We start from the raw sequence: 56128 nt of genomic DNA on the forward strand, positions 1-56128 counted from the left end.
GCGATTCCGGCGCTGGTGACCTCCAGCCCGCAGAGCGTTCTTTCGATGACCCAGTCAATGCCGCTCAGCGCCGGCGAGCGTGCGCTGCCCGGCAGGCCGATCACCGGACGCTTGCGCCTGTCGGCCCCAAGATGGCCGAGAAACAACAGGTTGCCGGGATCAACGGGCATGCCGAAGCGGATCATCGTGCCACCGGCGGCGCGCAGCGCCTCGGGCGCGATGTCATGCGGATCGGAGGTGGCCGAGCCGGTGAGGATCAGAACAAGGTCTTCGGTGGTCTCGGCAATGGCCGCCGCGAGGGCCTCGGTTGCATGGGGCACGGTGCGGCGCAGTGACAGGGTCACGCCCATCCGCTCCATCCTCGCGTGCATCATCCGCCAGCCCTTGTCGCCTGCATCGCGCGAGACCAGCGTTTCAATCAGCACGGCCGTTTTCAGGGCCACCGGCGCAATGTGCACCGCGCCGAGCGCCTCGGCGCAGGCAGCTTGTAGATGGCTTTCAGGAACGGCGTATGAAATGATCTTGACCGTCGCCACCATGCCGCCCGCGTCCATGCGTTGCCAGCGCGGGACCGTGGCAAGCGTGATCATCGGCTGCACCGCGTTGACCGCATTCACCCGCGCCGCGTCGATCACTGCCACGCCGGGGTGGTTGGCAAGCAGGTTGACCCGCCCGGTGAAAGGTTCGCTCAGATGCACCCCGGCGCCTGCCGGGTCGGGCACCAGCGCGTGGGCCAAACGGAGGGCCGAGGCATCCTCGCCGATATCGCCGGGTTCAAGCTGCGCGACAGTGATTTCGTACCAGCCCTCGGCCAGCAGCGCCGCCAAATCCTGCTTAGCTAGCAGCTTGCCTTTGCGCAGCCGCCCGCCGGCCAGTTGCACAGAATGCGCAAGGACGTGACCCTGCGCCTTTTCGGTGGGGATCACACCGAATTTCATCCCTTGCGCAGCACCTGTGTCATCTGAGCCAGCACCGCAACCGCGATTTCCGACGGGCCAGCCGCCCCGATATCAAGCCCGATGGGGCCGTGTATGCGGGCGATGTCCTCATCCGTCATCCCCTCGGCCTTCATCCGTTCTACCCGCTTGGCATGTGTGCGGGTCGAACCGAGCGCGCCGATGTAGAACACATCCGAACGCAGCGCGGCGATCAATGCCGGGTCGTCGAGCTTGGGGTCATGGGTCAGCAAAACAAGCGCGGTGCGGGCGTCGAGCCCCAGTTCGGCCACCGCTTCGTCCGGCCAGTCGTGGCGCAGGGTCACACCCGGAAAGCGCGCTTCGGAGGCGAAGGTTTCACGCGGGTCGATCACCGCCGGGTCATAGCCCGCGATCTGCGCCATCGGCACCAGCGCCTGCGCGATATGCACAGCCCCGACCACGATCAGCCTTAGTGGCGGGTTGTGAACGTCGACGAAAGTCTCTCCGTCTTCCTCGAAACCGGACCGGTCCATGCGCAGCCGGTTCGCATAGCCGTCGCGGACGATACGGCGCGCGCCACTATTGATGTTCACCTCGTAGACAAGACTTTCCCGCCCCGACCGCGCCTCGACCAGTTCGGCCAAAATCGCCTCGGGCAACGCCGCGCCGACGGGTTCGACCAGCACGCGGATCGTGCCGCCACAGGCAAGCCCGACGGCAAAGGCATCGTCATCGCTCACCCCGAATTCTAGCAACCGATGCCTGCCGTCCTCGATCGCCTCGAGCGCCTCGACGATCACCGCGCCTTCGACACAGCCGCCCGAGACCGAACCTTCGATCTGCCCGCCGCCGCCGACCACAAGCTGTGCGCCAACGCGGCGCGGGGCGCTGCCCCATGTCTCGACCACCGTCGCCAGCGCCGCGCCGGTGCCGTCGCGAAACCAGTTGAGGGCGGTTTCCGGGATATTGTCGAAACGATCCATCGGTGTCTCCTTCTGGGCCGGTGATATCCGTACACCACCTGTACACCCCCTGTGCAGCACGCGTCGGACAAATCCGATATGGGTGCGCAGGAACTAGAAAGCAAAATGGCCGACCGCTGGCAACAGCGATCGGCCTGATCCCGCGCTAAGGCGCGAATGCTTAGTTCAGCAGCGGGGTGATCCGACGCACCGCAACCCGGCGGTTGGCGCTTTCAGCGGTTGCCGTCGGCACCTTGAGGTCGGATTCACCATAGCCCTGCACCACGAGGTTTTCCGGCGGCACGTCGAAATACTCGGTGAGTGCCAGCGCGACGGTTTCCGCGCGACGGTCGGACAGCGCAAGGTTCAGCCCGGCAGTGCCGACCGCGTCGGTATGGCCTTCGATCAGGAAGACGTCAGCAGGGTTCTTCTGGATCGCATCACGCATGGCCGCGCCCAGCGCGGCAAGGTCCTGCGCCTGATCCGGACGTATCACCGACGAGCCGGTTTCAAAGTTCACGTTATCGACTTCGATCTCGGGCACCAGACGACGCACCGCATCAATGTTCCGGATCTGCGACAGTGAGAAGCGGCGTTCGATCTGGTCGCTTTGTGTGGCCTGCATCGCAAGTTGCAGGTCGTTGCGGCTTACGTTGTTGTTGTAATAGACGGAATCGCCGCGATAGGTCGGCAGTTCACTGACCTGAACCGACTCCACTTGGCGGGTGTCATCGAAGAGCGTGACTTCGCGCCCATCGGGCAGGATACGCGTGCGGCGCAGCACACGCCCGTCGGCGGCGCGGATCGTCACGACCTGGCTGCCATCGGCATTGGTCACGTAGTTACGGGTCGACCCATCATTGAAGGTCTCGGTGCGCAATTCGCTGCCCGGACGCTGCAAGAGAATGTCATCGTCCTTGATGACGCGCAGACCGTTGTCGCCTTGAACAACAGCGCGGTCACCAGAATTGGTTACGACCTTGTCGTTGTTCTTGAGCAGCTGGCTGATTGCCAGCGCGCCGGCGCCGAGGATGGCAATCTTGCCAAGGTCCGAGATGCCGTCATCGTCGTCTTCGACGACCTGATTGGCCGTGGTGTTGAATTCCTGGCTCGAGCTACGCACGTCGCCTTTTTCGATCCGGCGCGTGGTCACGTCGCCTTCGCCTTCGCTGCTGGCGGCTGCGGTTTCGGTCTGGATTTCGGCGGCAGCATCGGCCTGTGCCTGACTATCCATTTCCGGGGCCGCGTCCTGGTCGGCGGCGCGTTCGGCCTGACGCTCGGCTTTTCGCTCCGCTTTGCGTTCGGCCTTGCGCTCTGCCTTGCGTTCCTCGGCGGTCATCTCTGTGGTCGCTTCGGTCGTGTCGGCATTCTGCTGATTTGCATCTGCGGCCTGCTGTTGCTCGGTCTCTACAGCCTGCTCCGTTTCAGCATTTGCTTCCTGTGCGGCAATGGCGTCAGCAGCGGCCTTTTCAGCCTCGGCTTCGCGTTCCGCCTGACGTTCAGCTTTCCGCTCTGCCTTGCGTTCCGCTTTTCGCTCGGCCTTTTCGGCAGCCTTCTGGGCTTCGGCCTGATTTTCAAGACGCTCTTGCTGTTCGGCCTTTTCCAACTGGGGATCGGCGTCGCCCTGCGCGTAGACCGCGTGCGGCATGGCAAGAGATCCGGCGATCAGCAGCGCCGTCGTGGATTTCAAAACCTGTTTCATCATACTCGTCCTTGTACAAACTAAACTTTCGACGTGTCGGTAAACGCGACGGACGGCGTTGGGTTGCATCACAATCAAGTAAATGCCCGCTTTCAGCGTGCGATTAGGAGTCGAGAAGATCCATAAGACGCTGTTTTTCCCCGTGATCTTCGCTGCGAGATATCTGGGCGGCCAGTTCTTCGAGCGATGCGATGGAATGGCCCGCGCGAAAACTGTCCACATGGGGCAGCATCGCCGCAATGCCGCGGGCCTTGGGCGCGAAGCCATCCCAGCGCAACAGCGGATTGAGCCAGATCAGCCGCCGCGCCGACAGGTGCAACCGATCGGTTTCGCGGGCCAGCGCCTCGGGGTCGCCCCGGTCGAGCCCGTCGGTGATCAGCAGCACCACGGCGCCCTGCCCCATCACCCGACGCGACCAGTCGCGGTTGAATTCATGCAGGCAAGCGCCGATGCGGGTGCCGCCCTCCCAGTCCTGCGCATCGGCTCCGGCGGATTTCAGCGCCGCGTCCACATCGCGGGTGTTGAGGTGACGGGTGATGTTGGTGAGCCTTGTGCCAAAGGTGAAGGCGTGCACCCGCGACCAGCCCGCCCCGCGATTATTGGCGACCGCATGCAGGAAATGCAGGATCAGCCGGGAATACTGGCTCATCGAGCCCGAGATATCGCAGAGCGCGACGAGGTTGGGCCAGCGCGGTCGCGGTTCGCGCCGCGCGAGCGTGCGGAATTCGCCGCCCTGCCGCAGGGAAATGCGCAAGGTGCCACGCCAGTCGATCCGGGGGCCGAGCGGCGCGGCCTGCAAACGGCGCGACAGGATCGGTTTGACCGGAAGGGTCAACCGGGCAAGCATCCGCTTGGCCTCGGCGATTTCCTCGGTGCTCATCTGTTCGAAGTCGAGGCTGCGCAGGCGTTCCTCGCCGGACATGGTCTGGCTCGCGTCGATCTCGATCAGGATCTCGTCTTCGGCGGCTTCGTCGCTGTCGGGCGGTTCCGGCCCCTGCCCGTCGAGCAGCGCCTCGGCTGCGCGTTTTTCTGCGGCGTCGGCGGTGCGTTCCTCCTGCACACCCCGGATCGCAGGCAGCATCATCGCCATCATGTGTTCGAGATAGCGCGGATCGCGCCAGTAGAGCCGGAACACCTGCGCAAAGACGAGACGATGTTCCGGGCGCGACACGAAACAGGCGTGCAGCACCCAGTAGAAGTCGGCCTTTTCGGTAAAGCCCGCCGCCTCGACCGCGCGGATCGCGTCGATCACCCGACCTGGCCCCACCGGCAGCCCCGCCTTTCGCAGCGCACGGGCGAAATGGAGGATATTTTGCGCCAGCTTCGGGTGTTCGGGGAGATCGAGGGGGATGTATTCGGTCATGCCGGACGGGACCAGGGGGGCTCTGCCCCCCCGCGCTTTGCGCGGTCCCCCGGGATATTTTTGACCCAAAGAAGCATCAGGCGGGGGCGAGCGAGGCGCGGGCCTGATCGAGGATACGTTTGGCCTCGGAGCCCTGCAATTTGCGGATGTCGTCCTGATATTTGAGGATCGCGCCCAGCGTGTCCGAGATCAGTTCGGGGCTGAGATTGATCACGTCGAGGGCGAGCAGGCATTTCGCCCAGTCGATCGTTTCCGCGACGCCGGGTTTCTTGAAGAGGTCCTCGGTCCGCAATTCCTGCACGAATGCGATGATCTCGCGGCTGAGGTTTTCGGCGGCTTCGGGGGCGCGGGCCTTGAGGATGTCCAGTTCGCGGTCGAAATCCGGGTAGTCGACCCAGTGATAGAGGCAGCGGCGTTTCAGCGCGTCATGGACTTCACGGGTACGGTTGGAGGTGAGGATGACGATGGGCGGTTCGGGGGCTTTGATTGTGCCGATTTCCGGGATGGTGACCTGGAAATCCGAGAGAGCTTCGAGCAGGAAGGCCTCAAACGGTTCATCGGTGCGGTCGAGTTCGTCGATGAGCAGGATCGGGGCGCCGCGCGGATCGGGGCGCATGGCGTCGAGCAGCGGACGTTCGGTGAGGAATTCATCGCTGAAGAGTTCCGCCTGAAGCGCCTTGCGGTCGGCGGTGCCGCTGGCCTCGGCGGTGCGGATCGCCACCATCTGGGCGGGGAAGTTCCATTCATAGACCGCGCTTGCGGCATCGAGACCTTCGTAGCATTGCAGCCGGATCAGGCGACGATCGAGGCCGGCGGCGAGCGCCTTGGCGATCTCGGTCTTGCCCACGCCTGCCTCGCCTTCGAGAAAGAGCGGGCGGCCCAGTTTCAGCGACAGGAACACGACCGTCGCGAGGGCGCGACCGCAGATGTAATCCTGTCCGGCCAGCATGGTCTGAACAGCGTCGATGGAGTCTGGAAATTTCATGTTGCCTCCCCGTGATCGGGTCAGGAGGCCATGAACCAAGGCAGAGGTCAACAGCGGCGATATGTGCCGGGCCGGCAATGGGGCCCGCGTTATTGACGCAAGGGACGGCAAATGTCATGAATCGGCAAGAAAATTGCGCCAAGCGCAGCCATGTGGACACCACGGGCAACAGGGGCAGAATGAACAGCGGCGAGGCCAGAGGCGATCTTACGATCACCGCCATCACCTGTGTCAAGGACGAGGGGCCGTTCCTTCTGGAGTGGATCGCCTATCACCGGCTGATCGGCGTCACCGACTTTCTGATCTATTCAAACGATTGCAGCGACGGCACCGTCGAGTTGCTCGATGCGCTGGCGGCGAAGGGCGGGCTGACCCATCTCCCGAATCCGGCCAAAGGGCGAAATTACCAGATGGAGGCGTTGAAACATGCCAAGGATTCCGGGCGTGTCGCGGGGTCGGACTGGGTGTGGATCGCCGATGTGGACGAGTTCCTGAACATCCATGTGGGCGATCACACGATCCCGGCGCTGATCGCGGCCTGTGGTGAGGCGCAGGCGATTTCGTTGAATTTCCAGTTCTTTGCCAATGACGGGGTCGAGGCATTCGAGGACAAGCCCGTGATCGCACAGTTCAGTCGGTCGCATAACCCGGATATCTGGTGCGGCGAGATGGCGATCGAGGTCAAAACGCTGGTTCGCAAGGATTTTCCGCTCAAGTATTACGGGGCGCACCGGCCTTTCGCGCGCGGCGATGCGCGCCCTACTTGGGTGGATGGTTCGGGGCGTGCGGTGCCGCACCGGTTTCTCGTGGCGGCGAACCCGCGACGGATCCGGCGCTTTCCGGCGCGCGAGGCGCGGGCGTTTGCGACACTGAACCACTACGCGCTGCGCAGTCTCGACAGCTATGTCGTGAAGAACGACCGGGGCGATGTGAATCGCGAGAACCGTGCTTTCGACGACCGCTACTGGCGCGAACGCAACGATCCGGCCTGGCGCGACGACAGCATCCGGCGGATGCTGCCCCGGCTCGAGACGATGCTGGCCGAGGTGAAAAGCGACCCCGAGATCGGGGCGCTGCATGCGCAGACGGTGTCGCGGCATCGGGCGCGATGTGCGGACCTGATGACGCAGCCGGGCTATCAGAAGATGCGGGCGCAATTGCTGGGCGCGCCGATGCTGCCGCCGCAGGAAGAAGAGCTGCTGCGCGATCTGGGGATCGTCGCGTGAGTGGCGCGACCGACCGGGGCGCTGGTTGATGCGTATCCTACTGCTGATCGGGCCGGAGGAACGGGTGCTCGTGCCGCTTGAGGCGGTGCTCGGCCAATCTCGCGACGTTCTGCGTGAAAGTGGGGTCTGGTATCCCGAGCCGGAGGATCAGGGAAAGATCCTTATGGCTCTGGTGAAGGGCACAGCGCCCCGTATTCTTAATAGAGAGAAGGCGCCGGATCTGCTGGTGCTGAGCGCGGCGCGGCTTGGTTCGGCACTGCATACCCCTGACCAATTGCGGCATCTGCGCGAAGGACTGGAGCAGCTCGGGAGCGAGCTGCGGATTGTTTCCCACCTTGACAACCAGTCCCGGGCGTTGGCGGGGCTTTACGAGGCACAGGTGATGGCCGGGCGAGTGGCACCGCTGACACGAGAAATCGGCCTGTGCGCGCAGCCGGACTGGTGGCAAGCCTGCCTTACGGGTTCCGGTGACAGCGCAAGAGAGCGGGCCGAAGCCCTGCCCTTTTGGCTGGATTACCGCGCCTTGTTTGCGTTTTGGGAGACGGGGTTTGGCAAAGGTGCCGTTGAAATACGGCCCCGCCCCAGTGATGCGGCGCAAGAGATCGAGGATTTGATCGGTATCTCGCTGGACCCCGCGGTGGGACAGCCTGCCGCAGCTTCTGCGGCATCTCTGGCACGGGCGCGGCAATTGAACGGGCTTCTCTGGCAGGTCGTGGCGCGACGGGGCAAACCGATACCTGCCGACGTCTGGCGCGGGATGCTGGAAGAGATCGCCGTAGATGGCCCGCTTATTGATCCGGGCAGCCTGTTCCCGGTGGCCGAACGCTTTGCGGTGGATAACGCGTCTCTGGTGGCGGAGCATCCGCAGCTGACTGAGGCGCTTTCGCCCCCGGAAGCGGCCCCCGAATGGCAGGAGGCCGATCCGGGCTACGGGTTTCGCGCCTCGCAATATCTACTGGCATTCATGTGGCGCATCGACCGGGCCATGCGCGCGCCGCGCCGGGCCGAACCGGCCCCCGCGCAACCGGTGGCTCCGAACCCGATCCTGCCGCCGATCGCGCGCGAGAAATTCGCGAGCCTCGCCAAGTCGCCCTTTCGCCCGCATAACCGCATCGGTTCGGTGGACGAGGAAATCACCGCCCTGCCCTACGACATGCCGCCTCCCCGCGATCTTCCCGCCGGGTCCACGGGCCGGGTCATCGTCGGCTGCATGAAGAACGAGGCCCCCTATATCCTTGAATGGATCGCTTATCACCGGGCCATCGGGGTGGATAACTTCCTGATCTATACCAATGGCTGCGAGGACGGGACCGACAAGATCCTTGGCCGGTTGCAGGAGATGGAGGTCGTGCAGCACCGTCGGAACGATGACTGGAAGGGGAAATCGCCGCAGCAATATGCGCTCAACCGGTCGCTGAAAGAGCCGCTGATCGAAAAGGCGGAATGGATCATCCATATCGACGTGGATGAGTTCATCAATCTGCGCTGCGGCAACGGCACGCTGGACGATTTCTTTGCGCTGGTGCCGGGGGCGACGAATGTCGCGATGACATGGCGACTGTTCGGCCATAACGGGGTGACGGTCTTTGACGACCGGTTCGTCATCGAACAGTTCGACCGGGCGTCGCCGAAATACTGCCCCAAGCCGCATACGGTCTGGGGCTTCAAGACGATGTTTCGCAATATCGGGGCTTATGGAAAGATCTCGTGCCATCGCCCGAACAAGTTGGACGAGACGTTTCGTGACCGGGTGCGTTGGGTCAATGGCTCGGGTCAAGACATGACGGATGAGGCGCGCGACCGGGGCTGGCGCAATTCGCGCGCCTCCGTCGGCTATGACCTGATCCAGCTGAACCATTATGCGCTGCGCAGCGCGGACAGTTTCCTGATCAAGCGCCAGCGTGGCCGCGCGCTGCATGTCGACCGTTCGATCGGGCTCAACTACTGGATCCGCATGGACTGGTGCGATCACCGCGACGTCACGATCCAGCGCAACCTGCCGCGCCTGCGTGCCGAATACGACCGCCTGCTGGCCGACGACCGCTTGCGGCAGGCCCACGAGGACGGGGTGGCCTGGCATCGCGCCAAGGCGCTGGCCCTGCGACAGGAACCGGAATTTCGCGAGCTCTTCGAACAGGCGGTAAAGATCCGGTTGACGGAAACGGAACGCGCGGCCTATGCGCTCGCTTTGGACATGGAAAGCTGATGGCGGCGCCGGGGGAGAGCCACGCCTTGAAGATACTTGCTGTTCTGACGATCCGGAACGAGGCCGCCTTTCTTGTGGAATGGCTGGCCCATCACCGGGCGGCGGGCGTGACGGATTTCCTCGTCTTCTCGAACAATTGTCAGGACGGCAGCGATGACATGCTTGCCCTGATGGACGAGGCGGGCTGGCTGACCCATGTGCGCAACGACGGCCCCTATGACAAGCGCGGCGTGCAATTCACCGCGCTCAAGATGGCCGAAAACCTCGATATCGTGGCTGAAGCCGACTGGATCGTGACCCTCGATATCGACGAGTTCGTGAATGTGCATGTAGGCGATCACACCCTGCCCGCCCTGATCGACGCCCTGCCCGAGGCGACGGCGATCACCCTGACATGGCGGCTTTTCGGCAATGGCGGTATCTCTGGCTACACGGATGCGCCGGTGACCGAGACCTTCAGGCATTGCGCGCCCGAGATCATGCATTGGCCGTGGCGCTCGGCCATGTTCAAGACGCTTTACCGCAACAACGGGATCTACGGGAAACTGGGCGTGCACAGGCCACGCAGCCCGGACGAGACCCGGATGCACGAGGCGCGCTGGTTCGACGCGCATGGCCGGGAGTTGCCGCGCCATTTCAAGACGCGCCGCCTTTTCTCGAACTACGGGCAGCCCATGTACAAGCTGGCGCAGCTCAACCACTACCCGCTCGGCTCGATGGAGGGCTTTGTGCTCAAGGCCGACCGGGGCCGCGCGGTTCACGCCGAGGATCCGCTTGGGGCCGATTACTGGGTCGACCGGAATTTCAACACCGACACAGACGACAGCATTCTCGCCCTGAAAGCTCCCGCCGAGGCGCTTCGCACAGAGCTGTTCGAGATCCCGGGCCTGCGCGATCTGCACGAGGCGGCGGTGCAATGGCGGCATGACCGGTTCCGCATCCTGATGGAACGGGAACCGATGCGCGCGCTCTTTGCGCGGCTGCTGATGACACCGCCGTCGCAGCCCCTGACTCCGCATACCGCGCGCATGCTTTCGCGCTTTGCAAAACGCGGCAGAAACCGCGCAAATAGCGCGGATGGAAACAAAGCTGGCGGCGATGACTGATTGTAACGCCACAGACGGGTAATTTTCAGCATTTTCTGGCCATAACCCCAGGGCCCGGCTAACAAAACCGGGCCGCTGGGAACCATTAAATGCAAGATAATACCAACAATTTCGACACGCCGATGACCGGGCTGGATGCCCGCACCTGGAGGGTGCGGCTGGCCGAGCTGGCCGAGGAATTCGGCAGTTACCGCCCGCTGGGAGAGCGCCATTTCGCGACCCTGATCGGCAACCGCAGGACTTTGCTTGTGACCTTTGAAACGGTGCAGGGAATCCGGTCGCTTTCGCCCAACGCCCAGCCTTTTGGTTTCGACATGGTCCGCGCCCGGGGCTGGTCACATCTGGGGCTGATTTCAAGCGGCGACACATGGTTCCGCGACCCCGAGGTCTATGCCTATTTCGACGAGCTGATCGATGACGGGTTTTTCGAGCAATTCGATCGCGTGCTATTTTACGGCGCTGGTCCCTGCGGCTATGCCGCGGCGGCGTTTTCCGTGGCCGCACCGGGATCGCGCGTTGTTGTCGTTCAGCCGCAGGCGACGCTGGATGCGCGGATGACCGAATGGGACCCGCGCTTTGTCGAGATGCGGCGCACCTCTTTCACTGACCGCTATGGCTATGCGCCGGATATGCTCGACGCGGCGCATGAGGCTTTCGTGATCTACGATCCGCGTCAGGAGCTGGACGCAATGCATGCCTCGCTGTTTCAGCGCCCGAATGTCACGCGGCTGCGGATGCCGCATGTGGGCGCGGCGCTTCAGACGCAGATGATCGAGATGGAAATGCTTTACCCCGTGCTGTCGCTTGCCGGAATCGGCAAGCTGACACCGCGCGGATTCGCCCGGCTGTTCAGAACCCGGCGGCAGAACGCGACCTACCTGCGCAACCTGATGGGGCATCTCGATGCCGAGGACCGGCCCTATCTCAACATGCTGCTCTGCCGGAACGTGACTTCGCGGATGAACGCGCCAAAATTCCGCCGCCGTCTGGACCAGCTTGAAAAAGCCGCCGAGGAAGGCGAATTTCGCGCCCCGCCCAACGGCCTCTAGCGCCAAGCCAACTGGCGCAGCCCTTCGGGCTGTGCTAGCAGCCCGTGCATGAGCGATACCCTGACCCTGCGCCGTCCCGACGACTGGCACCTGCACCTGCGCGACGGCGACATGCTGCGCGCGGTTCTTCCCGAAACTGCCCGTCATTTCGCGCGTGCGATCATCATGCCGAACCTTGTGCCGCCGGTTGTCACCGGTGCCCAGGCAGGCGCCTATCGCGACCGCATCCTTGCCGCCCTGCCCGAGGGCATGGCGTTCGAGCCGCTAATGACGCTTTACCTCACCGAGGACACCGACCCCGAGGACGTGGCCGCGGCCCATGCCAGCGGTCTGGTCAAAGCGGTCAAGCTCTACCCCGCAGGGGCCACGACCAATTCCGCCAGCGGCGTGAGCCATTTCGACCGGGTGCGCCCGGTGCTGGAAAAGATGGCTGAGATCGGCCTGCCGCTTTGTGTTCATGGCGAGGTCACGGCATCGGATGTCGATATCTTCGACCGCGAGGCGGTGTTCATCGACCGCGTGCTCGACCCGATCCGCCGCGCGACGCCGGGCCTGCGCGTCGTTATGGAACATATCACCACCTCGGACGCGGTGGAGTATGCCCGCGCACAGGGCGACGATCTGGGCGCGACGATCACCACGCATCACCTTGTGATCAACCGCAACCATATCCTCGCCGGGGGGATCAAGCCGCATTATTATTGCCTGCCCGTCGCCAAGCGCGAAAGCCACCGGCTGGCGCTGCGCGCCGCCGCCACCAGCGGCGAGAAACGGTTCTTTCTTGGCACCGACAGCGCGCCGCACACCGATGCGAACAAGCTGCTGCCCTGCGGCTGCGCCGGTTGTTTCACCGCGACGAACACCATGTCTATCCTTGCCCATGTCTTCGAGGAAGAAAGCGCACTCGACCGGCTTGAAGGGTTCACCTCGCTGAACGGTCCGGGCTTTTACGGCCTGCCCGTGAACGAGGAGAGTTTAACACTTCGGAAAGGCGAATCGGTCACCTATCCTGCACAGATCGACACGAATGATGGGCCTGTCACGGTATTTGATCCGGGTTTTCCGCTTGCGTGGCGCGTCGAACCAGACTGACGTGTGCAGCGGATTATTTCCGGGCTAGAAATTGTCCTCCTGAACCGAAGGAATAGTTGCTGGCTGCGCTGTGCAAACACGTAACAATCCGCGATTTTTGGTCTTGCAAGTATTAATTTGCTGTCGTTCTCGATTATACCTGCCGCAGGGACATTCCGGGAGACAGATTTAGACATGACCACATATTCGCTTAGCAACGGCTTTCAGGTCGATTGGCGCGACACCAACGACCACAGCGACACCGTCAATACCAACTATCGCGCGAGCGGTTCGTTTACAGTCGTCGTAGGTGACGGAGGCGGTTTCACATACGTGAACGAAGCCCAGCAATCCGATGGGGACATCTGGGCCGAGGTTACGGTTACCGACACCTACAGCTTTGTCGTCGGCGACAGCCAGCTCATCCCCTATCCCAGCGGCGACCTTTATGACACGAACGTCGGATTCCTCGATGTGACCTGGGTGCTGGGTGGAAAGACCTACTCTTCGACCCTGATGGATGTCGCGCTTGAATACGGCGACGACTCCCAGGGGCGGATGACGGGAACCGACTACTACTTCCTGCTTGCCGGCGACGCGTTTCCCGCGTTCTCTTCCATCGCCGAGTTCGATAATTTCGCCGACAAAAACCTCACTTCGGTTACAGAAGTGAGCGGCAGCTTTGGTGAAGGCAAATACATCGAATGGACCGATATTGCCGATCTCGAAGTCGTCACCGAGGACGACGAAATGGGTGGCACAAACGGCAATGACGTCTTCAACGGCGGTATTGGCGACGACTATTTCGTGTCGAGCAAAGGCGCCGACACCTACAATGGTGGCGCAGGCTGGGATCAGGTCGCATTCCATATCGACGATCCGGCAGGCGTATACGCCAACCTCAAGACCGGGCTGGCCGTCGATGGCTGGGGCTTTAGCGATACGCTGAACAGCATCGAGATGCTGCGCGGATCGATGTATGACGACGAACTGATCGGCAGCGACGGCAACGACATCATGCGCGGGGTCAAGGGCCGCGACGATATGGATGGCGGCAAGGGCAAGCACGACGAGGTGCGCTATGACCGTGACGAACGGTACGGCGGCACCGATGGCGTCAAGGTCAATCTCAAGAAAGGCTTTGCCATCGACGGGTTCGGCGATCGCGACAAGCTGAAGAATTTCGAAGACGTCCGTGGCACGATCTACAAGGACAAGCTGATCGGGTCGAACGCGAAGAACGAAATCGAAGCCGGTGACGGCAATGACGTGATCAAGGGCCTTGGCGGTCGCGACAAGATCTATGGCGGCATCGGTCGCGACAAGATCGACGGCGGCAAGGGCAAGGACAATCTCTGGGGTGATCGCGGCGCGGACAAGTTCATCTTCAAGGGCAAGTTCGGCAACGACAAGATCAAGGATTTCGAAACCGACAATAAGGGGGAAAAGATCGTCCTCAAGAAAATCGGCGCCATCGAGTCCTTCGACGACCTGATGAACAACCATATCTCGGACGTAAACGGCAGCGCCGTGATCGAGGATGGCAGCGGCAATTCGATCACCATCGACGGCATCACGATGTCCGAGCTGGCGGCGAACGACTTCCTGTTCTGAAGCATCTGAGAAACCTAAACAAATTGCCCCTGCGCCGGAACAGCGCGGGGGCTTTTCCGTTTTGCACGCGGACCGCTCTCAAGCCGCCGTTGTAAAACCACACCACTCTCGAAATCGGGGCGAAATCCGGGCCTTTCGATTGACACCCAGAGGGCCATGGGCAATCCAATCCGTTACCGAATGACACGTTCCAAGGCACTGCTCGCCCTTTGGACGGTCGGCCCCGCGATACCGCGTGTTGGCCCGGACCCCGCCCCGCCTGCCACCGGGGCGGGCTTTTCTTTTTTGCGGGGCTGTTCTATGCGCAGGAAACGCCGCTTGCCGCCAACAACAGGACCCCTGCCATGATTCCGACCGCCTTTCCGCCCCGCGAAGAGATTGCCCGCCTGAGCGCGCGGATGCTGCTGGAAATCGGCGCGGTGCACCTGAACGCAGACGAACCTTTTACGCTCGCCTCGGGCCTGCCCAGTCCGACCTATATCGATTGCCGCAAGCTGATCTCTTATCCGCGCATCCGCGCGACGCTGATGGATTTCCTGACCGTGACGGTCATGCGCGATGCCGGGTTCGAGGCGTTCGACAATATCGCCGGGGGCGAAACGGCAGGCATTCCCTTTGCCGCGCTGGTGGCCGAACGCATGGGCCTGCCGATGACCTATGTGCGCAAAAAGCCCAAGGGCTATGGCCGCAACGCCCGAATCGAGGGCGTGATGAGTGAAGGCGAACGCGTGTTGCTGGTCGAGGACCTGACCACCGATGGCGGCTCAAAGCTCAGCTTTGTGGACGCGATTCGCGAAACCGGCGCGAGCTGTGCGCATACGGCGGTGATCTTCTATTACGGCATCTTTCCCGAGACGATCAAAATCCTGTCGGATCATGGCGTTCAGCTGCACCACCTCTGCACCTGGTGGGACGTGCTGGCCGAGGCGAAAAGCTCGGGCGCCTTCTCGGAAACGACGCTGTCCGAGGTCGAGACGTTCCTCAACAACCCGCGCGCATGGCAGGACGCCAGACAAAGGAACTAAGCCTTTTTCCGCCAGTTCAGCAGGCAAGTGCCCCGGTGTTTCTGTCGGGGCGACCTACCAGATATTGACCGGTTGACCGCTGCTGATGCAATATAAGCCCTCAGGCCGGGTTCGTTAAAATTATCCACATTTTATACAATTTGCGCGGGCTGCAACGCATGGGCTATGCACTTCGAACCATAGAGAGACCACGCGGACGCGGCGATTTTCGAGAGGCGACATGAACACGATCACCAGTTTCGACGCGACCGAATCCAAGGCCGAGCCGCAGGATGCAATGCCGCATTCCGTCGAAGCCGAGCAGCAGTTGCTTGGGGCGATCCTGAACAACAACGACATTTATGACCGGGTCGCCTCGGTCATCACGGCGGATCATTTCTATGACCCGGTCCATGCCCGCATCTACGAGGTCGCCTCGGCGCGGATCGCCAAGAACCAGCTTGCCTCTCCGGTGACGCTCAAGGCCTTTCTGGAAGATGACGAGGGGCTCAAGGAACTGGGCGGCTCGGCCTATCTCGCGCGGCTGGCGGGGACCGCGATCAGTGCCTTTGCCGTGCGCGACTATGCGCAGATGATCTATGATTTCGCGATCCGGCGCGAGCTGATCGGACTGGGCCACAACATCGCCGACAAGGCGGGCCGCGTGGATGTGGCCAGCGAACCGCGCGAGCAGATCGTCGAGGCGGAACAGCATCTCTACAAGCTGTCGGAACAGGGCAAGGCGGAAAGCGGTTTCCAGAGTTTCCTGAAGGCGGTGACCGAGGCGGTGAACGTCGCCAATGCCGCCTATCAGCGCGATGGCGGGCTGGCCGGGATTTCGACCGGTCTGACCGATCTCGACAATAAACTGGGCGGGTTACACAAGTCCGACCTTCTGATCCTTGCCGGGCGTCCCTCGATGGGGAAAACCTCGCTTGCCACGAACATCGCCTTCAACGTCGCCAAGGCCTACAAGAAGGGCCGCCTGCCCGACGGCACCGAGGGCGCGGTGCAGGGCGGCGTCGTCGGGTTCTATTCGCTGGAAATGAGCGCCGAGCAGCTGGCCGGCCGTATCCTCGCCGAAGCCTCGGAGATTTCCTCGCACAAGATTCGTCAGGGTGACATGACCGAGGGCGAGTTCCGCCGTTTCGTCGAAGCGGCAAAGGCGCTGGAAGCCTGCCCGCTCTATATCGACGACACGCCTGCCCTGCCGATTTCTCAGCTGGCCGCACGGGCGCGGCGTCTGAAACGGACGCAAGGGCTCGACGTGCTGATCATCGACTATCTTCAGCTTGTGCGCGGCACCGGCCGGTCGGACAACCGGGTGAACGAGATCAGCGAAATCACGATGGGCATGAAAGCCATCGCGAAAGAGCTGAACATCCCCGTCATCGCGCTGTCGCAGCTGTCGCGTCAGGTCGAATCCCGCGATGACAAACGCCCGCAGCTTTCCGACCTTCGTGAATCGGGCTCGATCGAACAGGACGCCGACGTGGTGATGTTCGTGTACCGGGGCGAATACTATAAAGAACGCGAAAAGCCCGGCGAAGAGAATGTCGAGGCGATGGCGCAGTGGATCGAAGAGATGGAACGCCTGCACGGCAAGGCCGAAGTTGTCATCGGCAAGCAGCGCCACGGGCCCATCGGCACGGTCGAACTGAGCTTTGAAGCGCAGTTCACCCGCTTTGGCAATCTTGTGAAACCCTGGCAACAGGGTGGCGGCGAGGCCGAATTCTGAGCGTAAATCGTGCATACACGCCGAGGTTGAGCGGAATCCCCCAACCCACAGGAATTTGACTGGACAGCACTGACCGGGCTGGGCGCAAATGAAACATGCTGCGCGTGCTCGCCCCTTTCCTGTTCTGTCTCTTGACCGCCACCGGGCTGGCTGCGCAGAACGAGAATCTGGAAGTCGATGTCGAGCTGTTTCTCGCCGTCGACGTCTCCCGCTCGATGTCGCCCTTCGAACTCGAAATCCAGCGCCGTGGCTATGCGGCCGCCCTTGGCAGCGATGAGGTCAAGGACGCAATCGGCGGCGGGATGATCGGACGGATTGCCCTGACCTACGTTGAATGGGCCGGGCAAGGTTCGCAGACCGTGATCATTCCCTGGACGCTGATCGACACCAACGAGCAGGCGGACGAGGTCGCCGAAAAGCTGACCGTCATCTTCAATTACGGAATGCGCCGCACCTCTATCTCGGGAGCTTTGGACTATGCGGTCGAAGCCTTTGAATTGAACGAATTCTCGGGTCTGCGCCGGGTGATCGACATTTCCGGCGACGGGCCGAACAACCACGGTCTGCCTGTGCTGGGCGCGCGCGACGCGGCGCTGGCCAAAGGGATCGTCATCAACGGTCTGCCACTGATGACGCGGGACGAATTCTCCTCACGCTGGGGCATTCCCGATCTCGACGCGTACTACCGCGAATGCGTGATCGGCGGGCCGGGCTCTTTCGTCGTGCCGGTGCTGAGCTGGGACCAGTTCGCCGAGGCCGTGCAGCGCAAGCTGGTGCTGGAAATCGCCGGAAACGATGTGCCGGCGCAGCCCCGGATCATCCCGGCGAGCGGCTATGACTGCCTCGTGGGCGAAAAGCTCTGGCAGCGCAATCAGCGGGACTTTTCCTTGCCTTAAGCAAACTGTCGCTGCCTCAACAGGTGTTTGTGCTTGACGCCCCCGCCCCCCGTGTCAAGAACGGCCCCATGAGCACTGGACATCTTACGATCGATCTGGCCGCACTGGCCAGAAACTGGCAAACCCTCGACTCCAAAAGCCGCAGCGAAACCGGCGCTGTGGTCAAGGCCGATGGCTATGGGCTTGGCGCGGGACGCGTCGCGCGGGCACTCGCCGAGGCGGGCGCACGTCGCTTTTTCGTGGCCGCCGCCGAAGAAGGCGCGGTGGTGCGGGCCGCGCTTGGGTCCGGGCCGATGATTGGCGTGTTTTCCGGCCATATGGAAGGCGACACGGCGCTGATCCGCGATCATGACCTGACGCCGATGCTGAACTCGGTCGATCAGATGCTGCGTCATGTCGAGGCGCTGCCTGGCCATCCCTTTGGCATCCAGCTTGACACGGGCATGAACCGGCTGGGCATGGAAGCCTCGGAATGGGCGGCGCTGCGCGAGATCGCCCTGTCGCAGAACCCGGTGCTGATCATGTCGCACCTTGCCTGCGCGGATGAGCCGGGCCATGCGATGAACGAGCGCCAGCTTGACACCTTTCTCGACATGACCAGCGGGCTGCGCGTGCCGCGCTCGCTTTCGGCGACCGGTGGCATCCTGCTGGGACCCGCCTATCATTTCGACCTGACCCGTCCCGGTGTCGGTCTTTACGGTGGCCAGCCCTTTGCCGAGGCCGAACATGTGGTGACCCTCGACCTGCCCGTTATCCAGGTGCGCGACGTGGACCCGGATGAAACCGTCGGCTATGGCAATACATGGACGGCGAAACAGGCCACCCGTGTGGCGACGATTGCCGCGGGCTATGCGGATGGGCTGTTCCGGGTGATGGGCAACAGCGCCATCGTTTATTCCGGCGCCACCCCCTGCCCCGTGGTCGGACGCGTTTCGATGGATCTTATCACCGTCGATGTCTCCGCGCTTGAGGGCGACCCGGACTACCTCACCATCCTCGGCCCGCATCAGGGTGTCGACGATCTGGCAGCCGCAGCCGGGACGATCGGCTACGAGGTGCTGACCAACCTTGGCGGGCGCTACAGCCGGAGCTTCGTGAAATGAGCGCCTTGCTGCACCCATTGGCCTTTATCGGGGCGCTCGTCCTTGGGATTTGCGGGACCATCGGCAAGGTCGCCATCTTCATGGCGCGCAGTTTCAGCCATATCCTGCGCCCACCCTTTTACCCAAAGGAACTGGGCGTGGCGCTGCTGAACATCGGCTGGCTGTCGCTGCCTGTGGTGGGCCTGACGGCGATTTTTACCGGCGGCGCGCTGGCTCTGCAGATCTATTCGGGCGGCTCGCGCTTCAGCGCCGAGGCAGTGGTTCCGCAGATCGTCGCCATCGGCATGGTGCGCGAACTCGGCCCCGTTCTGGTCGGGCTGATGATTGCCGCGCGTGTGACCTCCTCTATCGCGGCGGAAATCGCGACGATGAAAGTGACCGAGCAGATCGACGCGCTGGTGACACTTTCGACCAACCCGATGAAATACCTCGTGGTACCGCGCCTGCTGGCCGCGCTGATCACCGTGCCGATGCTGGTCGGGATCGGCGATATCATCGGCATCGCGGGTGGTTATACGGTGGCGGTGCAGAACCTAGGGTTCAACCCCGCGACCTATCTCAAGAACACGGTCAATTTCCTTGAACCGCTCGACGTAATTTCGAGCCTCGTCAAAGGGGCCGCCTTTGGCGTGATCGCCGCGCTGATGGGATGCTACTACGGGATGAAGTCCGAACGCGGCGCGCAAGGCGTAGGCCAGGCCACCAAGAACAGCGTCGAAGCCGCCGCGATCCTGATCCTTGCCGCCAACTTCGTGCTGACGGGGATGTTTTTCTAGCCATGATCGAACTCGACAACCTTCAAAAGCGCTTTGGCGAGAACCGCGTGCTGCGCGGGCTGACACTGAACGTGGAACGCGGTACCTCGATGGTGATCATCGGCGGCTCCGGCACCGGGAAATCGGTAGCGCTGAAATGTATCCTCGGGCTCGTGACCCCTGACAGCGGCACCATCAAGGTCGACGGGCAGGATGCCACCACCGGCGACAGGGACGCCTTCCTCGCCCGTTTCGGTATGCTGTTCCAGGGCGGTGCGCTGTTTGACTCGCTGCCGGTCTGGCAGAACGTGGCTTTTCGCCACCTGCGCGGCTCGCTCAAGAAACCGCAGGCCGAGGCGCGCGAGCTTGCCATAGAGAAACTGCGCCGCGTCGGGCTGAAACCGGAAACCGCCGATCAACTGCCCGCTGAACTTTCCGGCGGGATGCAGAAACGCGTCGGTCTGGCCCGGGCCATCGCCGCCGATCCCGAGATCATCTTTTTCGATGAACCGACCACCGGGCTGGACCCGATCATGGCCGGGGTGATCAACGACCTGATCCGCGAGATCGTTGTGGAGATGGGTGCGACCGCGATGACCATCACCCATGACATGACCAGCGTGCGCGCCATCGCCGACAACGTGGCAATGCTGCATGAGGGTGTGATCAAATGGACCGGGCCGGTGTCGCAGATGGATGCCTCGGGCGATCCCTATCTCGACCAGTTCATCCATGGCCGCGCCGAAGGCCCGATTGCTGCCGTCCGCTAAGGTGGCAAGAAAATTCAATTTTCTTGAGAAATTTCTATTCAGAAATTTATCCCGCCCCGCGCGGACTTGCGCTTGACCGGCGCCCTCAATACCAAGGGTCAACCGCTCCCTGAAAGCCGATCATGCTTCTCCGCCTCGCCAACCTGACGCTGCTGGTCCTGTTCCCCCTCGCGTGGTTTGCGCCCTTGATGCGGGCAGGCATCGCGCTGCCGCTTTTCGGCCTGTCGGAAATCAGCGTGATCTCGGGGCTGCAATCGCTCTGGCGCAGCGACGTGATCCTCGCCCTGCTCGTCACCTTCCTCGCGATCTTCGCCCCTTATATGAAAACCATCGGTCTCGCCCTGATCCATTTCGGCATGCTGCGGCGGCGCGTACTCCCAGTGCTCGAAGCCTTGGGCAAACTCGCTATGGCTGATGTCTTCCTGATCGCACTCTACGTGGTCATCGCCAAGGGCATCGGGCTGGCGCGGATTGAAATCGCCTGGGGGCTCTATCTTTTCACGGCCTGCGTGCTCGCCTCTCTGGCGATCAGCCATTTGACGGCCAAACGAACAGGCGGCACAAGACAGCATGGCTAAATCCAAGACCTTCATCTGTTCCGCCTGCGGCGCCACCTCGACCAAATGGTCAGGCCGGTGTGAAGCCTGCGGCGAATGGAACACCATTCACGAGGAAACCCCGCTTTCGGCCGGTCCCGCCTCGAAATCGCTCGGCGCAAAACGCGGCAGTTCCATCCCGCTCACCTCGCTCGCAACCGAGGAAACACCGCCCCCGCGCACCCATTCCGGCATCGAGGAGCTCGACCGCGTGCTGGGCGGCGGTCTCGTCCCCGCCTCGGCCATTCTCGTCGGCGGCGACCCCGGCATCGGCAAATCCACCCTGCTTTTACAGGCCGCTGCGCGCTTCGCTCAAAGCGGGTTGAAGACGCTCTATATCTCGGGCGAAGAAGCCTCGGCACAGGTGCGCATGCGCGCCCAGCGCCTCGGCCTTGCGCAGGCGCCGGTGCAGCTTGGCGCCGAAACCAACCTGCGCGACATCCTGACCACGCTCGAAGCCGAACGCCCCCAGCTTGCGATCATCGATTCAATCCAGACCATGTGGGCCGACAATGTCGAAAGTGCCCCCGGCTCGGTCAGCCAGGTCCGCGCCGCCGCCCATGAACTCACCGCCTTTGCAAAACGGCGCGGCACCTCCGTCATCCTCGTCGGCCATGTCACCAAGGAAGGCCAGATTGCCGGCCCCCGCGTCGTTGAACACATGGTCGACACGGTGCTTTACTTCGAAGGCGAACGCGGCCACCAGTTCCGCATCCTGCGCGCGGTCAAGAACCGTTTCGGCCCCGCCGATGAAATCGGCGTCTTCGAGATGACCGGCGGCGGCCTTGCCGAAGTCACCAACCCCTCCGCCCTCTTCCTCTCCGAACGGGGCGAACCCAGCCCCGGCTCCGTCGTCTTCGCCGGCATCGAAGGCACCCGGCCCGTCCTGGTCGAAGTCCAGGCGCTCGTCGCCCCCTCGCCCCATTCGCAGGCCCGACGCACCGTGGTCGGCTGGGATGGCGGGCGGCTCGCGATGATCCTCGCCGTGCTCGAAGCGCGCTGCGGCATCCCCTTCGCCGGGCTCGACGTCTATCTCAACATCGCGGGCGGCCTGAAAATCTCCGAACCCGCCGCCGATCTCGCCGTCGCCGCCGCGCTGCTCTCGGCGCGCGAAGATGCCGCGCTTCCGGCGGAAACCGTCGTTTTCGGCGAAATAAGCCTCTCCGGCGCCCTCCGCCCGGCTCCGCAAACCGAAAACAGGTTGAAAGAGGCGCAAAAACTTGGTTTTACCGCCGCGATTGCGCCTGCGGGTGGCAAATCCGTTACAGATGGCGGTCTGTCGCTGACCCGCGCCACGGATTTGACAGGTTTTGTTGGCGAAGTATTCGGGGCCGGGTAAAAGCCCCCCATAGACGATTACAAAAAGGCGAAGGCAGCTTATGGAAGGTTTCACCATCATCGACGGGGTGGTCGCGCTGATCATCGTTCTCTCTGCGCTCTTGGCCTATTCCCGCGGCCTGGTACGCGAAGCGATGGCGATTCTCGGCTGGGTCGCCGCAGGCGTCCTCGCCTTCCTCTTCGCCCCGGCGGTCGAGCCCCTGATCCGCGAACTCCCGGTCGTCGGCGAATTCCTCGCCGACAGCTGCGAACTTTCGGTCATCGGTGCCTTCGCAGTGGTCTTTACCATCGCCCTGATCATCGTCTCCTTCTTCACCCCGCTCTTTTCCACGCTTGTCCGCCGCTCGGCGCTCGGCGGTCTCGACCAGGGCTTCGGCTTCCTCTTCGGCGTGGCGCGCGGCATCCTCCTCGTCACCATCGCCTTCTTCGTCTACCAGTCCGTCATGACCACCGAAACGGTCCCGATGGTCGACAACAGCCGCTCGGCGCAGGTCTTCACCCGCCTCACCACCCAGATCGAGGAAAGAAACCCCGAACAGGCGCTCGGCTGGATCACCCAGCAATATGAATCGCTGGTCGGCAAATGCGCCGCTCCCTCCACGCCGGTCGACACAACGCCGCCCGCAACCGATACCCCCAGCGAATAACCCCACGGTCACCCCGAACGCCACAACATCAAACGCCCCCTTTTCCTCTTGCCGGAAATACTCTCGGGGGGCCCGGGGGGCAGACAGCCCCCCGCCTCGCCCAAGCAGCGCAAGGCCCGCGGAACCGCCCTGCCCTGGCGCCAAATCCTCGCCAACCGAACCGCAAAGCCCCGCCCGTTCCCCTAAAGGGCACAGCGACCTGGCAAAATCTTCACGATTGCCTTCTGCAGTGCGGCAATTTGTGATCCTTTGATGACAGCGGCGGAAAGAGTGACTATGTGGGGGGTAAACAAGCCACCGGATTCGGAGCTGCCCTTGTCCCAGCCGCATATGCCCCCCGCCCACCCCTTTGATGATGACAAGCTCAGGGAAGAATGCGGGATTTTCGGCGTCATTGGTGTCAACGACGCCGCCAATTTCGTCGCCCTCGGTCTCCATGCCCTGCAACACCGCGGTCAGGAAGCCGGCGGTATCGTTGTCCACCATCCCGAACACGGGTTCAATTCGGCCCGCCGCTTCGGCTATGTCCGTGACAATTTCACCTCGGCCAGCGTGATGGAAACCCTGCCCGGTCCGATCGGGATCGGCCACGTGCGCTATTCCACCGCCGGCAACAAGGGCAATACCGCCATCCGCGACGTGCAGCCCTTCTTTGGTGAATTCTCCATGGGCGGCGCCGCGATTGCCCATAACGGCAATATCACCAATGCCAACACGCTCCGGCGCGAGCTGATCGAGCGCGGCTCGATCTTCCAGTCCTCTTCGGACAGCGAATGTATCATCCACCTGATGGCACGCTCGATGGGCCGCTCGATCCCCGACCGCATGGAAGAAGCGCTGCGCAAGGTCGAAGGCGCCTTCTCGGTTGTCGCGATGACCCGCACCAAATTGATCGGCGTGCGCGATCCGCTGGGCGTGCGCCCGCTGGTTCTTGGCAAGCTCGGCGATGGCTGGGTGCTCAGCTCGGAAACCTGCGCGCTCGACATTATCGGCGCCGAATTCCTGCGCGAAATCGAACCGGGCGAGATGGTCGTGATCAGCGAACAGGAAGGGGTGCAAAGCCATTTCCCCTTCCGCCCCCGCAAATCACGTTTCTGCATCTTCGAACATGTCTATTTCTCGCGCCCCGACAGCATTCTTGGCGGCCGTTCCGTCTATGAAACGCGCGAGGCGATCGGCCGCGAGCTGGCCAAGGAAGCGCCGGTCGATGCCGATCTGGTCTGCCCCGTCCCCGACAGCGGCACCCCGGCGGCCATCGGCTATAGCCTGCAATCGGGCATTCCTTATGCGATGGGCATCATCCGCAACCAGTACATGGGGCGGACCTTCATCGAACCCTCCGAGCAGATCCGCAACATGGGCGTCCGGCTCAAGCTGAACGTGAACCGCGCCCTGATCCGCGGCAAACGCGTGATCCTCGTGGATGACTCGGTGGTGCGCGGCACGACCTCGCGCAAGATCAAGGAGATGATCCTTGATGCGGGCGCGAAAGAGGTGCACTTCCGCATCGCCTCCCCGCCCACGGCCTGGCCCTGTTTCTACGGTGTGGATACGCCGCAGCGCGAAAAGCTCCTTGCCGCCACCATGAGCGAAGAGGAAATGCGCGAGCACCTTCAGGTCGACAGCCTCTCCTTCATCTCGCTCGACGGTCTCTACCGTGCGGTCGGCGAGGCCAATGGCCGCGACCCGAAACAGCCCCAGTATTGCGACGCCTGCTTCTCGGGCGAATACCCGGTTCGTCCGGCGGACATGCTGGAACAGGGTTTCCAGATGAAAGCGGCCGAGTAACCGGCTTTAGAAGCGCCCGGTGCCGTGATATTGGCGGTGCCGGTAACTCTGCCTACGCCGAGCAAGTAGCGCTCCCGCGCCCTGCGCAGGCAACAACACCGCGCGGTACATGACGATCCTACCTCAGAGGAAACCAACCGTCAGGTCTTTATGTCGTCTTCCTCTTTCTCGGCATTGCGCTCATTGTAGTCGCTGGGATCAAACTCTTCGATATCATAGGCCTCTTCGTCTTCCGCAATCCCGGTCACATGTGTCGTGCCGGTCTCTTCGTCAAAAACAAGGCCGTAATTCGCGCGGCCATCGGACTTGTAGCGCCGAAACTCGTGGATCCCGGCATAGACAAAGGCCGCGGCGAATGGCGTGATGATAAGGGCGGCGATTGTTTGAGCTTCCATGGAAGTCTCCTTCTGCCTGTTCGGTCGACGTCTCTCGGGGCACCGTATCTCCGGGCTCATGCGGGCCAGTCCCATCCTGCGTCGCTGTGTATAAGGGTAAAAGCTGGCTCATACCTCTGATTTGTCAAACCGCCCCTCGATTCCAGCGGCCAAGTCCAATGCGATCAAGTGAAAAAGGGCTTGCATGATCAGAGCGGCGGAGGCTTGCGGATAAATGATGTCGGAGGTGGCGAAAGTATTCGGTCGGTCCCTCGTAGCCTTCCCAGCGGGTCGCAAGTATGGCGACGTCGCCAGCAGGCACTATGACACCATCTGGAATGACTTCTAAATATCTGGTCAGCAACTGGCTCCGTAGTCTTCCCATTCAACGAATCTCGTCTCACCAAAAGACCAAATGAACAGTTTTCCGTCTTTGGAGGCAGTTGCGTGCGGTGTGTAAAACATCCGCTCATCCGAATGAAGCGCCAGACCGGCCTTTCGTGCGCGCAAGGCGATAAACTGTCGGGGTTCGATACATTGCAGGCCCTGTTTCTCTGCATCCTGTGCCATGGCCCATCTCCAACTTATCTCGGCGCTCACAGCGACAACCAAATAGGTGGAGAAGCACGAGAGTAATGCGAACATAATGGCGGACCAAATCGTATGTTTACGCAGGACCGTAAAGAGCAAGAAGCCAAGATAGGTCATTATCCCGAGCCAGGCCGGAATCGCTAAGGCTTCGTATTTTTCAGCTTCTGTGACAATTAGAAACGGGACTGCCAAAAGCCCTACGGCAAGGGTGAAAACGACGAACAGCAAGCTTATGGGAAATGCGAACAAGGCAACGATGCATAGAGTGAGGTAGTTCAAAAGAACCGGAATCGTATTTCCCAAGGATGACGTCCTTTTCGAAACGTAAAGCCGAACCGGAAGCTCATTGGCGGTAGTAGGATCGCAGTCATGCAGCTATCACTTTCTTGCAATTGCCAGACAACATTCTTAGCCTTCGCCGGAAGCAAAATGATTTGCGTGGCACAAAAGTCCCGTATTCCAGGCCGGCTTCAATAGAGTTACCTTCAAAGCAATCGCAGCGATCCGCGCCCAGTCGACGACCGGCCAACTGTGGACCAGAAAAGGAAGCAAGCATTGTTCTTTCCTCGAGCGCAGCCCCAAGACCCAAGCCGCCGGCCGGTGCAGGAGATCCCCCATAAGCAAGCTTCAGCCGAGCGGGCCGGGATGACGCGGCTACCCCCTTTAACCCGGAGTTAATCTTTGGGAAGAGGAGCGCGCAAACATCACTCTCCCCCATAGGTTTCCATGCCCTCGACACCCGCCCTCGTCGCGCAGACCGCGACCGAGAAGAATGCTCTTCCTTCCGCCGATATCACTGTCATCGGGACCCTGACCTCTCCCAAGGGCGATATTGCCCTTCTGCGTACCCGCAACGGGCGCGTTCACCGCGTGCAGCGGGGGGATTCGGTGTCGGGTCACACGGTGGCCGTCATTACCGAGGGTCAGGTTCACCTCGTGCAGCGCAACATCGCAAGGGTCTACGCAATCCCTTGATCCGGCCCCTTGCTGCACCGGACGGGCGAAACCCGTGCGGCGGGACTTGACCTTGCCGAAAATCGCGCCCAAACCCGCGCGCATGACAAAAACAGCCCTGATCACCGGTGCCTCGCGCGGGCTTGGCGCCGCCCTTGCCGAGGCGCTTGCGCCCTCCCATCACATCATTGCCGTGGCGCGCACCACCGGCGCGCTCGAAGAGCTGGATGACCGCATCAAGGCGAAAGGCGGCAGCGCCACGCTGGCGCCGATGGACATCACCGTGCCTGACGCGATGGCGACACTTTGCCGAGGCATTCACGACCGTTGGGGAACGCTCGATCTCTGGCTACATACGGCGATCCACGCAGCCCCACTGTCGCCCGCGCATTTCACCGATACCCGCGACTGGGAGAAATCCGTCGCCGTGAACGCGACCGCGACCTCGGTGCTGATCCCCTATGTTACGCCTCTCTTGAGCGCCGAGAGCCAGGCGGTGTTCTTCGACGATCCGCGCGCGGGCGAGAAGTTCTTTGCGACCTACGGCGCGACCAAGGCGGCGCAGATCGCAATGGCAAAAAGCTGGCAGGCCGAAACCGTCAAGACCGGGCCGCGCATCCATATCCTGACGCCCGCGCCGATGCCCACGGCCACGCGCGCGCGCTTCTTCCCGGGCGAAGATCGCGATGCGCTTGCCACCCCGGCAGGCGAGGCCGCGCGCCTGTTAGGCGAACTGAGTCTCTGACGACACGTCGCCTGCGAAACAAGGGCCGCGCCCACCTGTCGCGCGGCTCTTCACTTGCTCCGCCATGCCCGCTCGCCTATCAAGGCGCGAAAAGGGGCAGGCCATGCGAATTCTCATCACCAATGACGACGGTATCCAGGCGCGCGGGCTGAAAGCGCTCGACAAGATCGCGCATGAACTGGCCGGGCCGGATGGCGAAGTCTGGACCGTGGCCCCCGCGTTCGAGCAATCCGGCGTGGCCCATTGCATCAGCTACACGCACCCCATGCTGCTCGCCAAGATGGACGAGCGCCGCTTTACCACCGAGGGATCGCCCGCCGATTGCGTGCTCGCCGCGCTGCACGAGGTGATGATCGACTCGCCCCCCGATCTGGTTCTGTCGGGCGTGAACCGGGGCAACAACTCGGCCGAGAACGCGCTTTATTCCGGCACGCTGGGCGGCGCGATGGAGGCCGCACTGCAGGGGCTGCCCGCGATTGCGCTCTCGCAATACCTTGGCCCCAAGATTTTCGAGGCCGAGAACATGTTCGAAGCGGCCGAGCAGCACGGCGCCGATGTGATCCGCAAGATCCTTGCCAACACGCCCTGCACCGGCGAAGATTACCGCCTGTTCTACAACGTGAATTTCCCGCCCGTCGCCGGGGCCGATGTCAAGGGCATCCGCGCCACCACGCAGGGCTTCCGCCCCGATACCACCTTTTCGGTCGAGCCGCATAACTCCCCGTCGGGAAAGCGTTTCCTGTGGATCAAGGGCAGCCAGCAACACGTCAACACGGCGCCCGGCAGCGATGCGCAGGCCAATCTCGACGGCTATATCTCGGTCACCCCGATGCGCGCGGATCTCACGGCCCATGACGCGCTCGATGCGCTGAAAGCGATTGAATGAGCGGCACCGACCCGGAAACCAAGATGCAGTTTCTCTATGCCTTGCGCTCGCGCGGGGTCACCGACAAGCGCGTGCTGAACGCGATGGAGACCATCGACCGGGGCATGTTCATCACCGGGCTTTTCGCCGAACGCGCCTATGAGGACACGCCGCTGCCCATCGCTTGCGGGCAGACGATTTCGCAGCCTTCGGTCGTGGGGCTGATGACACAGGCGCTGCAGATCAATCCGCGCGACAAGGTGCTCGAGGTCGGTACCGGTTCGGGCTATCAGGCGGCGATCCTGTCGCGCCTCGCCCGCCGGGTCTATACGGTCGACCGCCACGCCCGGCTGGTTCGCGAGGCGAACGAGGTTTTTTCCAAGCTCGGCTTTGTGAATATCACCGCGATGACGGCGGATGGCTCACACGGCCTGCCCGATCAGGCGCCGTTTGACCGGATTCTGGTCACCGCCGCCGCCGAAGACCCGCCCGGACCGCTCTTGGCTCAGCTCAAGATCGGGGGTATCATGGTCGTACCGGTCGGCCAGTCCGACGCGGTGCAGACGCTGATCCGGGTCCGTCGCGGCGAAGACGGGTTCGATTATGACGAAATTCGCCCCGTCCGCTTCGTCCCCCTCCTTGAAGGTCTGGGCAAGGACGGTACATAAGCGGTACACGAGACCGAAAGCATATGTGCTGCGACCTCCCGGCGAAACAGGGGGGCGCATGTTGAGGAAGCCGAGATGACCAAGTCCACAGGACGCCCTTCATTCCGAATTCTGACCGCCGTTTCCCTGCTTGCCCTGCTCGCAGCCTGCGACGAGCCGCTCGATTTCGACATGCGCGGCAAGATCGGTGCGTTTTCGACCGCCCCGGCGGCCCAGTCGGCGACCGGCACCCGCCCCGCTGCGGACAATCGTGGCGTAATCTCATATCCGAATTATCAGGTGGCCGTGGCCCGTCGCGGCGATACGGTGACCACCGTGGCCAACCGGGTCGGCCTGCCCGCCTCGGAACTGGCCCGCTACAACGGGCTGACGCCGGGCGATACCCTGCGCGATGGCGAAATTCTTGCCCTGCCGACACGCGTCGCCGAACCCTCGGCCGCGACCGGCGTGGATATTGCCAGCCTTGCAGGGAGCGCCATCGACGCCTCACCGAGCACAAGCAACTCGGTCCAGACCACCGCCCTACCCCCGGCAGCCGCGTCCAAGCCCGCACAGGTACAGGCCGCCGAGCCGGTGCGCCACCGCGTGGCACGCGGTGAAACCGCCTATACCATCGCGCGGCTTTACAATGTGCCGGTCAAGTCGCTGGCCGAATGGAACGGGCTCGGTTCGGATTTCTCGATCCGCGAAGGCCAGTACCTGATGATCCCCGTGGCCGGTGCCGCCGCGCCGAAACCCGCACCGATCGTCGCCGATACCACGGTCACCGAACCGGGCGAAGGCAGCCCGACGCCGCTGCCCCCGAGCGCGGCCAAACCGCTGCCGGCTGAAAAGGTCGCGCCGCGTACCGAAGAGGTGGCCCAGACCGTCACAATCGACAAGCCTACCAAGAATCCCGCGTCGAATGCCGCGATGGGCATGCCAGTGCAGGGCAAGATCATCCGTACCTATTCCAAGGGCAAGAACGAAGGCATCGACATCGCGGCCAGCCCCGGCTCGCCCGTCAATGCCGCCGCCGATGGCAGCGTTGCCGCGATCACCTCAAGCGCCGATCAGGTGCCCATCGTGGTCGTGCGTCACCCCGACAACCTGCTGACCGTTTATGCCAATGTCGAAGGCATAAAGGTCAAAAAGGGCGATACGGTGAAACGTGGCCAACAGCTGGCCAAACTGCGCAGCGGCGACAATGCCTATGTGCATTTCGAAGTCCGCAACGGGTTCGACAGCGTTAATCCGCAGCCCTACCTCGAATAAGCCCCGGCGGGCGCTTTCAGCCCGCCTGAGCATACTCCGCAACCAGCGACTTGAACTGCTCCCTCGGTGGGAACCCCTCAAAGCTGTGCTTGGCCGGGGTCTCGGCCCATGCCAGCTTTTCCTTGGTCACGGTTTCGATAAAGGGCGTGAACCATGACATGTCGTCCAGCATTGTCGGATGCACGTTGACGAAGACATCGTTCCCGGCAATCCGCGTGAACATCCATGCCTTGCAGTCCGGACAGCACATGTGGCTCAGCGCCTCGCTGGGCGCCCCGCCGACAACCGGTTCTCCCCCGATCACCTCAAAGGCCCCAACCGGGAACATGGCTGTCAGCGAATAGGCACTCGCGGCCATCTTCTGACATCCCACACAGTGGCAGGCCGCTGTCATCATCGGCTTGGCCGTAACCCTGATCCGCACCTTGCCGCAGCGGCAGGAGCCTTCCATCGGCAGTGACATCTCCGGCATTGCGTTCCCCTCCTCAGGTTTCGCCTCTACCCGATACGTACCCCGTGACGCCCCGCCAGGTCGACAAAGAACTGCCATGCCACCCGCCCCGAGCGTGATCCGCGCGTGGCCTGCCATTCGATCGCCTCGGCCCGCAGCTTATCCGGCGCCACCTCGACGCCATGCGCGGTACAATACCGGTCGATCATCGCAAGGTATTCGTCCTGCGAACAGGGATGGAAGCCCAGCCACAGCCCGAACCGGTCGGAAAGCGAAACCTTCTCCTCGACCGCTTCCGAGGGGCTGATCGCGCTTGAGCGTTCGTTCTCGATCATGTCGCGCGGCATCAGGTGGCGTCGGTTCGAGGTGGCATAAAGCACCACATTATCCGGCCGCCCCTCGATGCCACCATCCAGCACCGCCTTGAGCGATTTGTAATGCTCGTCATCATGGCTGAACGACAGGTCATCGCAGAACAGCACGAACCGCTGCGGCGCTTCCCTCAGGTGCGTTAGCAGACGTCCGACCGATGGCAGGTCTTCGCGTTGCAGCTCGACCAGTTTAAGATCCGGGTTCTCCGCGTAAACTTCGGCATGGATCGCCTTGACAAGGCTCGACTTCCCCATGCCCCGCGCGCCCCAGAGCAGCGCGTTATTTGCCGCGAACCCCTTGGCGAACCGCCGCGTGTTGTCCAGCAGCGTGTCGCGCGACCGGTCGATCCCGACCAAAAGGTCCAGCCCCACCCGGTTGACCACCGGCACCGGCACCAGCCGCTCCGGGTCCACGTGCCACACGAAAGCAGGCGCGCGGCTGAAGTCCGGTGCCGGCAGCGGCGCCGGAGACATCCTCTCAAGCGCCGCCGCAATTCTCGTAAGTTGTACTTCACTCACTTGCCGTCTTCCCGCTCTTCATCGAATTCAGCGGCAAGCGGGTCGTCGAACTCTTCTTCATCGTCGTAATAGCCCTGCGCCCGCAGCTCGGCTTCGCGCTTGGTTTCGACCCGGCGCACAAGGAAGATCGAAATCTCGTACAGGCCGTAGACCACCACAAACAGGATGACCTGCGTAATCACGTCCGGCGGCGTCACCAGCGCGGCCAGCACAAGAATGGCCACCACCGCATATTTGCGCACGCCCTTAAGTCCGTCCGCGCTCACCAGCCCGGCCTTGCCCATCAGGGTCAGCAGCACCGGCAGCTGGAAACACAGGCCAAAGGCCACGATGAATTTCACGGTCAGGTTCAGGTATTCCTGCGCCGAGCCCTGAAACACCACGCTCAGCCCCGGCTGCGCCATCTCTGGCTGTGCTACGACCGCCTCGCCCTCTGCGCCGAACTGCTGGAAACCAAGGAAGAAATCATAGGCCAGCGGTGTCACCACGTAAAAGGCAAAGGATGCCCCCAGCAGGAACATGAACGGCGACGCGATCAGGAAGGGCAGGAAGGCGCCCTTTTCGGACTTGTAAAGCCCGGGCGCCACAAAGCGCCACATCTGCAACCCGATATAGGGAAAGGCGAGGATGAAGCCGCCCAGAAGCGAGATCTTGATCGCAACGAAAAAGCCTTCCTGCGGGCTGATGAAGATCAGGTCACAATCCTGTCCGCGCGTGGCAAGCACCTCGCAAAGCGGGTTGGTCAGGAAATTGAACAGCGGCGTCGCCACGGTAAAACAGATCACCATGCCAACGACAAAGGCGACGACCGAATGGATCAGCCGGTTGCGCAGTTCCGCAAGGTGTTCGATCAGCGGCGCGGCGCTGTCGTCGATGTCGTCATTCGCCATCTGGCTCATTCTTTGGGTCCGGTTGGTTCAGGGCTGGCCGTCTCTGGCGTCAGATCGGCCTCGGCTGCATCCGCCTGCGCCGCAGCCTCGGCGGCTTCGCGCGACTTGCGCTCGGCCGCGGCCCGCGCGGTGGCCGCCTTGATTTTCTTGGCGTTCTCGTCCCGGTCAGCGGCCAGCTTGCCGGTCTCGCTCTCGGGCTTGTATTTCTTGGGATCGAACCCGCTTGTCAGGTCGCGGGTTGCATCCTTGACGCTGTCCATCGCGCTCGCCATCGGGTTGGAGGCGGTCTTGAGCCCCTTGGCGATGTCGCGCACGCCGGATTCATCCGCCGCATCCTCCATCGCCCGCGAGAACTCCCGCGCCATGCCCTTGGCCTTGCCGACAAAGCGGCCGACGTTGCGGAACAGCACCGGCAAATCCTTGGGCCCCACCACGATCAGCGCCACAACGCCGATCAGCAGAAGCTCCGTCCAACCCAGATCGAACATGTCAGATCAGACCTTGTCTTTTTCCGCGTCCACATCCGCCGGCGTCACATCCTTGGTGGTGTGGCTCTCGTCTTCCAGTTCTTTCGAGCCATCGGAAACGCCCCGTTTGAAAGCGGTGATTCCCTTGCCAACTTCGCCCATGAGCGAGCTGATCTTGCCGCGCCCGAACAGCACCAGCACCACGACTGCGATCAGCAGAAGGCCCGGAAGGCCAATATTGTTCAACATGTTCAACTCCTTGTCAGATCTTATTCGCCCCGTGCCGCAAATCGCGCAGGCGCGTGTTCGGCATCTTTTCTAGATCCGCCCCAGCCCGGGGAAAAGCGCAAACCCAACCGGAGGCGCCCCGCCCGGCCCGGTTTTCCTGTCACCTCCCCCGCCCGAAATCAAAACTGACAGGTCTTTGTCAGTTGCGCTCGACTTTTTCGGCTCCGCCGCCCAGAATGCCCCATGTCCCGCGCCGACCGACTCTTTCAGCTCCTTGGCATCCTGCACGACGGCAGGCTGCATCGCGCCGCCGATCTCGCCGCCCGCCTCGGTGTCTCGCAGCGGAGCATCTACCGCGATATGGATACACTTGCGAAAAGCGGCGCGGCCATCACCGGCACGCGCGGCACCGGCTACCGGCTCGGGGATGAAATCCTGCTGCCGCCGCTGAAACTCGCCCCGCCAGAACTCGAAGCGCTCCATCTCGCCCTCGCCATCGTCGCCGAATCGAGCGATCCCGACCTGTCGGCCCATGCCCGCACCCTCATCCAAAAGATCGACGCCGCCCTGCCCGAGGAACAGACCGCCCCCGGCGATGAATGGAAAACTGCCGCCCTCCCGGCCGCCCGCGCCGCCCGGAGCTTTTCCCATCTTCCCGCCCTGCGCAGCGCCATCCGCGCCCGCCAGAAACTGCAACTGACCGAAACCGGCCACCCCCCCCAAACCATCCGCCCGCTCAGGCTCGAAAACTGGGGCCGCAACTGGATTCTCACCGGCTGGAGCGAGACATCGAACCGTTTCACGCAGATCCGCACCGACCTTATCGAAACCGCCACGCCGCTGCCGGAACTCTTCGTCGACGAACCGGGCCGGCAGCTCTCCGATTTCAACGCCGCCGATTAACGCCAGCCCCGCTGACCGGACGCATTCCCGTTCTTCTTTGGGTCAAAAAATATCCCCGCCGGAGGCATGGCCCAACGGGCCATTCATCTCACGCTGCAGCAGGAAACACGAAACAGCGATCACGCGGAACGGTCAGCCACATCACCTTGCCGGGTTTGGGCAGGAAAACATTCGGCACCGTCGCCTTCAGCACCGATCCATCGAAATCCATCACGAACTCGACCAGCGATTCATGCCCCATGAAGCGCGACCGCTTGACCACCCCCCTTGCCGCCACACCGTCGGTCTCGGTCGGGCGCGGCCCGTTGCCGCCCCGGTCGAAATCGATGCGCACATGCTGAGGGCGGAACACGATATCGACCATCGTCCCATCCGCCACGCCCGGGGCAAGGAACTGGCCAAAGGCGGTTTCGGCCAGCGCGCCCGTCACCTCGGCCTGCAACACGTTGGCATCGGAAAAGAAGGACACCGCCGCCCGGTCGACCGGGCGGTTGTAGACATTGTACGGCGCGCCCTGCTGAACGATCTTTCCGGCACGCATCAGCGCGATCTCGTCGGCCATGCGCATCGCCTCGTCTGGCTCATGGGTGACCAGCAACACGGCGGTATCCTCGTCCTTGAGCACGCCAAGGGTCTCGTCGCGGATGCCATCGCGCAGCCGGTTGTCCAACCCGGAAAACGGCTCGTCCATCAGCATGATCCGGGGACGCGGCGCCAGCGCGCGGGCCAGCGCAACGCGCTGCTGCTCACCGCCGGAAAGCTCATGCGGGTAGCCATCGATATGGCGCAGCAGGTCGACCCGTTCCAGCAAGCTCTCGACCCGGGCGCGCTTTTCCTCGCGCGACGCGCCGCGCAGACCGAATGCCACGTTGTCGGCCACGCTCAAATGCGGGAAGAGCGCGAAATCCTGGAACATCAGCCCAATGCCGCGCCGCTCGGGCGGCACGCGGTAATGGGTGTCGCAGACCAGCTTGCCATCTACCCAGATTTCGCCGCTGTCCTGCATCTCTACCCCGGCGATCATCCGCAGCGTCGTGGATTTGCCACAGCCCGATGGCCCCAGAAGGCAGGTCACCTGTCCCGGCAGGATGGTCAACGATACATCATCCACCACCACACGCCCCTCGTAGTGGCGCACGAGGTTGCGGATTTCCAGCCGGGGTTGGGTCTTCAGGTCTTGCAAGCGGGCCTCACTGGCGGTGCCGAGCATTTCTGTCGGGTAGAGGCGCGGATAGCAACCCGCAAGCCCCCGCGCAAGTCACTCCGCCGCAGGCAAGAGCGTGAAATCCGCCCGCGCGCGCAGCTTTCCGTTCACCTGCATCCCCACCGCATGGCGTCCAGGGCTCAGCCGAAAGGTGGTCGCGTCCCCCTTCAGCCGGTGACTCTTTTGCAGGATCAAAGGTTTTCCGGCTGTCAGCTTGCCCTGTTTCAGCTTGAACACCTTGGACCGCTGGCCACCATCCGGCTTGGCGAACCAGATGATGTAATCGACCAGCACGGGCATTGCTTGCGCGCCCATGATCTCGCACCCGATGTCGAGCGCCTCGCCGATGCGCAGGCTGTCCCGCCCCAGCCGCAGCTTGCATGCCAGATCGGCCTCAGCGTCAAATCCCAGCATCTCAAGAGCGCCGGGATGCCCCGCCTTGACCAGCCCGCGCAGCGCATGGGCCGTCATCCAGGCCAGTTCCTTATCCGCCTGCCGCCCTTCGTCCCGCCACTGCGCGAGCCGCGCCAGAACCAGATCCGGCTCCTTCTTTGTGATGTCGTTAAGATGGTTCGCTACCGAACGCGTCACGAAACGCGTCGGGTCGCCATGTAGCCGATCCAACAGTGGCAGGCCCGCATCAAGCGGCAGCGACACGCCCTGCCCCCAAGGCAGACGCGGCCGCGTCCCTTCACTCACCAGCCGCCGCACATGGTAGTGATCGTCTTCGGCCCAGCCCTCCAGCCGGGCCAGCACAAGATCTGGCCAGCGGTTCAGAAAGGGCCGGATCGCCCATTCCATTGAAAACCGCTGAGTGATCTCATACAACAGCTCGAGCCCGCGATCCGGATCTTCCAACCCCGTGTTAACCACCCATTCGCCCAGCGGCGCAAAGATGAAACTGCCGAAGTCATCATCGCTTTTCGTCGGATCCAGCGGCGGCGGCAGCGCATTTCGTATCACGGGGTCGACCACCGAAAGATCCCCCGGCATGGCCTCTTCGAGGCAAGTCGCGATCCATGCAATGCGCGCTTTCAGCTCAAGTTCGGGCAGTCGCTCCATCACCCGTGCCTCGAAGCGCGACGCATCGAACCCCGGCGCATCGGAAAAAAGGCCCGCCAGATAGCGGACCCTTTCGAGGTTGAACAACTGGTCTTTCAGGGAAAAACCGCTCGCCATGTCAGATTGTGATGTTCGAGGCCCCGCCATCGATCAGCAGGTTCTGACCAATGATGAACTTCGCCTGCTGCGAGCAAAGAAAGGCGCAAGCCGCGCCGAAATCTTCTGCGGTGCCATAGGCGCGGGCCGGGATCGTCGCCTGACGCCGGTCGCGAGCCTCTTCCATCGAGATATTCTGTTCACGGCTCACACCTCCATCAAGCGATTCGGCGCGGTCGGTGTCATGGATGCCCGGCAGAATGTTGTTGATGCAAACCCCCTTGGGCGCCACCTGCCGCGAGGTGCCTGCGACATAGCCTGTCAACCCGGCGCGCGCGGAATTGGAAAGGCCAAGCACGCCGATCGGCGCGCGCACCGACTGGCTGGTGATATTCACCACCCGGCCCCAGCCACGATCCATCATCCCCGGCAACAGCGCCTTCATGAAAGCGATCGGCGTCAGCATGTTCGCATCCAGCGCCTTGATGAAATCTTCACGATCCCAGTCGCTCCAGAGGCCCGGGGGCGGTCCGCCCGCATTGGTCACGAGGATATCGACCTGCCCGGCCACTTCGAGAACCTGCGCCTGGCCCTCAGGCGTGGTCACGTCGCAGGCAACGGTTTCCACATTGACGCCGAAATCCTCGCGGATCGCCGCGGCCGATGCTTCGAGAGCCTCTGCCCCGCGGGCGTTCATGACCAGATCGACGCCGGCCTCGGCCAGAGCGCGCGCGCAGCCCAGACCCAGCCCTTTGCTGCTGGCGCAGACCAATGCCCGTTTACCCTTAATTCCCAAATCCATCGGTTAACTCCTTGTGCACTTTTTAGCAGGACTATCCTCGCAAATGATGTAATGCCAGCTTTTCACCGGTGTCTTGACCACAATCGGTCACATTCATCTCTTAGGAAGAGTGCAACATAAACGACAGACACAGTCCAAGAAGATGCAGAACTATCCAGAAAGCGCCTTCCAGTACAACGTGATCGCGGCCGATTTCGCAGGTTGCGACCGGCTGTTCCCCCAAACCGTGCCGGTTCACGACGCAAGCGCCTTCTGCGCGGTCGAGGGCGTGAACGAAGGGGATTCGCTGTCGGTTCTGGATGACCTGGTGCCGGACGATGTCTACGTTCTTGCCGCTGGCAGCATCACTTCCAGCCTCGCCTTTCACATGACGCCAGATCACGTGCCTGAAATCGCCGCTTCATCGGAAACCGGCACCGCCGGAGCATCCCTGCATCTGGATGGCACGGTTACGCTGATGTCTGCGGCGGGGCGGATCGCGCGGGCGATCATCCTCGTCGAAACCGACATGCACGACCATATCGCGGGGATTTATCTTGCCCCGCTCGACCCGATTGCGCCCGGCACGCCGTTCAGCATTATTGCGCTGGATCGCCTTTCGACCCGCGCCGCCTTCGATGAGCTGATCGAACATGCGGCGATCAATCCGGTGATGAAGCCCGCGAAGAACGCCGCGCCTTCCGCCAGTATTCGCGCCTAATCCTCATCCGGCCCGGCATCCTCGCCGTCGTCGTCCGGCGCATCCTCATCCCAGCAGTCCTCCGGCTCTGACTTGCGGGGTTTTCTTCGGGCGCCTTCCTTGATCTCGCGTTCCATCGCTTCGGCCTGCAGCCAGAGCTGAGGAATCGTATCATCCTGAAAATACCGGTCGATTTCGCCCGACAGCAAAGCGGTCCAGTACAGCCGCAGCACCATGTTGATACGTGTGCTGTAACCCGGCCCCAGCTTGCGGAACCAGCGCACCATGTCGCTGTCGAGCCGAATCGTCACGCGCGTCTTGTGTGGCGTGACCGGGTGCCAATGATCCAGCGCGTTCCAGTCCACCGGGAGGCTGCGGACCAGCCATTTCTGCTTGATCTCACGCTGAAGCTGCTCAAGCGTCGCCAGCATTTCGCTATGGGCATCCGATTTATTCATCGCGCTCTCCGGTGGCTTGGTATCTCCCTCGTCTAGAACGCCATTGTTAAGGTCGGGCAATGCGAGCGTCCGATGGGCTGCCCGACGGCCTGACATTTCCTTAACACAAGGCCGGCTGCCGTCCGGTGTACAGGGGGTGTACAGCTTGTGCATCACGAGTGCCGCCGATTTTCTTGCTCTCGGCGAAAACCTTACCTATACGCGCGCTATGCTGGATACCGCTCAAAATCGCCCCGACCTGCCCGCCGAAATTGCCCGGCGGCGCACCTTTGCCATCATCTCGCACCCGGATGCGGGCAAGACCACGCTGACCGAGAAATTCCTCCTTTACGGTGGTGCGATCCAGATGGCCGGACAGGTCCGCGCAAAGGGCGAAGCGCGGCGCACGCGGTCGGACTTCATGCAGATGGAAAAAGACCGCGGGATCTCCGTGTCGGCATCGGCAATGTCTTTCGATTTCAACAACTTCCGCTTCAATCTCGTGGACACGCCCGGCCACTCGGACTTTTCCGAAGACACCTACCGCACGCTGACGGCGGTGGACGCGGCAATCATGGTGATCGACGGCGCGAAGGGCGTGGAAAGCCAGACCCAGAAACTGTTCGAAGTCTGCCGGTTGCGCGACCTGCCGATCCTGACCTTCTGTAACAAGATGGACCGGGAAAGCCGCGACGTCTTTGAGATCATTGACGAGATTCAGGAAAACCTTGCCATCGACGTGACCCCGGCAAGCTGGCCGATCGGACAGGGGCGCGATTTCGTCGGCTGTTACGACATTCTGCGCGACCGGCTTGAGCTGATGGACCGCGCCGACCGCAACAAGATCGCGCAAAGCATTGAAATCAAAGGGCTGGACGATCCAAAACTGACCCAGCATGTTCCCGCTCACCTGCTGGAAAAGCTGCAGGAAGAGCTTGAGATGGCGCGCGAACTGCTGCCGCCGCTCGACAAGAAGGCCATGCTCGAAGGTACGCTCACCCCGATCTGGTTCGGCTCGGCGATCAACTCCTTCGGCGTCAAGGAACTGATGGACGGCATCGCGAATTACGGCCCCGAGCCGCAGATTCAGGCCGCCACGCCGCGCCAGATTCTGCCCGAAGAATCAAAGGTTTCCGGCTTTGTCTTCAAAGTTCAGGCCAATATGGACCCCAAGCACCGCGACCGCGTTGCCTTTGTGCGCATGGCCTCGGGACATTTCAAACGCGGCATGAAGCTGACCCATGTGCGATCAAAAAAGCCGATGGCAATTTCGAACCCGGTGATGTTCCTCGCCTCCGACCGTGAACTGGCCGAAGAAGCATGGGCTGGCGACATCATCGGCATTCCCAACCACGGCCAGCTTCGCATCGGCGACACATTAACCGAAGGTGAAGATCTTCGTGTTACAGGTATCCCGTCCTTCGCCCCCGAACTTTTGCAGGGCGTGCGCGCGGGTGATCCGATGAAGGCAAAGCATCTGGAAAAGGCGCTGATGCAGTTTGCCGAGGAAGGTGCCGCAAAAGTGTTCAAGCCCTCAATCGGGTCGGGATTTATTGTGGGCGTCGTCGGAGCCCTGCAATTCGAAGTGCTCGCCAGCCGGATTGAGATGGAATACGGCCTGCCCGTGCGCTTTGAGGCGTCGCAATTCACCTCTGCCCGATGGGTGAACGGTGACAAGCAAGCCATTGAAAAGTTTACCAATGCGAACAAGCAGCATATAGCCACCGACAATGATGGCGACACGGTTTACCTCACGCGATTGCAATGGGACATCGACAGGGTCGAGCGTGACTACCCCGACATCCATCTGACGGCGACCAAGGAAATGATGGTCTGATCGTTTCCAAAGACACTTGCAGGAAGCAAGCAAGCGATTGCAACAACCTTCGCGTGCTGCCATGATGTTGCCACATTTGCTTTTGTAAACGGGAACGAGAATATGAGTTTGATTGGTAGCACTCTGGAATGGACGACCGTATTCCCAACGCGGGACAACGTCTTTTTCGGACCTTACGAGGTGACACCGGGGCCCGGCACGGAAGATTTCGAATTTATTGAAGAAAACGGAATCGACGAAGTCTGGGACATCTCGAAGAATAAGATCGAAATTAAATATACGCAGGACGCGCTCGCGGCGAACAAGGATGCGCAGGGCCAGACGGCAACGCATAACGCCGAGATCCTGAGCGATGTCAGCAATACGGTGCAGGATTTCCAAAAGGTAAAGATTCTCTCCAAGCAAACCACGGGTCCATGGGACAACTCCATGATCGAGTGGACCGACGATGAGATCGTCATAAATTATCTCAAGGATGGCGAAGGGATTTCCCTCGTTTCCGGAGATGTTCTGACACTCAAGGTCGTCTTTGACCGCACCTCGGCTTCGCTCGGCGACGATCTGATGAAGGGCACGGGCGGAACCGACAAGTTCAAGGGTCTTGCCGGCGATGACAAGATCATTGGCCGTGGCGGAGACGACAAGCTGTTTGGCAGCAAGGGTGACGACGTCATCAAGGGAAGCAAGGGCAATGACAAGGTCGTCGGTAACGGCGGCGCGGATTCGCTCTATGGCAATGGCGGCAAGGACAAGCTGGTCGGTGGCAAGGGTAACGATTCCTTGGCGGGAGGCGGCGGTAACGACGTTCTCATCGGCGGCAAAGGCAAAGACGATCTGAAAGGCGGCGGCGGTAACGACAAGTTCGTCTTCAAGAAAGCGACCGGTCGTGACGTGATCGAAGATTTCCAAGACGGCAATGACATGATCGTCTTGAAGAAATGGGGCGTCGACAACTTTGACGACCTCACGATCAAGGATCATGACGACGGTGTCCTTCTGAAAAGCGGCAAGAGCACCATTCTGCTGCAAGACATGGACATCGCCGATATCGGTGCCGATGACTTCATCTTCTAAAGGCCAGTGACCTGACTGGAAGACGCGAGAAAGAGCCAGATGCGGGGCCCCGTTGGGGCCTCGTTTCAACTGTAAAGGCCGACGCAACAGCGATCCTTGGCTTTGCCGCGCATCACCTCGAACTGGGATGCCATCGGCTTTATCTTTATCTCGACGCCCCCTGCCCCGAAGCCGAACCGTTTCTGGCCGAACACCCCAAGATCCGCGTCATCCAATGCGACGCGCAATACTGGAAAAGACGCGGCATCCAGCGTCCGGCCAAGCATCAGGTCCGCCAGTCCCGCAATGCGACCCATGCCTATCAGCGCAAGCCCGAGGTTGACTGGCTTGCCCATATCGATGTCGACGAATTCCTCTGGCCAGCCGATGACATGGCGAATGCGCTCGCCGCCGTGCATGGGCCCCAGAACGTGGCGCGGGTCCGCCCTGCGGAATCCCTCGGTGGAAGTTTCAGCCATTTCAAGGCCTTCCTCCCCAATGACGGAAAACGAGACGCAACGGTCGCCGCGCTCTACCCGGAATTCGGCACTTATGTGAAAGGCGGCTTCCTCAGCCATGTCGTGGGCAAGATCTTTGTCCGGACCGGCCTCGACAACGTGGTATTGCGCATTCACCGCGCCTTTATCGATGCAGCGCCCGCCGATGGCACCGAACTGTCCGACGTTGACTTGCTGCACTGCCACGTTGGCGATTGGGAGGATTGGCTGAGTGCCTATCGCTACCGCGTCGAAAAAGGCTCTTACCGTGCAGAGCTAAGCCCCGCCCAGCCCCGCGCCCTTGGTGGCGCCACGCTGCACGAGCTGTTTACCTTGCTTGAAAAAGAGGAAGGTATATCCGGCCTGCGCCGTTTCTACGACGAGGTCTGCGCCGATACATCATCGCTGCGCGACCGGCTCTCGGGCCACGATCTGCTGCTGCACCGCCCGCTTGACCTCGCGGGGGCCATTAACAAACACTTCCCGACATGGCAGGATTGCGTCTCTGACCGTAATAATTGAGCCAGATTGTTTCCGAACAGCCGCCAATGCCCCTGTAAAATAGTAGAAATCCATTGTCGGTTTGACGATCACGCACGATTTTGTTAATGGCAGCGACAAGAGCCATCGTGTGCACTAGCACAGGACCGTACGGGTCCGGCTCCGACCATAGGTGCGGGCCAAGAAAGTGTCCGCAAACAGCGGATACAAATGACAAAATTTTCTGACCTCAAACTGAATCCCAAGGTGCTCAAGGCGATCGAAGAAGCCGGGTACGAAACCCCGACTCCGATCCAGGCTGGCGCCATTCCCCCCGCTCTCGAAGGGCAGGACGTGCTTGGGATCGCCCAGACCGGCACCGGCAAGACGGCGAGTTTCACCCTGCCGCTGATCACCCTGCTGGCCCGTGGCCGTGCCCGCGCGCGCATGCCCCGCAGCCTCGTGCTCTGCCCGACCCGTGAACTCGCCGCGCAGGTGGCCGAGAACTTCGACGTCTATGCCAAGCACGTCAAGCTGACCAAGGCGCTGCTAATCGGCGGTGTCTCTTTCAACGAACAGGACAAGCTGATCGACAAGGGTGTGGACGTGCTGATCGCCACACCGGGCAGACTGCTCGACCATTTCGAACGCGGCAAGCTGATCCTGTCGGACGTCAAGATCATGGTGGTGGACGAAGCCGACCGGATGCTCGACATGGGCTTTATCCCTGATATCGAACGCATTTTCGGCCTGACACCCTTTACTCGCCAGACCCTGTTCTTCTCGGCCACGATGGCGTCCGAGATCGAGCGGATCACCAACACCTTCCTCTCGGCCCCGGCCCGTGTCGAAGTCGCGCGGCAGGCCACGACCGGTGAAAACATCACCCAGGGCGTGGTCATGTTCAAAGGCTCGCGCAAAGACCGCGAGGCCAGCGAAAAGCGCCGCGTCCTACGCGCGATGATCGACGCCGAAGGTGAGAAACTGACCAACGCGATCATCTTCTGCAACCGCAAGATGGATGTGGATATCGTCGCGAAATCGCTCAAGAAATATGGCTATGACGCCGCCCCGATCCACGGCGATCTGGACCAGTCGCAACGGACCCGGACCCTCGAAGGTTTCCGAAATGGCGAGCTCAAGATCCTCGTCGCCTCGGATGTCGCCGCTCGCGGTCTTGATGTGCCAAGCGTCAGCCATGTCTTCAACTTCGACGTCCCCTCGCATGCCGAGGATTACGTGCACCGAATTGGCCGTACCGGTCGCGCCGGGCGCGATGGTGCCGCGATGATGATCTGCGTGCCGCGTGACGAAAAGAACCTTGCCGATATCGAGGCGCTGGTGCAAAAGCAGATTCCGCGTATCGACAATCCGGTCGCGACCTCAAATGACGCGGCTGAACCCGATAGTGCGGAAGAACCCGCGCCGAAAAAGCGCAGCCGCTCCTCCTCCCGCCGCGCCGCTAAAACCGACGCGCCGCAAGAGCCTGCCGAAGCTGCCGCGGCAAAGCCTGCGGAGACACCGCGCAAATCGTCACGGGGCAAGGGCAGCAAATCCGACAGCGAACGCGGCTCCGGCAAGGTTGTCGGCATGGGCGATCACATGCCCAGCTTCATCGCCCTCAGCTTCGAAGAGCGGCGCGCTGGCTGATACAAAAAAACCGCAAGGGCGGCAAACGCCCCTGCGGTAGTCATTGAACTGACGATTTCCTCTGGATCAGCCCAGTTTGGCATCCATCGTGATATCGGCGTTCAGCACTTTCGACAACGGACAGTTCTCCTTGGCGGTTTCGGCCGCCTTCTGGAAATCCTCGCCGGACGCACCCGGCACGCTGGCGGTCACATCCAGATGTACGGCCGTAATCGCGAATCCGCCGTCCTTTTCTTCAAGCGACACCGTCGCGCGGGTCTCGATGTTATCGGCAACAAGATCGCTCTGCCCGAGGATCATGCTCAGGGCCATCGAGAAACAGCTCGCATGGGCCGCCCCAAGCAGCTCTTCGGGATTGGTCCCCTTCTCACCTTCAAAACGTGTGTTGAACCCATAGGGCTGGTCACTGAGCACGCCTGTCTCGGTCGAGACATGGCCCTTGCCGTCCTTAAGACCACCCGACCATTTTGCCGATCCGTGTTTCTTGATCATGGCTACCTCCAATTCTGCCGGACGTCATCGTCCGGCTTCTCCCCCCAACGCCTCTCGTCAGGAAAGGTTGCAGGCCGCCGCCAATCCTCTTCTTTGGGTCTGAAATAATCCCGGGGGAGACGCCCAAAGGGCGGCGGGGGCAGCGCCCCCTGCTTCCATTCAAAATCGAGCAGCCGGACAAAGGCACCGATCAAACCAAACCGGATGCCCGCCCAATCGCTGGGGCGGACACTGGAAGGATTTACCCGAGACGGCTGATGACGATCGTCACTTCCGGCTTCTTTCCGATCTCGCTCTGCGCCGTCTGACGGACCGCGCGACGCAGCGCCTCCTCCAGCGCATCATCGTCGCGCAGGGTCTTTGGCTTGGCACGGCCCAGCAACTGGCTGAGGTCTTCTTCCATCACCTCGACCAGTGGCGCGCGCGAGGATCCGGTTTCCGGCAGGCCCCTGATCTCGCACCATGGATCGCCCAAAAGCTCGTCTTCCTCGTCGAGGATCAGAGTCACGGTCACATGACCGTTCAGCGCCATGCGGATTCTGTCGCGCACTACGCCGTCCATTGCGCCGATCTGGACCGATCCGTCCAGATAAGTGCGCCCGGTCTCGATATATTCGGCAACGCGCAACTCATTTCCCGACAGGTCCATCATCATCCCATTCACGACAACCATCGACTGCATGCCCGACTCCGTCGCGATGCGCGCATGTTCGCGCAGGTGGCGGTGTTCGCCATGCATCGGGATCAGGATCTGCGGTTTGACCAACGCGTGCAACCGCTCGAGGTCGGGCCGGTTGGCGTGGCCCGATACATGGTAAAGACCGGATGAATCATCGACCACATCCACGCCTTTTTCCGAGAAGGCGTTGATGATCCGGATAACGCCGCGCTCATTGCCCGGGATCGTCTTCGAGGAAAACAGAAAGAGATCGCCCTCTTTCATCTCGAGCCCCAGATACTTGCCGCGGGCCAGTTGCGCGCTGGCGGCCCGACGTTCGCCCTGACTGCCCGTCACAAGAAGCATCAGGTTCTCGCGCGGAATATCCTGCGCCGCCTCTGGCGAGACGACACTCGGAAAATCATGCAGAACGCCGGTTTCGACAGCGGCTTCGACCATCCGGCGCATAGCGCGGCCCAGCAGAACGATGGACCGTCCGGCGCGGGCACCGGCCTCGGCCAGCGTTTTGACGCGGGCGACGTTACTGGCAAAGGTCGTCGCCACGACCATACCTTCCGCTTGACTGACGAGGTTCTCGATCTCGGGACCGACGGTGATTTCCGAGCGACCGGCAAGCGGAGAGAAGACGTTCGTGCTGTCACAGATCAGGGCCCGCACCCCGTTCTTGCAGACCTTGGCCCATAACTCGGGGTCAAAGGCCTCGCCCACGACCGGCGTGGCGTCCAGTTTGAAATCGCCCGAATGAATCACCCGGCCCTCCGGCGTGTCGATCACGAGCGACGCTGATTCAGGGATGGAATGCGAGATCGGCAGGAAGCTGACGGCAAAAGGCCCGAGCTTGATCTGTTCGGGCCAGGCGGAAACCGTGCGCACCGCGTCTTCGGGGTGGCCGTACTCATCCATCTTGCGCCGCGCGATATTGGCGGTAAAGGGGCGCGCATAGACCGGCGCGCCAAGCGCCTGGTAGAAATGTGCCACCGCGCCGATATGGTCTTCATGGGCGTGGGTGATGAATATCCCGTCGAGCCGGTCGGCACGTTCCTTGAGCCAGGTCATGTCGGGCATGATCAGGTCGACACCCGGTGTGCCGTCCATGTCGGGGAAGGTCACCCCGAGATCGACAAGGATCAGGCGTTCCTTGTCCGGTGCGCCATAGCCATAGACATAGGCGTTCATACCAATTTCGCCCGCCCCACCGAGAGGCAGGTAGATCAGTCTTTCACTGCTCATCGTTTCAGGTTTTATCCTTGTTATAGGCGTGGATCACGGTCAGGCCGTGCATTGTCAGGTCTTCTTCGAAGAAATCGAACAGCACTTCGCTTTGCTGGAACAGGGGCGCAAGACCGCCTGTCGCTATAATTTTCATGTCCGTGTCTCGTTCAGCGCGGATTCTACTGCAAATCTCGCGGACAAGACCGACATACCCCCAAAACACGCCCGACTGCATACATGCAACCGTATTCGTACCGACCACTGCCTGCGGCTTGGCGATATCGACATGCGGCAGGGCGGCGGCGGCCATGTGGAGCGCTTCGAGGCTGAGATTGACGCCCGGGGCAATGACGCCGCCGACATAGGCACCGTCGCTCGCGACCACGTCAAAGGTCGTGGCGGTGCCGAAATCGACAACGACCAAATCGCCCCCGTGCCGGTCGAACGCGCCGGCGGTGTTCACAAGCCGGTCGGGTCCGACCTGGGTGCCTTCATCGACGCGGGGCGCGTGGGGCAGCAGGCATTCCGGCTTGCCAACGACCAGCGGACGGCAATTGAAGAAACGGTCGGCAAAGACGCGCAGGTTGAACACCACGCGCGGCACGGTGGACGAGATAATAACATCGGTGATGTCCGGATCGATTCCGTAGTGCTTGATCAGCGTCGAAAACCAAGTGAAATAGGCATCTGCCGTACGCGCATGGTGCGTCGAGGTCCGCAGGGTGCAGAGAAATTTCTCGCCGTCCCAGATGGAAAAAACGGTATTCGTGTTGCCACAGTCAATCGCCAACAACATGGGCCAGAGGCTCCTGTTCAGAAATAGATCTCGGCCGCAGGCAGGCTGACGCGGCCATTGTCCGTCTGTAAGACAAGATTGCCCCGCCCGTCCACCGTTTCAAAGATTCCGGTAGTTTCCGAATTGCTCAGCCGTGCCGTGATGGGCTCACCGACACGGGCCGCGCGGGCAAGCCAGGCCTGCCGGATCGGTTCGAAACCGTAGGTGGTGAACTGGGTTTCATAGCGGTCATAGGCGACGGCCAGATAGGTCAGGAAGTCTTCGGGCGAGACCGATGCCCCGGTTTCCGAGAGCAGCGACACGGGCCGCACGGCACCAGGTTCCACGTCTTCCGCGCGGGGCGCATCGGCAAGGTTCACGCCGATCCCGATGGCGAGGTAGCTGCCCTGCCCCGGTGCGCCGGTGCTCTCCAGCAGGATACCGGCGAGTTTGCCGCCGTTCAGCAGAACGTCATTGGGCCATTTCAGCGAAAAGCCCTCGGCGCGGCCAGTGACAGTGACGCAGGCATCGAAAAGCGCGAGGGAGGTCACGAAACTGCGCAGGGCAGCCCGTTCCGGCCCGCCGGTTGGTCGGATGACCAGCGTCGCGGCAAAGTTGCCTTTGGGATGGGTCCAGGGCCGTCCTCGCCGACCCCGGGCGGCGGTCTGGTGCAAGCCAAGGATCCACTCCGGCCCGGTCAGGCCCGGTGCGATCCGGGCCGCTTCGCTAAGCGTGGAGTCGACTTTTTCGAGGATTCGACGGCCATAGCCGTACGGCCAGTCGGTCATCGGGGGCCTCCATTACAGAAAGGCCCCCGGTGAGGATCAGTTAACAAGCGTTGCTGCCGCTGCCGCGGCCGCGCCTTCGACGCCGAACATGTTGACAACGCCCAGCAGCATGATGACAGCCGAAGCCATGAGGAAGACCCAGAGAACGGGCGAGCGGTTGGTTTCCAGCTCGGACCCTTCTTCGCCGAAGTACATGTAGTAGACGATGCGCAGATAGTAGAAAGCACCGATCACGGAGGCGACCACACCGGCCACGGCGAGCCATGCCAGCCCGCCTTCATAAGCGGCCCGCAGAACGTAGAACTTGCCGAAAAAGCCGAGCATCGGCGGCACACCTGCCAGCGAGAAGAGGAGTACCAGCATCGCCAGCGCCCGGCCCGGTTCACGCTTGGAATACAGGTTCAGCGCATTGATATCCGTGACCGGCTGCCCGTCGCGTTCCATCGAGAGAATGAAGGCAAATGTGCCAACATTCATGGTGATGTAGATCGCCACGTAGATCAGCATTGCCTGCACACCGAACACAGTGCCCGCGGCAAGGCCCATCAGGGCAAATCCCATGTGGGTGATCGAGGAATAGGCCATCAGGCGTTTGATGTCGCGCTGACCGATGGCGGCAACGCTGCCGAGGAACATCGAGGCGACGGAGAGCAGCGCGATCACCTGTTGCCAGTCGCTGACGGCGGCACCGAAAGCGTCATGCAGAAGCCGGGCGAAAAGACCCAGCGCCGCCACCTTGGGCGCTGTCGCGAAAAACGCGGTGACTGGGGTCGGCGCGCCTTCGTAAACGTCCGGCGTCCACATGTGGAAAGGCACGGCCGAAACCTTGAAGGCCAGACCGGAAATCAGGAAGATCAGGCCGAAGAGCAGACCAACCGAAACCTCGCCATGGATCGCCGTCTGGATGATCCCTGAGAACAGCGTCGTACCCGCGTACCCATAGGTCAGCGAGGCACCGTAAAGCAGCAGACCGGACGACAGGGCACCCAACACAAAATACTTGAGACCCGCCTCGGTCGACTTGGCACTGTCGCGGCGCAGCGAGGCGACCACGTAGAGCGCGAGCGATTGCAACTCGAGCCCCATGTAGAGCGACATCAGGTCTCCGGCGGAAACCATGACCATCATGCCCACAACGGAAAGTGCAACGAGCAGCGGATATTCGAACCGCAGCAGGCCGCGACGCTTCATGTATTCCTGGCTCATCACCAGAACGCAGGCCGCGGACAGCAGGATCGCGATCTTGGCGAAACGCGAGAAACCGTCATCGATGAACATGCCGTTAAAGGCAATCTTGTCGACGCCGCCGGCAGCACCGATCCAGATCGCCAGCAGGACCATAAGGATGCCGGTCACCCAGACAAGCGCGGGGGCGAGCTTGTCCTTGGAGGTATAGACCGCGGCAACCAGCCCGAGCATGGCAAAAACAGCCAGAATGATTTCCGGCAGGATGGTGTTCAGATCAGCCTGGATCATCTATCCGGCCCCCCTTAGTTCGATGCGGTCTGCGTCGCGGACTGAGCCGCGGCAACCGCGTTGTCATAGCTATCGACCAGCGCCGCCGTACTCGGGCTGATGATATCGGTGATAAGCGACGGGTAGACGCCGAGAAGCAGCGTCATCACGATCAGCGGCGCAAAGATGAACCGTTCACGCGAATTCATGTCGGAGATCGTCTTGAGGCTTTCCTTGATGAGATCGCCAAAGACGACCCGTCGATAGAGCCAGAGCGCATAAGCCGCCGAGAAGATCACACCGCTCGTCGCTACGGCCGCCACCCAGGTGTTGACCTGGAACGTGCCCATCAGCGTCAGGAATTCACCGATGAAGCCCGAGGTGCCCGGAAGGCCGACGTTCGCCATCGTGAACAGCATGAAAACCAGCGCGTAGGCAGGCATCCTGTTTACCAAACCGCCGTAGGCGTCGATATCGCGAGTGTGCATCCGGTCATAGATCACACCGACGCAGAGGAAGAGAGCGGCCGAGATGAACCCGTGCGAGAGCATCTGGAAGATCGCGCCGTCAACGCCCTGCTGGTTGGCCGCAAAGATGCCCATGGTCACGAAACCCATGTGCGCGACCGAGGAATAGGCGATCAGCTTTTTCATATCCTCCTGCACCAGCGCGACGAGCGAGGTGTAGACAATCGCGATGGCCGACATCCAGAGCACCAGCGGTGCCAGGATTTCTGACCCGACCGGGAACATGGGCAACGAAAAGCGCAGGAAGCCATAGCCACCCATCTTGAGGAGGATCGCCGCCAGAACCACGGAGCCCGCGGTCGGTGCCTGAACGTGCGCATCCGGAAGCCAAGTGTGAACAGGCCACATCGGCATCTTCACCGCGAAAGATGCGAAGAAGGCGAGGAAGAGAAGCGTCTGCAGACCGCCGACGATCTGGAAGCCCATCAGGCTGAAGGTTTCGCTGGCAAATTCATGGGTCAGCAGAACTTCGATATCTGTGGTGCCCGCGTCGGCGAACATTGCCACCATCGCGACCAGCATCAGCACCGAGCCAAGGAAGGTGTAGAGGAAGAACTTGAAGCTCGCGTAGATGCGGTTCGCCCCGCCCCAGATGCCAATGATCAGGAACATTGGGATCAGACCGGCTTCGAAGAACAGGTAGAACAGCACCAGATCCAGCGCCATGAAAACGCCGAGCATCAGCGTTTCCAAGAGCAGGAAGGCGATCATGTATTCCTTGACGCGGGTCTTTACATCCCAGCTCGCGAGAATGGTGAGCGGCATGACAAAGGTGGTCAGCATCACGAAAAGGACCGAGATCCCGTCGACGCCCATCTTGTATTGCAGGCCGAGCAGCCAGTCGCTTTGCTCGACGAACTGGAAACCGGGATCGGCGGGGTCGAATTCAAAATAGATGCCGAGCGAGATCAGGAAGGTGATGGTCGTCGCGAACAGCGCCACCCACTTGGCATTGCGATGCGCCGCGTCGTCTTCTCCGCGCAGGAAGATCGCAAGGATCAGGGCCGCGAGCGCAGGGATGAAGGTGACAATGGAAAGAAGGTTGTCCATCAGTTGCCTCCTCCGATCGACATCCAGGTGACAAGCGCGGCTATGCCGAGCACCATCCAGAAGGCATAAGTAAAGATATAGCCGGTCTGTGCGCGGCCTGCGAGCCGGGTGAAGAACGGTACGATATTGAGTGCGACGCCATTCAGGAAGCCGTCGATGATGCTGCCATCACCGCGTTTCCAGAACACCTTGCCGAGGCCCATGACGGGGCGCACAAAGACCGCGTCATAGATTTCGTCGAAGTACCACTTGTTCTTGAGAAAGAGGTACAGGGGACGCTGGTTTTCGGCCAGACGACGGGGCAGTTCCGGGTTTACGATGTAGAACAGGTAGGCAACAGCAAGACCAAGCAGCATCGCGATAAAGGGCGAGACCTTGACCCAGATTGGCGCGGCATGGGCATTGTCCAGAACGTGGTTGTCCGGACCGAAGTAGAGCGCACCATCACCGGGTTCGCCGCCAAGCTGGGCGTGATGCTCGCCCGCCTCGCCGTGATCCTCGGTCGCGGCGTCCGCGAGTGCGGTCTCTTCGCCTTGGGCCTCTTCGGTCGCTTCTTCGCCGTGACCCGCTTCATCGGTCACCGCATGGTCATCGCCATGGGCCGCGGCCTCGGCCGCCATCGGAATGCCATAGAACTTACCGATCTGGTCGGCATGGCCGAAGAAGTTGGAATACCAGAGCATCCCCGAGAAGATCGCACCGAGCGACAGAACACCCAGCGGTATCAGCATGACCATCGGGCTTTCGTGCGCATGATCATGCGTGTGCTTGTCGCCGCGCGGGGTACCGTAGAACGTCAGGAAGATAAGGCGCCACGAATAGAAGGACGTGAAGCAGGCAGCAACGACCAGCAGCCAGAAGCCATAGGCCGATCCGCCGCCCCATGCGCTTTCGATGATCGCGTCTTTGGAAAGGAAACCGGCAAAACCGATATGGGTCAGCGGGATGCCGACACCGGTGATCGCCAGCGTGCCGATCATCATCGCCCAGAAAGTATAGGGGATCTTTTTGCGCAGACCGCCGTAGTTGGTCATGTCCTGCTCGTGGTGCATCGCGTGGATGACCGAGCCTGCCCCGAGGAACAGGAGCGCCTTGAAAAAGGCGTGGGTCAGCAGGTGGAACATGGCCGCCGAATACATACCAACACCGGCAGCAACGAACATGTAGCCCAGCTGCGAACAGGTCGAATAGGCGATGACGCGCTTGATGTCGGTCTGCACGAGGCCAACCGTTGCGGCAAAGAATGCCGTGGTCGCGCCCAGCACGGTGATGAAGGCAGTCGCTTCGGGCGCGAATTCCATGATCGGTGACATGCGGCAGACGAGGAACACGCCCGCCGTCACCATCGTAGCGGCGTGGATCAGGGCCGACACCGGGGTCGGGCCTTCCATCGCATCCGGGAGCCACGTGTGCAGCAGGAGCTGCGCGGATTTACCCATCGCGCCGATGAACAGCAGGAAGGCCACGAGGTTCGCCGCGTTCCATTCGGTCCAGAGGAAGGACACCTGCGTTTCGGCGAGCGTCGATGCTTCGCCAAAGATCACGTCGAAATCGATGGTGTCGGTCAGGAAGAACAGCGCGAAGATGCCCAGCGAAAAGCCGAAGTCACCGACACGGTTCACAACAAAGGCCTTGATCGCGGCCGCGTTGGCCGAGGGCTTGCGATAATAGAAACCGATCAGCAGATAGGAGGCCACGCCCACGCCTTCCCATCCAAAGAACATCTGGACCAAGTTGTTGGAGGTGACCAGCGCCAGCATCGCGAAGGTGAAGAACGACAGGTAAGCAAAGAAACGCGGCTTGTAGACCTCTCCCTCTTTCCACTGGGGGTCGTGATCCATGTAGCCAAAGCTGTAGAGGTGCACGAGGCTGGAAACCGTGGTGATCACGATCAGCATGATGGCGGTAAGGCGGTCAAGCCGGATGGCCCATTCCGTCGCCAGCGTGCCGGATTCGATAAAACGCAGCACGGTGATGTGCTCGGTCACGCCGTCGAAGGTGAAGAACACGATCCAAGAGAGTAGCGCTGCCAGGAAGAGCAGCCCCGTGGCAACCCATTGCGCTGCGGTTTCGCCGATGAACTTCCAGCCAAAGCCGCAGATCAGTGCGCCAACAAGCGGGGCGAAGAGGATGATGGTTTCCATGTGACGTTAGCCCTTCATCACGTTGACGTCTTCGACGGCGATGGTGCCGCGGTTTCTGAAGAAACAGACAAGGATGGCAAGGCCGATCGCAGCCTCGGCGGCGGCGACAGTCAGCACGAAGAGCGTGAACACCTGCCCGACAAGATCCCCGAGGAAAGAGGAGAAGGCCACAAAGTTGATGTTCACCGAAAGCAGGATCAGTTCGATGCTCATCAACAGGATGATGACGTTCTTGCGGTTCAGGAACAGCCCGAAGATGCCGATGACGAACAGCGTCGCCGCGACGGTGAGATAATGTTCAAGTCCGATCATGTCGTCCCTCGGTTTCTTTTCCGTGTCGGCCTTTCCGGCCCTTGTCTTGTCTCGCCCCCGACAATGTCGGGATGTTTCGGCCCGTCCCGGGGCCGGGATGTCTGCCGCTAGGTCAGCGGCGGCACCCCGATGTGCCTGCCCTTGTCGGGCGCGACCGCGCCGGAGAGCCGCGCCCGGCGGCGTTTCCAGACCCGGAAGGCCGAGTAGCTGAGCGCCGCCTTGGCGGCCCAGAGCCCGGCAAAGCCCGCGACCCCGACCGAAGACAGGTGATCGTGGACGATCTGGATCAAAGCCCCTGCCCCGGTTTGACGTCGCGAAGTTCCATCGCCTTGGCCGGATCGCGATACATCTGGGCCAGCACGTTCTGACGCTTGACGTCCTGACGGTGGCGCAGGGTCAGAACGATTGCGCCGATCATCGCGACCAGCAGGATGAGACCTGCAAGCTGGAACAGCAGGAAGTACTGATCATAAAGGATCAGACCAAGCGCCTGCGTATTGTGCTTGTCGACCGGCATCACCTGCGTGCGCATCGTTTCGGCGGCGGCGTTGGATTCCCACGCACCAAAGGCCATGACGAACTGCATCAGAATGATGAGGCCGATCAGCAGGGCCAGCGGCATGTATTTTGCCATCTCGGCCTTGAGCTCGGCGAAATCCACATCAAGCATCATGACAACGAAGAGGAAGAGCACGGCCACCGCGCCCACATAGACGATCACCAGCAGCATCGCGACGAATTCCGCGCCGAGCAGCACGAAGAGCCCCGCCGAAGACAGAAACGCAAGGATCAGCCAGAGCACCGAATGTACCGGCTGGCGCGCGGTTACGGTGAAAAAGCCGCCGATGATGGCGCTTATCGAAAACAGGTAAAAGGCAAATACGCTCATGTTTCGGGTTCCTCGTTTTCGCCCATAGTCTCTTGCGCAAGATCGAGCGCGCGGGTCATCGCGGGAATGCCCGCAAAGACCGACATCTGACCGATCGTCTCGACGATTTCTTGCTTGCGTGCCCCGGCTTCGATCAGGTGACGCACGGTCTGGCGCACGGCTGTGTCTGCCTGCGCCCCTTGCATCGTCAGCCCGGCCAGCGTCAGCAGCAGCCGCGTCTTGGCATCAAGCCCGTCCTTGTTCACCGTGTTGCCGAACCAGAATTCCATCGCTTCCTTGGGCATGGTCGGCCACAGCGCCTCGAACCCCTTGGGCGAGAAGGTTTCAAGCGCGGGATTGAGCGCCCGCGCCATTTCCTGCGCCTGCGTCATCATCGCTTCAAAGGGGTTGCGCGGGTCGCTCATCGGTAGGGCGCATCCAGTTCTAGGTTGCGGGCAATTTCAGCTTCCCAGCGTTCGCCGTTCTCAAGCAGCTTGGCCTTGTCATAGAACAGCTCTTCGCGGGTCTCGGTTGCGAATTCGAAATTCGGACCTTCGACGATGGCATCCACCGGGCAGGCTTCCTGACAGAAACCGCAGTAGATGCACTTCGTCATGTCGATGTCGTAGCGTGTCGTCCGGCGCGAGCCGTCTTCGCGCGGTTCGGCATCGATGGTGATGGCCTGCGCCGGACAGATCGCTTCGCAGAGTTTGCAAGCGATGCAGCGTTCTTCGCCGTTGGGATAGCGGCGCAGCGCGTGTTCGCCGCGGAATCGGGGCGACAGTGGCCCCTTTTCATGCGGGTAGTTAATCGTCGATTTGGGGGCCACGAAGTATTTCATGCCGATCCAGAGACCTTTGACGAAGTCGCTGAGCAGGAAATACTTGGCGGCGCGGGTATAGTCGATTTGGGTCATATCAGCTCCCAGTGCTCCAGCGCGCGAAGGCGCCCCAGAACCAGTCGAATTTTGCGGCGAAGGCCACGAAGACCACCCAGACGAGGCTGAACGGGAGGAAGACCTTCCAGCCCAGACGCATCAGCTGGTCATAGCGATAGCGCGGCGTGATCGCCTTGATCATCGAGAAGAAGAAGAACACCAGGCCGATCTTGGCGATCATCCAGAAGATGCCATCAGGAAGGCCGGGGATCGGCGACAGCCAGCCGCCAAGGAACAAGAGCGAGATCAGCGCGCACATCAGCACGACCGCAACCAGTTCCCCGATCATGAAGAGAAGGAAGGGGGTCGAGGAGTATTCCACCTGATACCCGGCAACGAGTTCCGATTCCGCTTCGGGAAGGTCGAACGGCGGGCGGTTGGTTTCGGCCAGCGCAGAGATGAAGAAGAGGATCATCATCGGGAAATGCGGCAACCAATACCAGTTGAGCAGACCGAGGTTGCCGTCCTGCGCGTTGACGATGCCGCTGAAGTTCATCGAACCAGTCGAGATGATAACGCCGATGATAATAAGGCCCAGCGAGACCTCATATGAGATCATCTGCGCGGCCGACCGGAGCGAGCCGAGGAAGGGGTATTTCGAGTTCGACGCCCAACCGCCCATGATGACGCCATATACTTCGAGCGACGACACGGCGAAGACGAAAAGGATCGCCACGTTGATGTCCGAGAGCACCCAGCCATCGTTGAACGGGATCACCGCCCAAGCGACGAGCGCCATGACAAGGCTGATCATCGGCGCAAGGAAGAACACCGCGCGGTCAGCCCCGGCGGGCACCACGATTTCCTTGAGGATGTATTTACCGAAATCCGCAAAGCTTTGCAGCAAACCGTAAAATCCGACCACGTTGGGGCCACGGCGCATCTGAACGGCGGCCCAGATCTTGCGGTCGGCATACATCAGAAAGGCCAGCGCCACCAAGAGCGGGACGACGATCAGAAGGATCTGGCCCAGTAT

The 56128-nt window shown here is 61.7% G+C and carries 56 protein-coding genes and 1 pseudogene (2 of these 57 cut by a window edge); 28 read left to right on the forward strand and 29 right to left on the reverse strand.

Annotated elements, in window-relative coordinates; all coding sequences use genetic code 11:
* From MF268_RS01090 to MF268_RS01110, 5 genes are all read right to left on the reverse strand, one after another.
* Nucleotides 1-938, reverse strand: partial view of a molybdopterin-binding protein gene (locus MF268_RS01090; protein WP_238369067.1) — the 5' portion only. It extends 76 nt beyond the left edge of the window; the window shows 938 of its 1014 coding nt (coding positions 1-938); the start codon lies at nt 936-938; its stop codon lies off the left edge, out of view.
* A complete protein-coding gene (locus tag MF268_RS01095; protein WP_238369068.1) occupies nt 935-1900 on the reverse strand; it encodes an XdhC family protein in 966 nt (321 codons plus the stop codon). The genes MF268_RS01090 and MF268_RS01095 overlap by 4 nt, the downstream gene beginning before the upstream one ends.
* 160 nt (nt 1901-2060) lie before the next feature.
* Nucleotides 2061-3581 (reverse strand): OmpA family protein, encoded by a 1521-nt coding sequence (locus MF268_RS01100; RefSeq protein ID WP_238369069.1) that lies wholly within the window; start codon nt 3579-3581, stop codon nt 2061-2063.
* Nucleotides 3582-3684: 103 nt separating this feature from the next.
* The gene (locus MF268_RS01105; RefSeq protein WP_238369070.1) at nt 3685-4944 is read right to left on the reverse strand and encodes a vWA domain-containing protein; all 1260 of its coding nucleotides are present in this window, start codon (nt 4942-4944) and stop codon (nt 3685-3687) included.
* A gap of 76 nt (nt 4945-5020) precedes the next feature.
* Nucleotides 5021-5929: an AAA family ATPase gene (locus MF268_RS01110; protein WP_238369071.1), complete on the reverse strand. Its 909-nt coding sequence runs from the start codon at nt 5927-5929 to the stop codon at nt 5021-5023.
* Between the two features lie 179 nt (nt 5930-6108).
* Between MF268_RS01110 and MF268_RS01115 the strand changes: the two genes are divergently transcribed.
* The 16 genes from MF268_RS01115 to purF all read left to right on the forward strand — a co-directional run bounded on the left by MF268_RS01115 (nt 6109) and on the right by purF (nt 24836).
* Nucleotides 6109-7155: a glycosyltransferase family 2 protein gene (locus tag MF268_RS01115; RefSeq protein ID WP_238369531.1), complete on the forward strand. Its 1047-nt coding sequence runs from the start codon at nt 6109-6111 to the stop codon at nt 7153-7155.
* Nucleotides 7156-7183: 28 nt separating this feature from the next.
* On the forward strand, nt 7184-9361 hold the full coding sequence (locus MF268_RS01120) for a glycosyltransferase family 2 protein (protein ID WP_238369072.1): 2178 nt from the start codon (nt 7184-7186) through the stop codon (nt 9359-9361).
* 26 nt (nt 9362-9387) lie between these two features.
* Nucleotides 9388-10467, forward strand: coding sequence for a glycosyltransferase family 2 protein (locus MF268_RS01125; RefSeq protein ID WP_238369073.1), 1080 nt, complete (start codon nt 9388-9390; stop codon nt 10465-10467).
* Between the two features lie 89 nt (nt 10468-10556).
* Complete coding sequence (locus MF268_RS01130; protein ID WP_238369074.1) at nt 10557-11516, forward strand: phosphoadenosine phosphosulfate reductase; 960 nt, start codon at nt 10557-10559, stop codon at nt 11514-11516.
* A gap of 48 nt (nt 11517-11564) precedes the next feature.
* Nucleotides 11565-12608 (forward strand): dihydroorotase, encoded by a 1044-nt coding sequence (gene pyrC / locus MF268_RS01135; RefSeq protein ID WP_238369075.1) that lies wholly within the window; start codon nt 11565-11567, stop codon nt 12606-12608.
* A 174-nt stretch (nt 12609-12782) separates the two neighbouring features.
* Complete coding sequence (locus MF268_RS01140) at nt 12783-14201, forward strand: calcium-binding protein (protein WP_238369076.1); 1419 nt, start codon at nt 12783-12785, stop codon at nt 14199-14201.
* A gap of 344 nt (nt 14202-14545) precedes the next feature.
* On the forward strand, nt 14546-15226 hold the full coding sequence (locus MF268_RS01145) for an orotate phosphoribosyltransferase (RefSeq protein WP_238369077.1): 681 nt from the start codon (nt 14546-14548) through the stop codon (nt 15224-15226).
* 220 nt (nt 15227-15446) lie between these two features.
* A complete protein-coding gene (locus tag MF268_RS01150; RefSeq protein ID WP_238369078.1) occupies nt 15447-16943 on the forward strand; it encodes a replicative DNA helicase in 1497 nt (498 codons plus the stop codon).
* A 95-nt stretch (nt 16944-17038) separates the two neighbouring features.
* Nucleotides 17039-17839: a DUF1194 domain-containing protein gene (locus MF268_RS01155; protein ID WP_238369079.1), complete on the forward strand. Its 801-nt coding sequence runs from the start codon at nt 17039-17041 to the stop codon at nt 17837-17839.
* Nucleotides 17840-17907: 68 nt separating this feature from the next.
* Nucleotides 17908-18942: an alanine racemase gene (gene alr, locus MF268_RS01160; protein ID WP_238369080.1), complete on the forward strand. Its 1035-nt coding sequence runs from the start codon at nt 17908-17910 to the stop codon at nt 18940-18942.
* Nucleotides 18939-19718: an MlaE family ABC transporter permease gene (locus MF268_RS01165; protein ID WP_238369081.1), complete on the forward strand. Its 780-nt coding sequence runs from the start codon at nt 18939-18941 to the stop codon at nt 19716-19718. The genes alr and MF268_RS01165 overlap by 4 nt, the downstream gene beginning before the upstream one ends.
* A gap of 2 nt (nt 19719-19720) precedes the next feature.
* Nucleotides 19721-20467 (forward strand): ABC transporter ATP-binding protein, encoded by a 747-nt coding sequence (locus MF268_RS01170; RefSeq protein ID WP_238369082.1) that lies wholly within the window; start codon nt 19721-19723, stop codon nt 20465-20467.
* A gap of 122 nt (nt 20468-20589) precedes the next feature.
* Nucleotides 20590-21045, forward strand: coding sequence for a paraquat-inducible protein A (locus tag MF268_RS01175; protein ID WP_238369083.1), 456 nt, complete (start codon nt 20590-20592; stop codon nt 21043-21045).
* Nucleotides 21038-22402, forward strand: a complete 1365-nt coding sequence (gene radA / locus MF268_RS01180) for a DNA repair protein RadA (RefSeq protein ID WP_238369084.1) — start codon at nt 21038-21040, stop codon at nt 22400-22402. The genes MF268_RS01175 and radA overlap by 8 nt, the downstream gene beginning before the upstream one ends.
* Before the next feature lie 40 nt (nt 22403-22442).
* Entirely contained in the window at nt 22443-23048 is a 606-nt protein-coding gene (locus MF268_RS01185; RefSeq protein WP_238369085.1) for a CvpA family protein, read from the forward strand.
* A 330-nt stretch (nt 23049-23378) separates the two neighbouring features.
* Nucleotides 23379-24836 carry an amidophosphoribosyltransferase gene (gene purF, locus MF268_RS01190; RefSeq protein ID WP_238369532.1) on the forward strand — a complete coding sequence of 486 codons (1458 nt, stop codon included), beginning with the start codon at nt 23379-23381 and terminating at the stop codon, nt 24834-24836.
* Between the two features lie 140 nt (nt 24837-24976).
* Here the strand turns inward: purF and MF268_RS01195 are convergent, their stop codons facing one another.
* Nucleotides 24977-25231, reverse strand: a complete 255-nt coding sequence (locus MF268_RS01195) for a hypothetical protein (RefSeq protein WP_238369086.1) — start codon at nt 25229-25231, stop codon at nt 24977-24979.
* A 336-nt stretch (nt 25232-25567) separates the two neighbouring features.
* A complete protein-coding gene (locus MF268_RS01200) occupies nt 25568-26104 on the reverse strand; it encodes a hypothetical protein (protein WP_238369087.1) in 537 nt (178 codons plus the stop codon).
* Nucleotides 26105-26527: 423 nt separating this feature from the next.
* Between MF268_RS01200 and MF268_RS01205 the strand changes: the two genes are divergently transcribed.
* The 5 genes from MF268_RS01205 (at nt 26528) to MF268_RS01225 (ending at nt 30287) form a co-directional block, all read left to right on the forward strand.
* Entirely contained in the window at nt 26528-26776 is a 249-nt protein-coding gene (locus tag MF268_RS01205; RefSeq protein ID WP_238369088.1) for a pilus assembly protein PilP, read from the forward strand.
* Nucleotides 26777-26858: 82 nt separating this feature from the next.
* The gene (locus MF268_RS01210) at nt 26859-27500 is read left to right on the forward strand and encodes an SDR family NAD(P)-dependent oxidoreductase (protein WP_238369089.1); all 642 of its coding nucleotides are present in this window, start codon (nt 26859-26861) and stop codon (nt 27498-27500) included.
* A 103-nt stretch (nt 27501-27603) separates the two neighbouring features.
* Nucleotides 27604-28386 carry a 5'/3'-nucleotidase SurE gene (surE, locus tag MF268_RS01215; protein ID WP_238369090.1) on the forward strand — a complete coding sequence of 261 codons (783 nt, stop codon included), beginning with the start codon at nt 27604-27606 and terminating at the stop codon, nt 28384-28386.
* Nucleotides 28383-29033 carry a protein-L-isoaspartate(D-aspartate) O-methyltransferase gene (locus tag MF268_RS01220; RefSeq protein WP_238369091.1) on the forward strand — a complete coding sequence of 217 codons (651 nt, stop codon included), beginning with the start codon at nt 28383-28385 and terminating at the stop codon, nt 29031-29033. Before surE ends, MF268_RS01220 begins: the two co-directional genes overlap by 4 nt.
* A gap of 75 nt (nt 29034-29108) precedes the next feature.
* A complete protein-coding gene (locus tag MF268_RS01225; RefSeq protein ID WP_238369092.1) occupies nt 29109-30287 on the forward strand; it encodes a peptidoglycan DD-metalloendopeptidase family protein in 1179 nt (392 codons plus the stop codon).
* Between the two features lie 16 nt (nt 30288-30303).
* Here MF268_RS01225 and MF268_RS01230 read toward each other — a convergent pair whose 3' ends face one another.
* The 5 genes from MF268_RS01230 to MF268_RS01250 are packed head-to-tail and all read right to left on the reverse strand — an operon-like array spanning nt 30304 to nt 33234.
* Nucleotides 30304-30759: a GFA family protein gene (locus MF268_RS01230; protein WP_238369093.1), complete on the reverse strand. Its 456-nt coding sequence runs from the start codon at nt 30757-30759 to the stop codon at nt 30304-30306.
* 26 nt (nt 30760-30785) lie between these two features.
* A complete protein-coding gene (locus tag MF268_RS01235) occupies nt 30786-31628 on the reverse strand; it encodes an ATP-binding protein (RefSeq protein ID WP_238369094.1) in 843 nt (280 codons plus the stop codon).
* Nucleotides 31625-32518 carry a twin-arginine translocase subunit TatC gene (gene tatC, locus MF268_RS01240; protein ID WP_238369533.1) on the reverse strand — a complete coding sequence of 298 codons (894 nt, stop codon included), beginning with the start codon at nt 32516-32518 and terminating at the stop codon, nt 31625-31627. The genes MF268_RS01235 and tatC overlap by 4 nt, the downstream gene beginning before the upstream one ends.
* 5 nt (nt 32519-32523) lie before the next feature.
* Nucleotides 32524-33006: a Sec-independent protein translocase protein TatB gene (gene tatB / locus MF268_RS01245; protein WP_238369095.1), complete on the reverse strand. Its 483-nt coding sequence runs from the start codon at nt 33004-33006 to the stop codon at nt 32524-32526.
* Nucleotides 33007-33012: 6 nt separating this feature from the next.
* Nucleotides 33013-33234, reverse strand: coding sequence for a twin-arginine translocase TatA/TatE family subunit (locus tag MF268_RS01250; protein ID WP_238369096.1), 222 nt, complete (start codon nt 33232-33234; stop codon nt 33013-33015).
* A gap of 222 nt (nt 33235-33456) precedes the next feature.
* On the opposite strand from MF268_RS01250, the gene MF268_RS01255 reads away from it, so the two are divergent.
* The gene (locus MF268_RS01255; RefSeq protein WP_238369097.1) at nt 33457-34116 is read left to right on the forward strand and encodes a helix-turn-helix transcriptional regulator; all 660 of its coding nucleotides are present in this window, start codon (nt 33457-33459) and stop codon (nt 34114-34116) included.
* Nucleotides 34117-34204: 88 nt separating this feature from the next.
* Here the strand turns inward: MF268_RS01255 and MF268_RS01260 are convergent, their stop codons facing one another.
* Genes MF268_RS01260 through MF268_RS01270 form a run of 3 tightly spaced genes read right to left on the reverse strand, consistent with a single transcriptional unit; the run spans nt 34205 to nt 37280 of the window.
* Nucleotides 34205-35326 carry an ABC transporter ATP-binding protein gene (locus MF268_RS01260; protein ID WP_238369098.1) on the reverse strand — a complete coding sequence of 374 codons (1122 nt, stop codon included), beginning with the start codon at nt 35324-35326 and terminating at the stop codon, nt 34205-34207.
* A gap of 48 nt (nt 35327-35374) precedes the next feature.
* Nucleotides 35375-36499: a hypothetical protein gene (locus MF268_RS01265; protein ID WP_238369099.1), complete on the reverse strand. Its 1125-nt coding sequence runs from the start codon at nt 36497-36499 to the stop codon at nt 35375-35377.
* Between the two features lies 1 nt (nt 36500).
* A complete protein-coding gene (locus MF268_RS01270; RefSeq protein ID WP_238369100.1) occupies nt 36501-37280 on the reverse strand; it encodes an SDR family oxidoreductase in 780 nt (259 codons plus the stop codon).
* A 142-nt stretch (nt 37281-37422) separates the two neighbouring features.
* Here MF268_RS01270 and MF268_RS01275 point away from each other — a divergent pair, with 142 nt between their 5' ends.
* On the forward strand, nt 37423-37980 hold the full coding sequence (locus MF268_RS01275; RefSeq protein WP_238369101.1) for a hypothetical protein: 558 nt from the start codon (nt 37423-37425) through the stop codon (nt 37978-37980).
* On the opposite strand, the gene MF268_RS01280 is transcribed toward MF268_RS01275, so the two are convergent.
* Nucleotides 37977-38417 carry a BrnA antitoxin family protein gene (locus tag MF268_RS01280; RefSeq protein WP_238369102.1) on the reverse strand — a complete coding sequence of 147 codons (441 nt, stop codon included), beginning with the start codon at nt 38415-38417 and terminating at the stop codon, nt 37977-37979. The genes MF268_RS01275 and MF268_RS01280 overlap by 4 nt on opposite strands.
* Nucleotides 38418-38625: 208 nt before the next feature.
* Between MF268_RS01280 and MF268_RS01285 the strand changes: the two genes are divergently transcribed.
* The 5 genes and pseudogenes from MF268_RS01285 to MF268_RS01305 all read left to right on the forward strand — a co-directional run bounded on the left by MF268_RS01285 (nt 38626) and on the right by MF268_RS01305 (nt 43913).
* Complete coding sequence (locus tag MF268_RS01285; protein WP_238369534.1) at nt 38626-40233, forward strand: peptide chain release factor 3; 1608 nt, start codon at nt 38626-38628, stop codon at nt 40231-40233.
* 102 nt (nt 40234-40335) lie between these two features.
* Nucleotides 40336-41307 (forward strand): calcium-binding protein, encoded by a 972-nt coding sequence (locus MF268_RS01290; protein ID WP_238369103.1) that lies wholly within the window; start codon nt 40336-40338, stop codon nt 41305-41307.
* Nucleotides 41308-41429: 122 nt separating this feature from the next.
* Nucleotides 41430-41615, forward strand: a pseudogene (locus MF268_RS01295) (glycosyltransferase family 2 protein); the annotation flags it as partial.
* A gap of 63 nt (nt 41616-41678) precedes the next feature.
* Entirely contained in the window at nt 41679-42305 is a 627-nt protein-coding gene (locus MF268_RS01300) for a hypothetical protein (protein WP_238369104.1), read from the forward strand.
* 189 nt (nt 42306-42494) lie between these two features.
* The gene (locus MF268_RS01305) at nt 42495-43913 is read left to right on the forward strand and encodes a DEAD/DEAH box helicase (RefSeq protein ID WP_238369105.1); all 1419 of its coding nucleotides are present in this window, start codon (nt 42495-42497) and stop codon (nt 43911-43913) included.
* Nucleotides 43914-43979: 66 nt separating this feature from the next.
* Here MF268_RS01305 and MF268_RS01310 read toward each other — a convergent pair whose 3' ends face one another.
* The 13 genes from MF268_RS01310 to nuoH form a co-directional block, all read right to left on the reverse strand.
* Nucleotides 43980-44405 carry an OsmC family protein gene (locus MF268_RS01310; protein WP_238369106.1) on the reverse strand — a complete coding sequence of 142 codons (426 nt, stop codon included), beginning with the start codon at nt 44403-44405 and terminating at the stop codon, nt 43980-43982.
* A gap of 241 nt (nt 44406-44646) precedes the next feature.
* Complete coding sequence (locus MF268_RS01315; protein WP_238369107.1) at nt 44647-46314, reverse strand: ribonuclease J; 1668 nt, start codon at nt 46312-46314, stop codon at nt 44647-44649.
* Nucleotides 46315-46318: 4 nt separating this feature from the next.
* On the reverse strand, nt 46319-47092 hold the full coding sequence (locus MF268_RS01320) for a type III pantothenate kinase (RefSeq protein WP_238369108.1): 774 nt from the start codon (nt 47090-47092) through the stop codon (nt 46319-46321).
* Nucleotides 47093-47109: 17 nt separating this feature from the next.
* Nucleotides 47110-47859, reverse strand: a complete 750-nt coding sequence (locus MF268_RS01325; RefSeq protein ID WP_238369109.1) for a biotin--[acetyl-CoA-carboxylase] ligase — start codon at nt 47857-47859, stop codon at nt 47110-47112.
* 36 nt (nt 47860-47895) lie between these two features.
* Nucleotides 47896-49335: an NADH-quinone oxidoreductase subunit NuoN gene (gene nuoN, locus MF268_RS01330; protein WP_238369110.1), complete on the reverse strand. Its 1440-nt coding sequence runs from the start codon at nt 49333-49335 to the stop codon at nt 47896-47898.
* A 14-nt stretch (nt 49336-49349) separates the two neighbouring features.
* Nucleotides 49350-50891, reverse strand: coding sequence for an NADH-quinone oxidoreductase subunit M (locus MF268_RS01335; RefSeq protein WP_238369111.1), 1542 nt, complete (start codon nt 50889-50891; stop codon nt 49350-49352).
* Entirely contained in the window at nt 50891-53035 is a 2145-nt protein-coding gene (gene nuoL, locus MF268_RS01340; protein WP_238369112.1) for an NADH-quinone oxidoreductase subunit L, read from the reverse strand. The genes MF268_RS01335 and nuoL overlap by 1 nt, the downstream gene beginning before the upstream one ends.
* A 6-nt stretch (nt 53036-53041) precedes the next feature.
* Entirely contained in the window at nt 53042-53347 is a 306-nt protein-coding gene (nuoK, locus tag MF268_RS01345; protein WP_088635177.1) for an NADH-quinone oxidoreductase subunit NuoK, read from the reverse strand.
* 107 nt (nt 53348-53454) lie between these two features.
* Nucleotides 53455-53637, reverse strand: coding sequence for a hypothetical protein (locus tag MF268_RS01350; protein WP_238369113.1), 183 nt, complete (start codon nt 53635-53637; stop codon nt 53455-53457).
* Nucleotides 53634-54236, reverse strand: coding sequence for an NADH-quinone oxidoreductase subunit J (locus tag MF268_RS01355; RefSeq protein WP_238369114.1), 603 nt, complete (start codon nt 54234-54236; stop codon nt 53634-53636). The genes MF268_RS01350 and MF268_RS01355 overlap by 4 nt, the downstream gene beginning before the upstream one ends.
* Nucleotides 54233-54640 carry a carboxymuconolactone decarboxylase family protein gene (locus tag MF268_RS01360; protein WP_088635180.1) on the reverse strand — a complete coding sequence of 136 codons (408 nt, stop codon included), beginning with the start codon at nt 54638-54640 and terminating at the stop codon, nt 54233-54235. Before MF268_RS01360 ends, MF268_RS01355 begins: the two co-directional genes overlap by 4 nt.
* On the reverse strand, nt 54637-55131 hold the full coding sequence (nuoI, locus tag MF268_RS01365) for an NADH-quinone oxidoreductase subunit NuoI (RefSeq protein WP_238369115.1): 495 nt from the start codon (nt 55129-55131) through the stop codon (nt 54637-54639). The genes MF268_RS01360 and nuoI overlap by 4 nt, the downstream gene beginning before the upstream one ends.
* A gap of 1 nt (nt 55132) precedes the next feature.
* Nucleotides 55133-56128: the 3' portion of an NADH-quinone oxidoreductase subunit NuoH gene (gene nuoH, locus MF268_RS01370; protein ID WP_088635182.1), read on the reverse strand. The gene runs 45 nt beyond the window's last position; 996 of the gene's 1041 nt are visible here — the last part of the coding sequence; its start codon lies off the right edge, out of view; it ends in the stop codon at nt 55133-55135.

Origin of the sequence: Heliomarina baculiformis, from assembly GCF_019966545.1 — a bacterium.
In the GTDB taxonomy this organism is placed as follows: Bacteria; Pseudomonadota; Alphaproteobacteria; order Rhodobacterales; family Rhodobacteraceae; genus Heliomarina; species Heliomarina baculiformis.

Bases quoted from the DNA above. Each gene is read 5' to 3' on its own strand.
- purF (WP_238369532.1), top strand. From the start codon at position 23,379: ATGCCCCCCGCCCACCCCTTTGATGATGACAAGCTCAGGGAAGAATGC.
- MF268_RS01260 (WP_238369098.1), bottom strand. From the start codon at position 35,326: ATGCTCGGCACCGCCAGTGAGGCCCGCTTGCAAGACCTGAAGACCCAA.
- MF268_RS01165 (WP_238369081.1), top strand. From the start codon at position 18,939: ATGAGCGCCTTGCTGCACCCATTGGCCTTTATCGGGGCGCTCGTCCTT.
- MF268_RS01115 (WP_238369531.1), top strand. From the start codon at position 6,109: ATGAACAGCGGCGAGGCCAGAGGCGATCTTACGATCACCGCCATCACC.
- MF268_RS01270 (WP_238369100.1), bottom strand. From the start codon at position 37,280: ATGGATTTGGGAATTAAGGGTAAACGGGCATTGGTCTGCGCCAGCAGC.
- MF268_RS01220 (WP_238369091.1), top strand. From the start codon at position 28,383: ATGAGCGGCACCGACCCGGAAACCAAGATGCAGTTTCTCTATGCCTTG.
- MF268_RS01145 (WP_238369077.1), top strand. From the start codon at position 14,546: ATGATTCCGACCGCCTTTCCGCCCCGCGAAGAGATTGCCCGCCTGAGC.
- MF268_RS01185 (WP_238369085.1), top strand. From the start codon at position 22,443: ATGGAAGGTTTCACCATCATCGACGGGGTGGTCGCGCTGATCATCGTT.
- MF268_RS01100 (WP_238369069.1), bottom strand. From the start codon at position 3,581: ATGAAACAGGTTTTGAAATCCACGACGGCGCTGCTGATCGCCGGATCT.
- MF268_RS01230 (WP_238369093.1), bottom strand. From the start codon at position 30,759: ATGCCGGAGATGTCACTGCCGATGGAAGGCTCCTGCCGCTGCGGCAAG.
- MF268_RS01325 (WP_238369109.1), bottom strand. From the start codon at position 47,859: ATGACCGACTGGCCGTACGGCTATGGCCGTCGAATCCTCGAAAAAGTC.
- MF268_RS01360 (WP_088635180.1), bottom strand. From the start codon at position 54,640: ATGAGCGACCCGCGCAACCCCTTTGAAGCGATGATGACGCAGGCGCAG.
- MF268_RS01195 (WP_238369086.1), bottom strand. From the start codon at position 25,231: ATGGAAGCTCAAACAATCGCCGCCCTTATCATCACGCCATTCGCCGCG.
- MF268_RS01250 (WP_238369096.1), bottom strand. From the start codon at position 33,234: ATGTTGAACAATATTGGCCTTCCGGGCCTTCTGCTGATCGCAGTCGTG.
- MF268_RS01320 (WP_238369108.1), bottom strand. From the start codon at position 47,092: ATGTTGTTGGCGATTGACTGTGGCAACACGAATACCGTTTTTTCCATC.
- MF268_RS01285 (WP_238369534.1), top strand. From the start codon at position 38,626: ATGCTGGATACCGCTCAAAATCGCCCCGACCTGCCCGCCGAAATTGCC.
- MF268_RS01095 (WP_238369068.1), bottom strand. From the start codon at position 1,900: ATGGATCGTTTCGACAATATCCCGGAAACCGCCCTCAACTGGTTTCGC.
- MF268_RS01300 (WP_238369104.1), top strand. From the start codon at position 41,679: ATGGCGAATGCGCTCGCCGCCGTGCATGGGCCCCAGAACGTGGCGCGG.
- MF268_RS01225 (WP_238369092.1), top strand. From the start codon at position 29,109: ATGACCAAGTCCACAGGACGCCCTTCATTCCGAATTCTGACCGCCGTT.
- MF268_RS01355 (WP_238369114.1), bottom strand. From the start codon at position 54,236: ATGAGCGTATTTGCCTTTTACCTGTTTTCGATAAGCGCCATCATCGGC.
- MF268_RS01310 (WP_238369106.1), bottom strand. From the start codon at position 44,405: ATGATCAAGAAACACGGATCGGCAAAATGGTCGGGTGGTCTTAAGGAC.
- alr (WP_238369080.1), top strand. From the start codon at position 17,908: ATGAGCACTGGACATCTTACGATCGATCTGGCCGCACTGGCCAGAAAC.
- MF268_RS01110 (WP_238369071.1), bottom strand. From the start codon at position 5,929: ATGAAATTTCCAGACTCCATCGACGCTGTTCAGACCATGCTGGCCGGA.
- nuoI (WP_238369115.1), bottom strand. From the start codon at position 55,131: ATGACCCAAATCGACTATACCCGCGCCGCCAAGTATTTCCTGCTCAGC.
- MF268_RS01140 (WP_238369076.1), top strand. From the start codon at position 12,783: ATGACCACATATTCGCTTAGCAACGGCTTTCAGGTCGATTGGCGCGAC.
- MF268_RS01280 (WP_238369102.1), bottom strand. From the start codon at position 38,417: ATGAATAAATCGGATGCCCATAGCGAAATGCTGGCGACGCTTGAGCAG.
- MF268_RS01105 (WP_238369070.1), bottom strand. From the start codon at position 4,944: ATGACCGAATACATCCCCCTCGATCTCCCCGAACACCCGAAGCTGGCG.
- MF268_RS01210 (WP_238369089.1), top strand. From the start codon at position 26,859: ATGACAAAAACAGCCCTGATCACCGGTGCCTCGCGCGGGCTTGGCGCC.
- tatC (WP_238369533.1), bottom strand. From the start codon at position 32,518: ATGGCGAATGACGACATCGACGACAGCGCCGCGCCGCTGATCGAACAC.
- MF268_RS01130 (WP_238369074.1), top strand. From the start codon at position 10,557: ATGCAAGATAATACCAACAATTTCGACACGCCGATGACCGGGCTGGAT.
- MF268_RS01155 (WP_238369079.1), top strand. From the start codon at position 17,039: ATGCTGCGCGTGCTCGCCCCTTTCCTGTTCTGTCTCTTGACCGCCACC.
- nuoK (WP_088635177.1), bottom strand. From the start codon at position 53,347: ATGATCGGACTTGAACATTATCTCACCGTCGCGGCGACGCTGTTCGTC.
- MF268_RS01315 (WP_238369107.1), bottom strand. From the start codon at position 46,314: ATGAGCAGTGAAAGACTGATCTACCTGCCTCTCGGTGGGGCGGGCGAA.
- pyrC (WP_238369075.1), top strand. From the start codon at position 11,565: ATGAGCGATACCCTGACCCTGCGCCGTCCCGACGACTGGCACCTGCAC.
- nuoN (WP_238369110.1), bottom strand. From the start codon at position 49,335: ATGATCCAGGCTGATCTGAACACCATCCTGCCGGAAATCATTCTGGCT.
- MF268_RS01150 (WP_238369078.1), top strand. From the start codon at position 15,447: ATGAACACGATCACCAGTTTCGACGCGACCGAATCCAAGGCCGAGCCG.
- MF268_RS01265 (WP_238369099.1), bottom strand. From the start codon at position 36,499: ATGGCGAGCGGTTTTTCCCTGAAAGACCAGTTGTTCAACCTCGAAAGG.
- MF268_RS01120 (WP_238369072.1), top strand. From the start codon at position 7,184: ATGCGTATCCTACTGCTGATCGGGCCGGAGGAACGGGTGCTCGTGCCG.
- nuoL (WP_238369112.1), bottom strand. From the start codon at position 53,035: ATGGAAACCATCATCCTCTTCGCCCCGCTTGTTGGCGCACTGATCTGC.
- MF268_RS01205 (WP_238369088.1), top strand. From the start codon at position 26,528: ATGCCCTCGACACCCGCCCTCGTCGCGCAGACCGCGACCGAGAAGAAT.
- tatB (WP_238369095.1), bottom strand. From the start codon at position 33,006: ATGTTCGATCTGGGTTGGACGGAGCTTCTGCTGATCGGCGTTGTGGCG.
- surE (WP_238369090.1), top strand. From the start codon at position 27,604: ATGCGAATTCTCATCACCAATGACGACGGTATCCAGGCGCGCGGGCTG.
- MF268_RS01335 (WP_238369111.1), bottom strand. From the start codon at position 50,891: ATGGACAACCTTCTTTCCATTGTCACCTTCATCCCTGCGCTCGCGGCC.
- MF268_RS01175 (WP_238369083.1), top strand. From the start codon at position 20,590: ATGCTTCTCCGCCTCGCCAACCTGACGCTGCTGGTCCTGTTCCCCCTC.
- MF268_RS01170 (WP_238369082.1), top strand. From the start codon at position 19,721: ATGATCGAACTCGACAACCTTCAAAAGCGCTTTGGCGAGAACCGCGTG.
- MF268_RS01305 (WP_238369105.1), top strand. From the start codon at position 42,495: ATGACAAAATTTTCTGACCTCAAACTGAATCCCAAGGTGCTCAAGGCG.
- MF268_RS01275 (WP_238369101.1), top strand. From the start codon at position 37,423: ATGCAGAACTATCCAGAAAGCGCCTTCCAGTACAACGTGATCGCGGCC.
- MF268_RS01255 (WP_238369097.1), top strand. From the start codon at position 33,457: ATGTCCCGCGCCGACCGACTCTTTCAGCTCCTTGGCATCCTGCACGAC.
- MF268_RS01290 (WP_238369103.1), top strand. From the start codon at position 40,336: ATGAGTTTGATTGGTAGCACTCTGGAATGGACGACCGTATTCCCAACG.
- radA (WP_238369084.1), top strand. From the start codon at position 21,038: ATGGCTAAATCCAAGACCTTCATCTGTTCCGCCTGCGGCGCCACCTCG.